The following is a 57525-nucleotide window of genomic DNA, read 5'->3' on the forward strand; positions in this document are numbered from 1 at the left end:
AGTACATTTTCTCACCGGACAAGAAGTTTTCCACCTGGCGCAAGCTTTGGGTGGCCCTGGCCCGAGCCGAGATGGAATTAGGCCTGCCCGTCACCCAGGAACAGGTTCAGGAGATGGAAGCGCACCTAACTGACATTGACTATGATCTTGCCGCCCAGAAAGAGAAGGAGCTGCGCCACGACGTGATGGCTCATATCCACACCTTCGGCACCTTGTGTCCCAAGGCCATGCCCATCATCCATCTGGGCGCCACCAGCTGCTATGTGGGCGACAACACCGACATTATCATCATGCGGGAAGGCCTGATGTTGGTACGCGACAAGCTGGTACGTGTGCTCTCCAATCTGTCTGAGTTTGCCACCAAGTACAAGGCACTGCCCACCCTGGGCTTTACCCATTTTCAGGCTGCTCAGTTAGTCACCGTAGGTAAGCGTGCCACTCTGTGGATGAATGAGCTGCTCATGGATTTGGATGAGATCGAGTACCGCATCTCCACCCTCAAGCTGCTGGGCTGCAAGGGCACCACCGGAACTCAAGCCTCCTTCCTGGAGCTGTTTGAGGGCGACCACGAGAAGTGCAAGGAACTGGATCGCCGCATTGCCAAGGAGATGGGTTTCGAGGCCTCCGTACCTGTGTCTGGCCAGACCTATTCCCGCAAAGTGGATTCTGCTGTACTCTCCACCTTGGCTGGAATCGCTCAGTCTGCCAGCAAGTTTGCAACTGATGTTCGTCTGCTTTGCCACCTCAAGGAGGTGGAGGAGCCATTTGAAAGCAAGCAGATCGGTTCTTCTGCCATGCCTTACAAGCGTAACCCCATGCGTTGTGAGCGTATCTGTGCTCTGGCCCGCTATGTGATGGCTGATGTGATGAACCCCATTGTCACTGCAGCTTCTCAGTGGTTTGAGCGCACTTTGGACGATTCCGCCAACAAGCGCATCTCTGTGCCCGAGGCATTCCTGGCCGTAGACGCTATTTTGAACATCTATGAAAATGTCTCTGCCGGACTTGTGGTGCATGAAAAGGTCATTGAAAAGCACATTCTGGAGGAACTGCCCTTCATGGCCAGCGAGAACATTATGATGGATGCTGTGAAGAAGGGCGGAGACCGTCAGGAACTCCATGAGCGCATCCGTGTTCACGCCCTGGAGGCTGGTCACAATGTGAAGGATCTGGGTCTGAACAACAATCTCATTGATCTTATCGCAGAAGATCCTCTCTTCGGCATGAGCAGGGAGGAGCTGGTGGCTCACATGGAGCCCTCTCGTTATATCGGCCGTTGCCCCCAGCAGGTGGAGGACTTCATCGCAGAGTTCATCACCCCTGTGCTTGAGTCCCATGCCCAGGCACTGACCGGAGGCCATACCGAGCTCAAGGTTTAATCACATCAATTTCGTATTTTGGGAGGAACGAACATGGATACTGCAGTACATCGTATCGGCGTATTTACCAGCGGTGGAGATGCTCCCGGCATGAATGCCGCCATCCGAGCCGTTGTCAGAACTTCTCTGCACATGGGCATCGAGTGTATCGGCATTCGAAGAGGCTATCACGGACTGATCAACGGAGACTTTACCCGTCTGGATTTTGAAAGCGTCAGCGATATCTCCCGCCGTGGCGGTACCATCTTGTACTCCGCTCGCAGCTTGGAGTTTAAGGAAGAGGCTGGGCGCAACAAGGCTCTGGCCACCTGCAAACTTCTGGGCCTGGATGCCTTGGTAGGTATTGGTGGCGACGGTACATTCCGTGGTCTGCTCACACTGGCTGATAGCGGAATCTCTGTGATCGGTATTCCCGGTACCATTGATAACGACATCGCTTGCTCTTCTTACACCGTAGGGTATGACACCGCCTGTAACACCGCTTTGGAGAGTATTGACCGTCTCCGTGACACCATGAAGTCCCACGAGCGTTGCTCCGTGGTTGAGGTCATGGGTCATCGGGCTGGGCACCTGGCTGTGGCCGTAGGAATCTCCTGCGGTGCCACCGTTGTGCTGGTTCCCGAGCAGCCTGTGGACTTCCAGCGGGATGTCATTACCCCCATTCGTCAGGCTCGTCTGGGCGGTCGTACCCACTTCATGGTCATCGTGGCCGAGGGCGTTCCCGGCGGTGGCTATGGCGTTGCCCAGCAAATCAAAGAATACACCGCTCTGGATACCCGTGTCACCGTATTGGGTCATGTTCAGCGTGGTGGTTCTCCCACTGCTCGTGACCGTATGGTGGCCACGAACATGGGATATCACGCCGTGCGTCTGCTGGCAGAAGGAAAGACCTGCCGAGTGGTTGCTATGGAAGGTGATAATATCATTGACTATGATATCACCGAAGCCCTGGGCATGAAAAAGGAGATCGACGAGTACAGCTTGTCTATGCTCCGCGATCTTACCGGTGTACATGGCTGATTTTTAAGTCTAGAATAAAAAACGAGGTCCCTGTTGGGACCTCGTTTTTTTATTCGAAAGGATATCGAATCCCCATTTGCCGACGTGCCTCGTCCATCACTTCCATCATGTGTATGGTCTCCTCATGAGGCATAGAGGGACATTCCAGCTTTCCGTCCACGATACAGGCTACCGTCTCCATCACCTCGTATTCGTAGCCTGTCAGCTGCTTGGGACATTCCTGATGTTGTACCAGCTGATACTTGGAGTCATAGACTGAAATAGACTGAGGATTATTGATGTTTTCCACCACAACAAATCCTCTTGTCCCGTAAATAACACCCATACGGTCAGACACACAGTTAGCCCCTGCATTGAGAACTGCCATTTTCCCATCCTCCCAGATGAGAGTCATGCTGTCATTGAGATCAACGCCCTTATCCGACTTGGTGCATACAGCCCGGATCTTGGCTCCACTGCCGAACACCATCTCAGCGAAGTTCAGAGGATAAATGCCCACATCCAGCAGAGCACCTCCAGCCAGAGCCGGCTCCACAATTCTCTCTTTTCCCATGATCTCATATCCCAGATTAGCAGTGAGCATTTTCGGTTTACCAATGATGCCGGAGTGTACAGTTTGGAAAATCATCTCCCGCATAGGCTGATATCTGGTCCAGATGGCTTCGGTAAGCAGCAGTCCCTTATCTCTGGCGCACCGGAGCATCTCCTGGGCCTGCTGGGCATTAACCGCAAACGCCTTTTCACACAACACGTGTTTCCCATGTTCCAGGCACATCATCACATGCTTATAATGGTGGGAGTGGGGGGTAGCCACATATACCAGCTGAACTGCGTCGTCACGCAGCATATCCTCATAGCTGCCATAGGCTGTTCTAACTCCAAAACGCTGGGCGAATTTCTCCGCTCGCTCCAGGTCTCTGGCTGCAACGGCATAAAGCTCTACGTGGCACATCCCACTCACATTCATCTGGGAAATGGTATCCGCCATTTTTTCGGCGATGCTTCCTGCGCCCAAGATGGCAAAACGTATCATCTGCTCCAACTCCATTCCAATATCGTCGAATATAAAAAATGATGAGGAATTACATTGCTGTAATTCCTCATCATCATAGCACAAAGCAGGGAAGAGGTCTAGGCTTACTTGCTGGCCAGAACCTTCTTCAGACGAGCGAAGCGGGGCAGACCGTGCTCAGTGGCGCGGGTGTTCTCACCCTGGATCAGGGGCAGGGCATAGTCAATGAAGCCCTGGTTGATGCCGTTGCCAGCCTCGTTGATCCACTCCAGGGGCACCTTCTTCTCGAAGTTGGCCACCTCAGAGAGGTTGAACAGCTTGGTCTTGCACTCATAGCCGTTCTCACGGGAGCACTCGAAGCCCACCATCTTGTCGGTCTCGCCGGCCACAGCAGCCTCCACGGCGGTCTTACCAGCCAGGAAGGACTCCTGAATGTCGGTCTGAGAAGCCAGGTGAGCGCCGCAACGCTGCAGCAGGGACAGCTCAATGCCACGAACCTTGGCACCAGTGCGCTCCTTGACGATGTTAGCCAGCATAGCAGCCAGGCCACCCAGCTGAGCGTGACCGAAACCGTCGGTGGCAGAGGTCTTAGCCTCGGAGACAAAAGAGCCGTCAGCATAGTGGATGCCCTCGGAGACAGCCACGATGCAGTTGCCGTTCTTCTCGTAGATGGAAGTCACATCGGCCAGGAACTTGTCCATGTCGAAGTCCACCTCGGGAACGTAAATCAGGTTGGGAGCGCAGCCCACCACGCCAGCCAGAGCAGCAGCAGCGGTCAGCCAGCCAGCGTGACGACCCATGATCTCGATGATGGTGACCATGCCGGTATCGTACACACGGGCATCCTTGTACACCTCAGCGCAGGAAGTAGCAATGTACTTGGCAGCGGAGGCGAAGCCAGGGCAGTGGTCGGTGCCGAACAGGTCGTTGTCGATGGTCTTGGGCACGCCCATGACGCGGCACTCATAGCCAGACTTGGCCATGAAGCGGCTGACCTTGGAGCAGGTGTCCATGGAGTCGTTACCGCCGTTGTAGAAGAAGTAACGCACGTCGTACTTCTTGAAGATCTCCAGAATGCGCTTGTAGTCAGTGTCGTCCACATCGGGATCGGCGATCTTATAGCGGCAGGAGCCCAGCTCGGAAGAGGGAGTGTTCAGCAGCAGCTCCAGCTCGTGAGCATCTTCCTGGCTCATGTCGTACAGGCGATCGTTGAGAACGCCCTTGATGCCGTGGGCAGCGCCGTACACAGCAGTGATGTTGGGGTTATCCAGAGCGGTGCGAATGACACCATATGCGCTGGCATTGATCACGGAGGTGGGGCCACCGGACTGACCAATGATACATGCGCCTTTCAGTTGAGACATGGTTTGAATCCTCCTAATGTTGTAATGAGCTCAATTAGGCCTTGCCGTCGCAGCCCAGGACGTTGATCAGCTTGTGCTTGACCAGCTCCTTGATGTTGGCACGGGCGGGCTTCAGGTACTCGCGGGGGTCAAACTTGTCGGGGTGCTCAGCGAAGAACTTACGGATGGTACCGGTCATGGCCAGACGCAGGTCAGAGTCAATGTTGATCTTGCACACAGCGCCGCGGGCGGCCTGACGCAGCTGCTCCTCGGGGATACCAACGGCATCGGGCATCTTGCCGCCGTTCTCGTTGATCATCTTCACGTACTCCTGAGGCACGGAAGAAGAGCCGTGGAGAACGATGGGGAAGCCGGGCAGGCGCTTGACGACCTCGTCCAGGATGTCGAAGCGCAGGGGAGGGGGAACCAGCTCGCCCTTCTCATTGCGGGTGCACTGAGCAGCGGTGAACTTGTAAGCGCCGTGGCTGGTGCCGATGGCGATGGCCAGAGAGTCACAGCCGGTCTTGGCCACGAACTCCTCAACCTCCTCGGGACGGGTGTAGTGAGAGTCCTCGGCAGAAACCTGAACCTCATCCTCCACGCCGGCCAGAGCACCCAGCTCAGCCTCAACCACAACACCGTGGTCGTGAGCATATTCCACAACACGCTTGGTCAGCTCAATGTTCTCAGCGAAGGGCTTGGAAGAAGCGTCGATCATGACGGAGGTAAAGCCGCCGTCGATGCAGCTCTTGCAGATCTCAAAGCTGTCACCGTGATCCAGGTGCAGGCAGATGGGCAGGCCAGTCTCGATGATGGCAGCCTCAACCAGCTTCACCAGGTAGGTGTGGTTGGCGTAAGCACGGGCGCCCTTGGAAACCTGAAGGATCAGGGGAGCGTTAACCTCCTTGGCGGCCTCGGTGATGCCCTGAACGATCTCCATGTTGTTGACGTTGAAAGCACCAATTGCATACCCACCATCGTATGCCTTTTTGAACATCTCGGTAGTATTGACCAGTGGCATTTGAATCAACTCCTTAGTAGAATTAATTGGTCTTGCACCTCATTATTCTAACAGCGTTCACACAAAATTGCAAGGTATCCGGCCATCTTTTTTACGACAAATTATATACATGGCCACCAACGCCTTTGTGCGATGTGACAATGCAGCAGGAGGGAGGTCACTTTTTCTTGCATCGATCCCCCAAAGGGTTGAGCTGGGCAGCCTGACGCATGGCGTCACTGTCCACATGTGTGTAAATTTGGGTGGTATTCAAGTGCTCATGGCCCAGAATCTCCTGCAAGGTACGCACATCTACACCATTCTTTAGCATCAATGTAGCAGCCGTGTGGCGCAGCTTATGGGCCGAATATTTGTCTCGATCCAGACCCGCCTCAGCCAATCGCTTTTTAATCATGAAGTGTACGCCGTCCTTGGTCACTCGCGTCCTGCGACGACTGATAAATAATGCGTAGGGATCCACAGCCGCCGATTGGGAACGGACTGCCAACCAATCATCCAGCGCACTGCGGCAAGCAGCATTGAGAAAAACAAATCGTTCTTTGTTGCCTTTGCCCAGCACTCGCATGCGGTCATCCCGCACATCACTGAGGTTCAGACCCACCAGTTCCGATATTCGCAGACCACAGTTCAAAAACAATGTGATAATGCAAAAATCGCGCTCAGCATTGGCTCCGTCAATGCTGTCCAGCAGTTGAATGCACTCATCTAAAGTTAAAAATCTGGGCAAGGTCTGCCGCTGTCTGGGCGCATCCAACTCCTGAATGGGGTTTTCCGTAAGAACCTTGGCTTTGTTCACCAAATACTTGTAAAATGACCGAATAGAGGCAACTTTTCTGGCCCTGGTAGACGCTTCCAGGCCACAGCCAGCTTGGGGCGCATTGTGATTCTTGGCTCGGCTGCGGCTGAGAAAACTGAGATAGGAATACACATCCGCCAAAGTCACTGCGCGCACCAGAGACACATCCACGTCATCAATCGAAATATCATCTAGCGGCGTGGACCTGGGCACCAGGCCTTTTTCAATTTTCATATACCTCAGAAATGTACGCAAGTCCAAAAAGTATTCGTCCACAGTTTTGGATGAATGACCCTGGATGGTTTCGTGGTAGGCCAGAAAATCCCGCAGCACCGGCGGTGCCTGAGTTTGGTAGTCAATTTTCATCTGATATCACCATGTTTGTATACATAAAGCCAGGCTGTCCGGATGATACTATTGTCGTAAAATTTCCGGGCGCCCCCTACCCTCAACTCAACAAAATTTTAATTTTGTTGAGTTGCTAGTGTTTTCAACCAGGAGCGTCTGGAACATCAGAATTTCTCAATGGGAGGTAAATCTATGAGTCTCATTCCGTGTACCCTCTCCTGTCGCTATCAAACAGATGGCCGGTGCACCCTGTACACCACTGGAACGCAGCCCGTGCGTAATGCAGCACAGGATGACACCGACCATCCCTGTCTCAACTATGTGCCAAAGTCCTCAGACCAGCACCGCAATCGCTTGCCGGATGTTGTGCACCTCAATGAGCTGTAAACCTTCGGGCACCACCAGCTTGCCGCTGTGTCTGGCCGGGATCAGGCATTTGGTAAAGCCCAGCCGCTGAACCTCGCTGAGCCGCTGATTCAACGCATGTACCGCCCGCAGCTCGCCGGTCAATCCCACTTCGCCGATGGCTGCCAGATCGTACGGCACCGGCTTGTCCCGAAAACTGGACGCCAGCGCTACAATCAAGGCCAGGTCTGCGGCAGGCTCTGTGATGCTCAGTCCACCAATGACATTAACGTATACGTCGCAGTTGGACACCATGAGTCCACCACGTTTTTCCAGCACCGCTGAGAGCATCATGGCCCGGTTGTAATCAAACCCGTTGCAGGAGCGCCGGGATGTACCGTAGGCTGACGGAGTGAGCAATGCCTGTGTCTCCGCCAGCACCGGGCGCACCCCCTCCATGACACAGGTGACACAGGAACCCGGGGTGTTCTGCGGGCGGCCTGAGAGCAGCGCCTCTGAGGGGTTGGGCACCTGAGACAGACCCTGATCCCCCATTTCAAACACACCGATCTCATTGGTAGCACCGAAACGGTTTTTCGCTGCCCGCAAGATCCGGTAGGAGTTGTGCTCCTCCCCTTCAAAGTGCAGTACGCAGTCTACCATGTGCTCCAGCACCTTGGGGCCTGCCAAAGAGCCTTCTTTGTTGATATGGCCCACCACAAAAACAGTGATGCCCAGGCCCTTGGCCAAATGCATCAGGGTCATGGTGCACTCTTTCACCTGAGCCACGCTGCCGGGCGAGGAGTTGGACTCACCATTATACACTGTCTGAATAGAGTCCACGATCAAAATATCTGGCTTCTGCTCCTCCACTGCCGCCACCACATCGTCCAAGTTGGTCTCAGAGTAGAGGTAGAGTCCCTGCCCTGAGATACCCAGCCGCTGAGCCCGGAGCTTGATCTGCCGCTCCGACTCCTCGCCCGACACATAGAGCACCGAGGCAAACTGGCACAGGCTGTTGCAGATTTGCAGCATTAAGGTGGACTTGCCGATACCGGGAGCGCCGCCCACCAGTACCAGAGAGCCCTTCACCGCTCCCCCGCCCAGCACCCGATCCAGTTCGCTCATCCCCGTGGGAAATCGAAGCTCATCGGTGGCCTCTACCTCATTCATAGGCCGAGGTTTTCGCAGATTTGAGGTGATGCCACCACTTTTTTTCTTGCTTTCCGTGGCAGCCGCCGGTTGCTCTACAATGGTATTCCAAGCCCCACAAGCCAAACATCTTCCCTGCCATTTTGGAGTCTCGTTGCCGCACTGGGTGCAGTAGTACACAGTTTTATTCTTTGCCATTCAGATTCCTCCTGAGGCTATGTTCATCATTTGTAGTTGGTGGAGGTACGCCCCGGTGATGGCCACAGACAATTTGGTCTGATACCCGTCAGTGAGCAGCAGAGATGCCTCCACCCCATTGCTGAGAAAGCCGCACTCCACCAGCAGGCCGGGACGAGTGATGTGGGAGAACAGGTAAACATTCTCATCCACCTGCTTGGCCTTTTTGGTGTTCGATGGATCCACAATATCTTGCAGCATTTGCTGGGTGTATTCTCCCCACTGCCTTCCCACATCTCCCACGGTGTAAAACACCTGGGCTCCGGACACGGATGGGTCGGAATACTGGTTTTGATGGATGCTGATCAGCATGGCCTCGGGCGTATCATTGACCAACTGGGCCCGGTAATCCAAATCTGATTGTTTTCGCTCTCCTCTCTCATCTGCACCTGGGGCATGGAGAGAGACATCTTCACTGCGAGTCAAGACAGGTTCAACCCCACACAGCGCCATCACATACTCCAATTTTTTGACGATCTGGAGATTGATATCACTTTCCCGGTGACCGGAAGCGGTGACAGCCCCGCCGTCTTCCCCGCCGTGTCCGGCATCCAAAATCACAACAGGATTTGCCGACACTGCCGGTGCAATGGCGGGCATCAGTCTCCCCCACCGGGCCAAAAAACAGAGAATTCCCCCTGCAATGAGCAACAAGACCATCCATGGCTTCATTGCCATCCCCCCTTCTCTCTCACCATATGAGAGAGAAGGACAACTCATGCCAAAGGGGGCACCGTTCAAATGCAGTGATAGACTTCTTTGTGCCGGGAAGAGATACTCACCTTCAAGTCAGAAAATGCCTCTTTGAGCCATCGCTCCAGCACTGGGCACACCACATTCTCTGTGGGGTAGTGTCCGGCATCCAACAGGTTGAGCCCATGTGCCTGCGCGGCCAAAAAAACGTCGTACTTCACATCTGCTGTGACGAAGGTATCGCACCCAGCGGCCAGCACATTCTCCAGCATACTCCCACAGGAGCCGCCGCCCACCGCCACACGGTGCACGGGTATTCCACTGTCCACTACCCGCACGCAGGCGGCACCCAGTCGATCCTTGACCGCAGCAGCAAACGTATCGACACTCTGCGGGGATACCTGGCCCACCCGGCCGATGCCGAAGGGCTGCCCCTGCTCGTCCACTCCGTCCTGGCTCAGCTGCTCCACATCGGTCAATCCCAGCGCGCAGGCCAGAGCGTCATTGACCCCGTCTGCCACTGCGTCCAGATTGGTGTGGGCGCAGATGGCGGCAATACCGTGTTCCGCCAAATACAACAGCAGATCCCCACCGGGGGTGTTGTCGGTAAGCCGCTTCACTCCATCCCAGATGACGGGATGATGTGATACAATCAGCTGCGCCCCCATCTCCACGGCCTCTTCCGCCACCGCTTTGGTGATGTCCAAAGCGATGAGAACGCTGTCTACTGGAGCACTGCTCCGCCCCACCAGAAATCCGGCATTGTCAAAGCCCAGTTGGTATTGAAATGGTGCTTTCTTTTGCAGTATGTCGTAGATTTGCTGAACTGTATTCATGCTTTCAGCTCCTTTTCCATCTCACAAATGCCCTCCAACACCAGTTTCAGCTGCTCTACCGCAGCTTCATCCGGGTGAGCGGATGCCTGCTGTCCTTCCAGGGCACGGCGCACCTTGCCCTTCATCATAGACAGGTATGCTCCTCGCAAGGGCTGAGGCCGGTTGCGCCCTACCCATAGCTCAGCAGGCGTCATAGGCACATCTTGTCCGCCTCGGACACTGAGGACGGTATACATCCGGCTGCCCTCCTGACAGATGGTCTCCTGCTCCACGGTGTAACCGTTGTCCACCAGCCACTTTCGCAAGTCAGGAAAGGATGTCATGGGTTGCAGCAGCAACAAGGTGCTTTCTTTCGTCCAGGGAGCCTTCTCCAAAATAGCGGCGATGGTCTCCCCGCCCATTCCAGCAATGGCCACCACATTCGCCTCTCCAGCTTGTATACCTGCCAGTCCATCACACAGGCGTAGGGAGACTCGATCTGCTACACCGTGCTTCTCCACAGTCTCTCGAGCCCGGGACAAAGGGCCCTCTCTGAGGTCCGAGGCAATGGCGGACGAGATCCGTCCCTCCAGCAACAGCCACACTGGCAGCAAAGCGTGGTCGGTGCCCACGTCTGCCAGAATTGAACCCTGAGGAACCTGCTGGGCAATGGTGCACAATCTTGGCGTCAATTCCATAATCATTCCTCATTTTCGTCAGATACAAGAAAAGAGCGGTTACCCGCTCTTTTCCCGCAATCGTTTTTACTCGCCGATATTGGCATTGAGCTGCTCCAGCAGGGCATTCACGTCCACGCCGTGAACCATGCAGGCCTGCTCCACGGTCTCACCGCGGGAAGAGGGGCAGCCCAGGCAGTGCATGCCGATGGACAGGAAGATAGGGGCAGTCTGGGGGGCGATGTCCAGAATATCGCCGATGATGGTATCCTTGGTAATCTTAGCCATGTTCAATGACCTCCTGATCTGGTTTTGTCGAACGCTCTTAGTATATCCAACCTTTTGCACTTTTGCAAGAGGTGGAAAGGAAATCTCACTGGAATTCCTTCAAGAATGCCTCCAGGCGATCCATTCCCTTCTTGATGTTCTCCATAGAAGTGGCATAGGACCAGCGCACAAAGTTGGGTGCGCCAAAGGCAGTTCCGGGCACAGTGGCCACCAGACCGTACTTCAAAAATGCCTGGGAAAAGTCATCACAGGTGTGGATAACTTCTCCGTGGACGGTGCGGCCCACCAGCTTCTTCATGTTCATCATCACGTAGAAAGCGCCCTCCGGTTTAATGCAGCTGACGCCGTCCACCTGATTCATCCGCTCCACCAAGTAGTTGCGTCGCTCCTCAAAGGCCTGACGCATGGTCTCGATCTTCTCCTGAGAACCGCTGAGGGCGACCTCGGCCGCAGCCTGAGAGATGGTGCAGCAGGAGCCAGCGCAGTGGCTGAGATAGTTGGTCATGACCTTGATAATCTCTGGCTCTGCCAGGGCGTACCCAATGCGCCAGCCCGTCATGGCATAGGCTTTAGAGACACCGTTGATGAGGATGGTGCGCTTTTTTACCTCTTCGCCCAGGCTGGCCACGGAGGTGAACTTCAGTCCATCGTAGAGCAGGCAAGAGTAAATCTCGTCGGCAATGATATAAAGATCCTTCTCCACACACACATCAGCCAGAGCCTTCAGCTCCTCCCCACTGTACACCATGCCGGTGGGGTTGGAGGGGTTGTTGAGGATCATGGCCTTGGTCTTGGGAGTAATGGCATCCCGCAGCTGCTGCGCAGTAATTTTGAACCCGGCAGACTCCTCCGCAGTCACCACCACAGGCACACCGCCCATCATACGAATCAGCTCAATGTAGCTGACCCAGTAGGGTGCAGGAAGAATCACCTCGTCCCCAGGATTGACCAAAGCCCGGAGAGCCAAATATACACAGTGCTTGGCACCAGCAGCCACCACCACCTGGGAGGGCTGATACTCCACATGGAAGTCCGCCTTGACCCGGTCAGAGATTGCCTTTTTCAGGCCGGGGATGCCGGAAGCCGGAGTATAGCGGGTGTTGTTCTCCTGGATGGCCCGAATACCGGCATCCTTGATCTCATCCGGGGTATTGAAGTCCGGCTCTCCGGCGCCAAATCCCACCACATCAATGCCGTCCGCCTTCATCTGCTTGGCCAGAGAGTCAATGGCCATGGTGCTGGACGCCTGCACCTGAGAGGCAATCTGTGACAATTCTTTCAAGACAATCCCTCCGTAAACTTCTTTTATGACACATTGTATCTCATTTCTTGCATAATTGCAAGTGTCGTTCCCTCAATTTCACTATTTTTGCATCATCTCATGCGATGCGCTGCAAAATCAACGAGTGCGCTTGGTGGTATTCTTGCGGTAGAGACAGTACAGGCCCTTGACCATCAAATCTCGATCGTACTGGATGGAGTGACGGCAATGGCGGAAGATCTCCGGGGCATATTCTCCAGTAGAAACCACAGAGGCAGCAGGCTCCCCCGCTGCCTGCTCCATCTCATCAATGAGCCGGTCGATGGAGCCAGCATAGCCGTACACCACACCCGCTCGCATAGAATCCACTGTGTTTCTGCCCAGGGGGGTGTCCACCTTTCCCATGGCAATGTGAGGCAGCTGGGCCCCGTTATCAGACAGGGCCTCCAGGGCAATGGCCATTCCAGGCATGATGGCACAGCCTTCGTAAGAAGCCTGCCGCATATACGAAAAAGACAGAGCGGTACCGGAATTGATGACAATGGACGGAGACGGATACAGGGCCACTGCCGCCACCGCCGAGGCCACAATGTTGCTACCCAGCTGGTTGTGCACATCCGCCCGGATGTTCAGTCCGGTCTTGACCCCCGGCCCCACCACCATAGGTCTCCTCCCGGTGAGGCGCTGAATCGCCCGGACAAAGATATCCGTCACCGGCGGCACCACGCTGGACACAATGGCACCCTGCACCTCCCGGATATTTCCCTGGTACAGCTGGAACACTCCCATGAGATCCAGGGCACAGCGATCCTCGCTGTATCTTCGCTCCGTTTCCAGCTCAGATCGGAACCGGATATTGCCATTTTCTTCAAACAGAGCGATGGTGACATGAATGTTGCTGATGGCCACGGCCAAGATCAAATCGTCCAACTCCTTTGTGTGTGACAGATATTATTGTCTCCATTATAGCCACGGGCAAAGGTCATTGCAAGAGGAAACCTCCGCCCTGGAAAGCCCAAGGCAGAGGTTTTCAAACATCAGATATGATTTCGAATGATCTCTCCCATCCGGCGGGTACCGATCACCGTTTCCCCGGGCTTTGCGATGTCAGCAGTGCGCCAGCCGTCAGCCAGAGCCTGATCCACTGCCCGTTCCACGGTGTCAGCCTCCTGGCACAGTTGGAAAGAATAGCGCAGCATCATGGCCACAGAGAGAATGGTGGCAATGGGATTTGCCTTGTCCTGACCGGCGATGTCAGGGGCAGAGCCGTGGATGGGCTCATAGAGGGCAGGAGCAGTGTCTCCCATAGAGGCGGAGGGAAGCAGTCCGATGGAACCGGTAATCATGGACGCCTCGTCTGAGAGGATATCTCCAAACATATTCTCCGTCACCACCACATCAAACTGGCCCGGATCCCGCACCAGTTGCATGGCGCAGTTGTCCACCAGTACATCCTCATAGGCCACATCGGGGTATTCCTCTGCCAGGCGGTGCATCACGGAACGCCACAGGCGGCTGGTCTCCAGCACATTGGCCTTGTCAACACTGGACACCTTTTTCCGTCTCAGTCTGGCCATTTCAAAGGCACGACGGCCAATGCGCTCGATCTCCATCTCGGAGTAAGCCATTAGGTCAGTGCACTCCACCCCTCGGTCTGGAGTCTCATAGCGATCCCGCTTTCCAAAATACACGCCGCCAGTGAGTTCTCGCACCATCATCAGGTCAATGCCCTTCTCTGCCGTCTCCTTTTTCAAGGGACAGGCCTCCGCCAGCGCAGGACGCAGAGCAGCAGGACGCAGATTGGCGTACAGGCCCAAGTCCTTGCGAATGGCCAGCAGTGCCGTCTCAGGCCGCTGCTCAGCAGGCTTGTCGCTGCCCCACTTGGGGCCGCCCACGGCACCCAGCAACACCGCATCACAGCTTTTGCACACCTCAGCAGTGCCGTCAGGGTAGCTCTTACCCACTGCATCGGTGGCACAGCCCCCCAGAAGTACATCCACATAGGTGAAGGTGTGTCCGAACTTCTCCCCCACCTTGTCCAGAACGCCCACGGCTTCGTTGACGATCTCGGGGCCAATGCCGTCTCCCCGGATCAGTGCGATTTTGTAATTCATTTGGCAATCCCCCTTGCTTTGAGAGAGTGGAGCAGGCCACCGTTGTCAATGATGCCGTTGACAAAGTCAGGGAACGGTGCAGCCTGGAAGGTCTCCCCGGTGGTCTGATTTTCGATGACACCGGTGGCAAAGTCCACGACAACACTGTCACCGGGCGAGATGCCATCCACCGCCTCCGGACACTCCATAATGGGGAAGCCGATGTTGATGGCATTGCGGTAGAAAATACGGGCAAAGCTCTTGGCAATCACGCACTTCACCCCGCAGGCCTTGATGGAAAGAGGGGCGTGCTCTCGGGAGGAACCGCAGCCAAAGTTACTGCCACCCACCACAATGTCCCCAGGCTCCACCGTGGTGGCAAAATCTGCGTCAATGTCCTCCATGCAGTGGGAGGCCAGGGACTTCTCGTCCGGAGCGTTGAGGTATCGGGCGGGAATGATGACATCAGTATCCACGTTGTCGCCGTATTTATAAATTTTCATCTTCTCCTACCTCCCTTAGACCGTAGCGGGGTCGGTGACCACGCCGGTAATGGCGGAAGCTGCTGCCACCGCAGGACTTGCCAAAATAATCATGGAACTGGTGGGCCCCATGCGGCCCACAAAGTTGCGGTTCGTGGTGGCAATGGCCCACTCATTGTCACTGAGCACGCCCATGTGTCCACCCAGGCAGGGGCCACAGGTGGGGGTAGACACCGCTGCACCAGCCTGGATGAAGTCGGCAATCAGCCCCTCCTCCATGGCCTGGAGATAAATCTGCTGGGTGGCGGGAATGACAATACAGCGTACCCCATCGGCCACCTTCTTCCCCCGAAGAATAGCAGCGGCCTCCCGCAAATCCTTCAAGCGGCCATTGGTACAAGATCCGATGACCACCTGCTGGATGGGCTTGCCTGCCACTTCGTCCACCGTCTTGGTGTTGGAAGGCAGATGGGGCAAAGCCACTGTGGGACGCAGGGTGGAAAGGTCAATCTCCACGGTGCGGGCATACTGGGCATCCTCATCCGCCTCAAAGGCAGTCCAGGCCCGCTCCGCCCGTCCGTTGAGATATGCAATGGTCTTCTCGTCTACGGGGAAAATGCCATTTTTCGCCCCCGCCTCAATGGCCATGTTGCAGATGGTGAATCGGTCATCCATCTCCAGGGAGGCCACGCCGTCCCCGCAGAACTCCAGGGACTGATACAGGGCCCCGTCCACCCCAATCATACCGATGAGGTGGAGCACCACGTCCTTACCGCTGACATAGGGGCCCAGCTTGCCAGTCAGTTTCACCTGAATGGCCTGGGGAACCTTGAACCAGGCAAGGCCCGTAGCCATACCGGCAGCCATATCGGTGGAGCCCACGCCGGTGGAGAAGGCCCCCAGAGCACCGTAGGTACAGGTGTGTGAGTCCGCTCCAATGATGACCTCGCCGGGAGCAGCTAAGCCCTTTTCCGGGATGAGCGCGTGCTCAATGCCCATCTGCCCCACATCGTAGAAGTGGGTAATTTGGTGGCTATGGGCAAACTCCCGACAGATGGCACACAGTTGAGCGGACTTGATATCCTTACAGGGGGTGGAGTGGTCCAGCACAATGGCAATTTTATCTTGGTCAAAGACGGTGGACAACCCGGCCTTTTCAAACTCCTTGATGGCTACTGGGGTGGTGATGTCGTTGCCCAACACCAGATCCAACTTGCCCTCAATGAGCTGCCCAGCCTGTACTTGGCTGAGCCCGGCCGCCCGGGCCAAAATCTTCTGCGTCATGGTCATACCCATGTGACGCACCTCCTCGTTTCTCATGTTTTTATGTGCATTCATTATGCCAAACCCACTGGAAAAAGAATGTAACATATGATACAATTTATAAAACATCAGAGGTGATTGCCATGCCGCAGTGGGACATTTTTGCAAGGGGGCAAACCCAAAAGATATATACCAAAGGACAGATGATCTATTTACAGGGGGAACATCCCCACCATTTTTACTACCTGGTGTCCGGCTCGGTACGCAGTTTTCTCAGCAGTCCAGAGGGAGATGAGCGCATCTTGACCATACACCGCAGCGGAGACCTGATGGGAGAGGCATCCTTTTTTGACCAATGTCCCCGGGTCAGCTCGGCTATGGCCTTAGAGGACAGTCTGGTGGTATCTATCGACCAACAGTTGCTGGATCAGATATTCATAGAGCACCCCCAGTTGGCCCAGCCTATGCTGCGCTATCTGGCCCGCACTGTGCGGCTGCTCTCTGACCATGTAGATACCGCCTCTCTCCCTGCCATTGGGAGAGTGGCCAGGTATCTGCTTACCTTACCCCGAGGCGAGAATAACACCGTCGTTTGCACCCACGAAAGAATTGGTCAGGCCATTGGCATGAGTCGCATCACTGTCAGCCGGACTATGAAACAGCTGGTGCAGCAAGGAGCGGTTGAGACTGGCTATGGCGTGGTGCAAATTTTGGACGAAAGTCGTCTGCAAGCGTTACAAAATCGATGATATAAAAAGCCGGAAAGCTCTGGTAGCTTCCCGGCCTTTCATTTGTCTCTCTAATTCGTCTCATCATAGTAAACATACTCACCCAACTCTGGGTCAAAATAGCAGCCTCGATAGTCCTGCCACAAGTATTCACTCCACATGGATAGAAGATTTAACTCTGGGACTTCCGTCGAGGTTGAGTAGGAAAGCACACCACCGTTGGTAACTTCCATCTCCATCTTGGTTTTCATCCCTTCAAACTCCAGTGAAAAACTGAGTCGATAATAAGTCTCTCCGCTAAATGTACTCCCGCCTACACATTTATGTTTGCGGCACTCTTTCAGCCAAGCATTCTTCCCAATCTGGTACAGCCAGGTGTATAGGCTGCACCTTCCCTCAAATCGGTCAATATGTAATAGAGCCTTATAGAACACTTCTTGGAGCAAATCTTCGGCCATGGTCTCATTCCGAGTCAAAGAATTGTACCAAATATCTGCTAGCTTCTCCACACAATAACCCACTCCTTTGCATTCAGTCCAAACCGGTTCGGATTTGATCTTTCATCCATTAGAGTCTTTGAAATACAAAACGTTACAAAAAAAGATGTGCCACAGAAAAGTTTTCTGCGACACATCTTTTTTGCTGTCTCATTACAGGATGATGCAGATCAAGCCGCCGGAGCCCTCGTTGATGATGCGCTGGAGGGTATCCCGCAGTTTTTCCCGGGCATCCTCCGGCATCCGCTTGAGTTTGGCCTGCAAGTCCTCTCCCACCAGTTCGTGGAAGGATCGTCCGAACATATTGGAGTCCCAGATCTTCCCTGTATCTCCCTCGAATTGGCGCAGCAGGAAGTCCACCATTTCCTCCGACTGCTTCTCCGTTCCCATGATGGGGGACACCTCGGTTTTGATGTCCGCCCGCATCATGTGAATGGAAGGCGCCGATGCCTTGAGCCGCACGCCGTAACGTCCACCCTGCTTGACAATCTCCGGCTCTTCCAGAGTCATCTCCTGGGGATCCGGCATGACGATTCCGTAGCCCGTCTCCTCCACCTGGGCCAGCGCCTGCTCCACCTTCTCATACTTTCGCTTCATGGAGGCCATCTGTACCAGCTGACCAATGAGATCCCCATCATCGTGGATTTCCAGGCCACAGCGCTGGGACACCGTCTCATAGAACAGGCTACGGGGCAGCTCCAGCACCGCTGTCACTACACCGCTGCCCATATCCATGCGGGTGATGCGGGCTGAGGCAATTTCCTCCCTCTGATCCAGCATCTCCACCGCAGCCTCCGTGTCCCGCAGCCGTTCCAGATTTCCCGCCTCCTGGCGGATCATCCCATAGAGTTGGCTTTTGATGGGGTGATCAAAGGGCAGTACATCCACCCAGGAGGGAAGATACAGCTCCAGCTGCTTCATGGGAAATTCGTGAAGCACCCCGCTCAAAATGGCCTCCACTGTCTCCTCGTCCAACGTCAAGCAGTTGACGGCCAGGCACGTGACCTGGTACTGCTGGGCAATGTCCGCCTGAATGGCCTGGGCCCGATCGCTGTACGGCTGGGCGGAGTTGAGCAGCACCACAAAGGGCTTCCCCATGGCCTTGAGTTCCCCAATCACCCGCTCCTCTGCCTCCAGGTAATCTTCCCGTGGAATGTCAGCAATGGTGCCGTCGGTGGTCACCACGATGCCGATGGTGGAGTGCTCGGTAATGACCTTCTGGGTGCCCAGTTCTGCAGCCTGGGTCATGGGAATCTCATGATCCATCCAGGGGGTGGTTACCATGCGTGGTTGATCTCCGTCCATCTGCCCCAGGGCACCGGGCACCATGTAGCCCACGCAATCAATGAGCCGCACGGAGAAGGCGCTGCCGTCGTCCATGGATAGGCTCACTGCGTCCTCAGGGACGAATTTAGGCTCGGCTGTCATCACCACGCGGCCCGATCCGCTCTGGGGCAGTTCATCCCGGGCCCGATCTCGCAGATACGTATTTTGAATCTCCGGCAGCACCATGGTCTCCATAAAACGCTTGATGAAGGTGGATTTCCCCGTGCGTACCGGCCCTACCACCCCAATGTAAATATCGCCTTGGGTGCGCTGGGCGATATCCTCATACAGTTTGTTGTGATCCACAGCAATTCCTCCTCACCGCAAGTTCTCTACATGTGTATGGGGATAAGCTGTATAATATACCATGACGGCAATGCCGGAATGGTATATTGCCATGTTTTTCGGTTGCCCCGCAAGGGGCGAGAAAAACGGCTGTTAAAATCCCGGTATCATAGCCGTTTTGCGGCTATGATACCATGACGGCAACGCCGGAATGGTATATTGCCATGTTTTTCGGTTGCCCCGCAAGGGGCGAGAAAAACGGCCGGAGAATTTATCCGGCCGTTTTTCTCATTACACACGTTTGGTGGGGATGAGCAGCACCATGCCCTGGGGCACTGTCTCAGAGGCCAACTCGTTGGCGGTACAGATATCCTGAATGGTGGCACCACAGGCCTTTGCCACATCCCACAGCTGTTCCCCCGCATCCACCCGGCGAATGACCAGGGACGGACGGCTGCACGGGCCCTCATACTGCCCCGCACAGGCCACGGAGCTGACACACATGAACTCCTCCTCACGGGTGGTCAGCCACCGGAATTCCAGCTCAAAACGCAGGTCAATGCCACCGCTGACCGCAGCCGCTGACACATCTCCCACCGCTCTGCAATGCACCTTTCTCTGGCACCCTTCAGGAACCTGATAGGGGCAGGTGACCAAAACGGTGTCTGTGGCCCCGCGCAGGGCGCCTTCTTCGTCTACATACAGCATATGCACCTGGAGCTGTGCGGCGATCTCGCTGCCATGCTCTCCGCTTCGCTGGGTCACTTCCTTCACCACTGCAAAGCTGTCCAGCACCTGCTTGGCATCCACGGAGGTCTGATAGAAGTGGCGGACACTTTGGCTGGCCCCTCCAGTCTCTGCCATGGTACACATGGGACAGGGTGTGCGCTGGGCATCCAGTCGGCAGCTGACAGAGTACACATCCGTCAGGAGTGTCACCTCCCGCTCCATGCGCACCACCGCCTGGGCACAGGCCTCCACCGTCACCTCCAGCTCGCCCTCCCGCAGACGACAGTCCACACTTTTCAGGCGCACGTCCACTTGAGAGCCCTGGTCGCCTGCCTCCTGTTCCACATCCAGCACCTGGGAAAAAGGCAGTTCAAAGCAGGTGGCAGTCACACCGTCCCCACACTGGTACACCAGGTATAGCTTCACCGAGCCCTTCACCACCAGTTTCCGGCCGATGAGTTTCCCTTCCATCACATCCAGCTGAGGCCGGCACAGGAGCAGCTGCTGTGCCTCCCCCTTGGACGGGGGCATACGCACCAGATCCGAGAAGAGAAACGGCTTCTCCACCACTCCGGTGATCCCGATATCCCGAGCTGGGAGCAGACGTTTTTCCAGGCTTCCCTCTGGCCCGCCCTGTACATCGGTATTCAATTCCCTGCGCTGCAGTTCATAGGCTGTCAGCTCCACAGAAATCTCCGCCCTGGCCACCACTTTTCTGGGGTTGATGGCCCGGGCATCGGCAAAGATGACGCAGGCATTTGATTGCACCACACTGGTGCTGCGCAGTGCCGGATGATCCTTAAGGCATTGGAATGGGATGGCAACCTCCAGAGTTTTGGGCTGCTGTTCTCCTTCCGGGATGTAGAATACTGTGGTTTGAATGGTGCCCGTCAGGCGAACGGTTCCCTCCCCAGTCTCACAATCCCGCACATAGACCCGCCCCACCGCCATGACGATACGGGCAATGTCAGGGTAAGTATCTGGCACAATGCTCTCCAGCGTCTCCTCCTGTGTCACACAGGTGTCCATCACCTCATGATACCCCTCCAGCACCACAGGCTGCAGTTCCATATCCATAGACATCCTCCCTTTGTCCACATTCTGAGGTATCTATATGACCATGGAGCCTGGGATATTCCCTCATTCCGAGATGCCGAAAATCTTGCGCATAATCCCACACAGAGCCTTGGGAAACTTCACAACTACAATACGCATAAAACAGCCTCTCCTTTCCATGCTGAATTCTAATACAGCATATGAAAGAAGAGGCTGTCTGGTTCCTCACGGTTTTATTTTTCCCACTGGGGGCGAGATTTCACCTGCTCATACAGGCGTGCGTAGCTTTGATACCGACTTTCTGCAATGGCGCCGTGTTCCACGGCCTCACGCACTGCACACCCCCGCTCCTTAATGTGGGCACACCCCACAAAGCGGCACTGTTCCAGATAGGGCCGGAACTCCCGGAAGGTGTTTGCCAACTCTTCCTTGGGAATAAGCTCCATCTGATCCACGTCAAAGGCGGAGAATCCAGGGGTGTCCGCCACCAGTCCTCCCCCCACTCGGAACAACTCCACATGGCGGGTGGTATGGCGACCTCGCCCCAGCTTTTCGCTGACCTGTCCAACCTCCAGCTGGAATTGCGGACACAAGGCGTTGAGCACGCTGGACTTTCCCACACCGGAGTTTCCGGTAAAAGCGGAGATCTTCCCATCCAAAAGCTCCAGCAACTGCTCCAGCCCCTCCCCTGTGCGGGCACTGAGAGCCATGGCCTGGAAGCCTGCGCTGCGATATAACTCCACCAGCCGATCGGCGGGCTCCAAATCCCATTTGTTGAAGCAGATGATGGGCTGGCACCCCTTGTACTCTGCCAGAGCGATCATGCGATCAATGAGGAAGGGGTCCGTGACCGGGATAGCCCCGGAGGCCAGGATCACCAACTGCTCCATATTGGCCACCATGGGGCGCTGGAATTGGTTGGTGCGGGGCAACACCTCATCCACCATGCCTGTGCCATCAGCACTCATGGTGATATCCACACGATCTCCCACCAGAGGTTTTATTTTCTGGTGGCGCAGTTTCCCTCGGCCCCGACAGGTCACTGGCTCACAGTCTGCGCCCACGTCCACGTAATAGAAGCCGCTGAGCGCCTTCACAATCGTTCCGGTCATAGGTTAAAACTCCAGATCATAGCTTTCCACCCGATCCCCATTGATGTAGATGGTAACCAACTTGGTAGTACCGGGGTTCTGGGTCACCTCACGGGAGAAATTGCCTTGTTCATCGGCGTTCCATGAGCCGTCGAAGACCGTTGTAGATCCCAACGTCACCTTCAGGGAAATCGTTCCGGTATAAGAGCTCAAATCCACCGTAATCGTTTTCTTCACCGGAGCATCTGTGGCAACCACAGGAGGATTGGTCACAGGAGGCTGGGTGGCCTCAGGGCCAAGGCTGACCTGGAAATCAATGGAGGTCCCCGGATCCACCTGGCTGTCTTTGGCCACACTCTGCCAAATCACCTGGCCCTTGGCGTAAGTGTCACTATAGTACTCTTTCACACTGCCCACAGCCAGGCCTTGCAATTTCAGCTGCGCCTCCACCTGCTCCAAGCTAAAGCCCACGTAGTTTCCTACGGTAACCTTCTCCACCTCTTTGCCCTTACTGATGACGATGGTCACCTCGTCACCCTCCTCCAGAATGGTGCCTTTGGTGGGTGTATAGGAGATGACATAGTCCTTGTCTATGGTCTGAGAATACTCGTACTCCTGTTTCACCTTTAGCTTCATGTCATCCTGCAAGGTGGTCAGAGCCCGGCTGGACTCCCAGCCTGTCACGTCGATCATGCGGATTTCCTCTGCGCCACTGCTGACGTTGACCTTAATGGTATATTTTCCGTCCTTGACCTTGGTGTCCGCCTCTGGAGTCTGCTGGCAGATCTGATCCTCGTCGTACTCTTCGCTGTACATGGATTCGCCCACCTCAATGTTGAAATCACCCAGCAAGGAGGGATCATTCTCCAACTCCTCCAAGGTATATCCCAACAGGTTGGGAATCGTGTATTCCTTGGCGGGGGCAAAAATCGCACCCCGGATGAACGTGACCACGAAAATAATGATACCGATGACAAAGACGAGAATTGCCATCACCGCAATGGCCATGGGGGGGAGCTCGATTTTACCGAACAGCTTTATCTTGCGTGTCCCCTCATCATAGTCTTCCGTATAGTCTTCTTCTCCATCATCCTCATAATCATCCCTGTTATCGCCCATCTCTCGGACTCCGCTGACCGGAATCACCCGCGTGGGCTCCTCTACATTCTCGACCCGGATGGTGTCACTGGGGACAAATTCAGGATTCTTTTGAAATTCTGTCACTGCGTCCAGCATATCCTGGGCAGAAAGATACCGCTGATTGGGGTTTGGAGCCATGGCCTTCATGATGATGGCCTCCAGGCCAACAGGGATATCTGGGTTCAGCTCCCGGGGCTGAATGGGGATGGAGTTGATGTGCTGAATGGCCACCAGCACCGGAGTCTCCCCCTCGAACGGCAGCCGGCCAGTGAGCATCTCGTAGAGCATCACACCCACAGAGTACAAATCAGAACGTCCGTCAATGTGGCTTCCCTTGGCCTGCTCTGGGGAAATATAATGCACTGACCCCAATGCCTCCTGGGTCAACGTGGCCTGCGCAGAACTGGTAAGCCGAGCAATTCCGAAATCTGCCACCTTGATACTGCCGTCCCGCAGCACCATGATGTTGTGGGGTTTGATATCACGGTGAATGATGCCACGGCTGTGGGCATGATCCAGAGCACGAAGAATCTGCGCAATAAAATGCAGCGCCTCCTGCCACTTCAGAGGCAGCCCACGCTTTTGCATATATTGCTTCAGGGACATCCCCTCAATGAGTTCCATGACAATGTAGTTGAGTCCATCGCTCTGACACACGTCATAGACCCCCACGATATTGACGTGGGACAGCATAGCCACTGCCTGGGACTCCGCCTGGAATCTCCGGCGGAAGTCTGCGTCACTGGCCAGCTCCGGTTTGAGTATTTTAATGGCAACCAGACGATTGAGACGATGACAACGTGCCTTATACACCACAGCCATGCCACCAACGCCGATACGCTCTAAAATCTCGTAGCGGTTGTCCAGCATTTTACCTATGTACTGATCCATGGTAAATGTTCCTCCTCGTTGTGGTTCACAGCTGTGCCATGACAATGGTCACATTGTCCGGCGCACCCTGTTCCAGCGTCATACGCATCAAATTACGGCACCGATCCTCCAAAGGAATGGGCGCCAAAGCCTGCTCCAGTAAAACATCGTCAGGCAACACATTGGACAGGCCATCGCTGCACAATAACAAGCGATCCCCATCCTGCACAGAAAGGTGGTAGCAGTCTGCCGCCACATCCCGATCCACGCCAAGAGCCCGGGTGATCAGATTCTTTTTGGGATGGATTCTGGCTTCCTCCGGTGTGATATCTCCCCGGGTAACCAACAGCTGCACCAAAGAGTGGTCCTTGGTCACCTGGTAGATATGATCGTTTTGCATGTGGTAGCAACGACTGTCCCCTACGTTAACCACATAGGCATCCGCCCCCACCAGTAAGGCAGCTACCAGCGTAGTCCCCATTCCTCGATATTGTTCATCGGAGCGGGAGAGCTGGTATACCTGAGTGTTGGCATGCAGGCAGGCCTCACGCAGCACATGATAGCAGCTGCGCTCACCCTCCGGCATCTTCTGGCTGCATAGGTCCTCTACCGCAGCGGCAAAGGTCTCCACAGCCACTGCACTGGCCACATTGCCCGCCCGTGCGCCGCCCATTCCGTCACATACCACAGCGATGGCCACCTGTTCACCCAGATGGCGCACGGTGTAGCTGTCCTGGTTCTCGCTGCGAACCGCACCGATATCTGTCATTCCAAATATATTCATTGAGCTTCGTCCTTTCCAGACTGGAGCTGATTTTGTTTCATTTGTTTCCGCCGCAGCTGGCCACAGGAGGCGTCAATGTCGCCACCCAGTTTCCGCCGCACCGTCGCCGTAACTCCCTGAGCTTCCAGACGGTTCTGGAACTGCCGCACCCGTCGGCTGGGCTTGAGGGGAGATTCCTCCACATGATTGAGCGGGATCAAATTCACATGACCAGGCTGACCGTGCAGCAGCTTCACCAACAGGTCCGCCTGTTCATCGCTGTCGTTTACTCCGTCGATCATGGCATATTCGTAGGAAATGCGGCGTCCAGTTTGCTGGAAATATCTGCGGCAAGTGTCCATCAGCAAATCCACTCCCACAGCTCGGTTGACCGGCATCAGCCTGGAGCGAGTTTGGTCGTCGGGCGCATGGAGAGAAACGCTTAACGTTAATTGTAACCCCAACTGGGCCAATTTGTCAATTTTCTTTACAAGGCCACAGGTGGACAGAGAGATGTGCCGCATGCCGATGTTTACCCCATCGGGGTGGTTGACCAGCTGTAAAAACTGCGTCACATTCTCGAAATTATCCAAAGGCTCTCCAATTCCCATCATAACGATGTTGGAAATCTCCGCTCCACTGTCCAGTTGGGTAAATATCACCTGATCCAAAATTTCGCTGGGCTGTAAGTCCCGCACCTTTCCCCCCAAGGTGGAGGCGCAGAATACACACCCCATGTTGCAACCCACCTGGCAGGAAACACACACCGTGTTCCCGTGTTGGTAGCGCATGAGCACCGTCTCCACACAGTTGCCGTCCCGTAGCCGCCACAGGTACTTGATGGTGCCATCGATGGCAGACTGCTGCTTCCGCTCCACCGCAGGAACCGTAATATAGCTCTGCTCCTTCAACGTCTCCCGCAGAGATTTGGGGAGATTGGTCATCTCGTCAAAGGAGGTCACACCACGGTGCAGCCACTGAAAAATCTGCTTGGCCCGAAAGCTGGGCTGTCCCATCTCTTTCAGCCATGCCCCCAACTCCTGGGGCAGCATGGACTTGATGTCAATCACAGGTCAAACCTCCTTTTTACGCAGTCGGGCCACAAAAAAACCATCTGTGTGATGAATATGCGGCCAAAAGGTCATCATGCCTTCTTGTCGGCCAAAACAGGGCAATTCAAAGGCTTCCAAAGTAAATTCGGGATGTTGTTTCAAAAACCATGTCACGACATCCTGATTTTCCCCGGCACGAAGAGTGCAGGTAGCATAAATCATCACCCCGCCAGGTCGCACATAGGCTGCGCAGTTGTCCACGATCTTTTTTTGTACCTCGGGCAACCCATCCAGAGGTTTGGGGTCTTTATAGCGAATATCCGGCTTTTTCCGGATGATACCAAGCCCTGAACAGGGTACATCCACCAGCACCGTATCAAACCCATCCACCCAATCAGCCCGACGCTCAGACGCACTTTGCAGCAGGGCCTCCATGGCGGTCAATCTCAGTCGGCTGGCCCCTGCCTCCAACAGCTTCATCTTGTGGGGGTGGATATCACAGGAGATGATGTGCCCTTCATTGCCCATATCTACGCCGGCAGCAAAGGACTTTCCCCCCGGCGCCGCACAGCAGTCTAGCACCCGTTGTCCCGGCCGGATCCCGGCCGCTGTCACAGCCAGGCGAGCCGCCGCATCCTGAATGTAAAAATACCCTTTCTGGTACGCATTCAGTCGCTCCATGTCTCCGGTGCCGCTGAGCAGCAGGCACCCTTCCAGCCAGGGGTGAGGCTTTACCTCCACCCCGTCCCGCTCCAGCTCTTTCACAGCTTCCTCCACGGTGCATACCACAGTATTCACCTGGGCGGTGGTGGAAGGCTGGCAATTATCTGCCTCTGCCCAGGCCCGCACACCGTCCAGGCCCAGCACCTGGCTAAACTCCTCCACCAGCCAACGGGGATGGCTGGTCTGAAGGGAGATGGACTCCAACTCGTCCCCTCCCTGGGGCTGTGGCAGAGGCATATCCCGCAGGATGCCCCGCAGCACTCCATTGACCATCCCGGCAGCTCTGGGATTCCGGCAGTGCTTTTTGGTCAGCTGCACTCCCTCGTTCACCGCAGCGCTGGATGGAATCTTATCCATGTAGAGGATCTGATACAGAGAAACCCGCAGTATGGACAGCACCTTAGGTTCCAATTTTTTCAACCCACCGGTACAGCGGCGGGCCAAATACCAATCCAGCGTCATCCTGGTCTGCAACACCCCGAAACACAACCGGGTAGCCAAGGCAGCATCCCGGCGATCCAGGCCGCTCTCTTTCAGGATTCGCTTCAAATGGCCCTCTGACCAGGCTCCTTGCCGGTCACAGGCCGTGAGGGTCAGCATCGCCGCTTCTCTGGCAGATCCCATAGGTAAACTCCTCTCAAATAGCTTCCTTCTCCTTCAGCGGATGGCCCAACAGGAAGGCATGGGCCGCCATAGCCTTTTTCCCATCTGGCTGAAGCTCTAAAATTTGCAGCACGGTTCCCTGTCCGCAGGCCACCCACAGGCCGTGCTTATCCGCCTTGACGCAAGTACCAGGAGCCTGAGCTGTCTTCTCATCTGACACCACTGTGCGGATGATCTTGCACCGCACCCCGTCCACCTCGGCGGTGGCAGAAGGCCAGGGTGTCAGTCCCCGCACCTGGTTGTGAATCTCCCTGGCGGTATGCGTCCAATCAATGGGGGACAGTGCCCGGGAGAGCATGGGAGCATAGCAGGACTGGGCATCGTCCTGAGGCACGGGTACTGCCGTTCCGCTCTCCAGCTGCTCCAGAACCTGAGGCAAGAGATCTGCCCCCATCTGGGCCAGTCGGTCGTGGAGCTGCTGGGCAGACTCATTGAGGTCAATGGCAGTAGCGCTGCTGGCCAGCATATCACCGGTGTCCAACCCCTCCGCCATATACATGATGGTCACGCCCGTCTCCTCTTCCCCATTGAGAATGGCCCAGTTGATGGGTGCTGCGCCCCGATACTTGGGCAGCAGTGAGGAATGAACATTGATACACCCCAGGGCAGGCAGCTGCAAAATATCCACCGGGAGGATCTTCCCATACGCAGCCACCACAATGAGCTGGGGCTCCAGCTCACGCAGTTGCTCCAGCGCCGTACCATCCCGCAGGGTAGTGGGCTGAAAAACCGGGATTCCTACTGTCAAGGCATATTCCTTCACAGGTGGCGGCAACAGCTTCATGCCACGATTTTTGGGCTTATCGGGCTGGGTAAAGACCCCGCACACCTCATGGCCGCACTCCACCAGCTTACGCAGAGAGGGGACCGCAAAGTCCGGCGTGCCCATAAAAACGATCCTCATGCGTTTTCATCCTCCATGGACTCCAGCTCCTCCACCGTATACAGCCGATCTGTATGCTCTACAAACAGGTGTCCATCCAAGTGCTCCAACTCGTGGCAGAAGCAGCGAGCCACAATACCCTCCCCGCTCATTTCAAAGAAGTTGCCGTTGCGATCCTGGGCCCGCACAGTGGCGGTGGCAGGACGGGTGACCACGCCGTACTTTCCAGGCACAGACAGGCAACCTTCCAGGCCGGTCTGCTCCCCATCAGAGGCAATGATCTGGGGGTTGACCAGCTCCACCATGTTCTCCTCTGCATCCATGACAATGACCACTCGGCGCAAAATACCGATTTGAGGTGCAGCCAAGCCAACGCCGTTGGCCTGTACCAGCGTCTCTTTCATATCATCCAGCAGCTCATGGAGCTTCTGATCGAACTTTTCCACCGGGCGGCAGGTCTTAGCCAGCACCGGATCACCCTGGGTCACAATGGTTCTCAAAGACATAACTCATATCCTCCTCTGTCTCATTAGTCCTGGGGATTGATGTCCCCATAGACGGAAACGCCTCGATTGGCTTTATCCTTCTGGGCTTGGCGAACCACATGGGCCACCAGTTCCCGCATTGATTTCGTATTTTGGGTCTGAAGAGTCAAGTGATATCGGTAGCGATTATTCACCTTCACCACTCGGTCCGGTGCTGGCCCCAATAGCCGACACGCAGTTGCTGCCCCCGTCTGTTGGGAGAGCAACTGCTCCAAGACTCTGCGCAGCCGAACACTGACCCTCATCACATCTTCTTCCACCTCACCGGTGACATGGATCACAAATAAATCACCAAAGGGTGGATAATCCCGCAGTTGCCGCAGGCGGATCTCCTGGGCATAAAATGTGTCATAATCCTGGCGGGCTGCACACTCTATCACCTCATTATCCGGCGTGAAGGTTTGGATCATAGCCCTCCCTGTCTTTCCGCCACGCCCCGCCCGTCCCACCACCTGGGTGAGCAGAGAAAAGGTGCGTTCTCCGCCTCGATAGTCCTCCACATATAAGGTCTGATCAGCAGACACTGCCCCAACCAGGGTTACATTTTCAAAATCCAGACCTTTGGCCACCATCTGGGTGCCCACCAGCACCGGAATTTTCTCTTTTTGGAATTGAGCCAGCAGCTTGGCGTGCCCTTGTACGCCGGTGACGGTGTCTGTATCCATCCGCATCACCCCAACACCGGGAAACAGGCGGTTCAATTCCTCCTCCACCTTTTGCGTTCCGACGCCCTGGAAACTGAACATTCCCCCACACTGGGGGCAGCTATGGGGCAAGGGCTGGGAATATCCGCAATGGTGGCACATCAGCCGTCCATTTGCCCTGTGATAGGTGAGATGCACAGAACATCTGGGGCATTCGGGAGATGCACCACACTCCCCACACATCACCATATTACTGCTGCCCCGGCGGTTGACAAAGAGAATGGCCTGCTCGCCCCGGGCAATGGTCTCACGCAGCGCCTGCTCCAGGGGCTGGCTGATGACTGCATTGTGTCCTGCCCGGAGTTCCTCTCGCATATCCACCACGGTCACCTGAGGCAGCTCCCGCTGATTGAACCGATGGCTGATTTGGAAAAAGTGATATGGCCCCTCCAGGGCATGGTACATGGTCTCCACCGACGGCGTGGCAGAGCCCAGCAACAACAGGGCTCCCTCCCTGCTGCATCGAAACTTGGCCACGTCTCTGGCGTGGTAGCGGGGGTTCTGCTCTGACTGGTAGGTGGGCTCCTGCTCCTCATCCAGAACAATCAATCCTAAATTTTTTACAGGGGCAAACACCGCCGAGCGAGTACCCACCACCACCATAGCCTCTCCGGCCCGCACCCGCTTCCACTCATCGTAGCGCTCTCCAGAAGAGAGGGCACTGTGAAGAATGGCCACCTGCTGCCCGAAATGCTGGGTAAACAGGCCCATAAGCTGGGGGGTAAGGGAAATTTCCGGTACTAAAACCATGGCTCCTCTGCCTTGCTCCAGGCTGTTGTGGATCAGCTGGATATATACCTGGGTCTTTCCACTCCCCGTCACACCGTAGAGCAGTGCAGCTGCGGGCTTGTGCTCCTCCATCAGAGTCCAAAGCCCCTCCATAGCCTGCTGTTGTTGTTGGTTGAGGGTCACCGGAGCCAAAGGCTTCTGAATCTCCTGCCCCTGGCTAGGTCGGCGGTAGACTTCCTGCTTGCGCAGTAAAACAATTCCCTGTTTTTCCAAAGACCGCAGCGTTTGTAGTGACGCCCCGGTGAAGTAACACAGCTCCTTGGCAGATACCTCTCCCATCTCGCACAGCACTTTCACCGCTTCATATTGCAAAGGAGCACGCCGTTTTCGCCCTGAAACTTGAGCCAGAGCTTCCTCCGGAGGGATGGCCAAAGAAGCCCTCTGCTCCAGCTTGTCCTTCACCTCCGGAATGCCGTCTGCACTTCGAAGGATTCCGCCCGACTGGGACAGCAGGCGCAAAGCGGGCCATGGATCCGTACCGCCAAAGCTGCTCTGGATCTCTCCTAACTCTGCACTGCCTCCATGGGCGCACAAGATATCTGCCAGTCTCAGTGCATCTCTTTGCTCTCCAGCCAGTTGATAGAGTTTCTCTCGATCCACGCCGGGTGCCACGCTCCAACTCTCCTTCAGAGAGTACCACAGCCCGGCAGGAAGCATGACACGGATGGCCTCGTAGACGGTGCAGAAGTAGTGTTCCCGCATCCACAGGGCCAACTGGATATTCTCTCGGGTGAGCACAGGCTCCTGATCCAACACCGTCTGTATGGGCTTGAGTTTGGTTGTATCCTCGGTACTCCCCAGCGCCAGCACAATACCGTCACTGAGGCGATTGCCCCGGCCAAATGGCACTGCAACCCGTACCCCGGGCTGTACTCGCTGGGCCATATGACTGGGGATAAGGTAATCAAATGGCCTGTCTATGGCATAGACGGCGGCAGCCACCGCTACTTTTGCTGTATGTGGCAACCCGCCACCTCCTCCTTTTGACCATGAAAGGGCAAGCAGCTACACACTGCTTGCCCTGCTTTCACCAGAAGGGGCAAGCCTCTTCTGCGCAGAAATCTCACTGCTCGGCAGCTTCCTCCTGGGGCTCTTCAATCTGCAGCTCGCCGCTGGCCACCTCGCGCACGGCCAAGGTCACAGCCTTCTCCGTCAGAGGGATGCCGGTCTTTTCCGACTCACTGGAAATCTCCCGGGCACGGTGTGCCACCACATTCACCAGCATATAACGGCTGGGCACATTCTCCAACAGGTCCTTCATGGGGGGGTAGAGCAACATAATCCTTCAATCCTTTCCGTTTTTCCCTTAGTCTTGGGTGCCGATGATACCATCGGCCAGATGAATACGCTTCGTAACTCGGCAGCGTTCTGCCTCCAAAATGGCCAGGATCTCCTGTGCCGCAGACATCACATTGTCGTTGACCACCAGATAGTCATATTTGACGCTTTCCCGGCACTCCGCACGGGATTTTTCCAACCGCTGGTCAATCACTTCCGGGCTGTCTGTGTTGCGGTTGCGCAAGCGGCGGGACAATTCCTCCAGAGAGGGCGGGATAATGAAAATCAGCACCGCCTCCGGGCACTTCTCCCGCACCTTGGCTGCACCCTGCACCTCGATATCCAGCAGTACGTCAATGCCCTGCTGTAAGTAGTCTTCAATCACCTTCAAGGATGTCCCATAGTAGTTGCCCACATACTCGGCATACTCCAGCAGCTCTCCATCCCGGATCATCCGTTCAAATTCGTCCCGGCTGACAAAGTTGTAGTTCACGCCATTTTCCTCGCCCACCCGAGGCTGCCGGGTGGTAAAGGACACAGAGAAGTGGATGTCTCGGCGACTGCTGAGCAGCTCTGCAATGACCGTACTTTTTCCCACTCCGGAGGGGCCGGAGAGTACAATCAACTCTCCTCTACGCTTCTTTTTCATACTTCACTCTCTCCCATCCGCTCATCTTCCTGTGACTGGGCAACACTGCGCTGCTGAAAAACTTCTGGCAGCAGCGACGACCACACCACATGGCCGCTATCCATGATCAGCACCGACTTGGTCTTACGACCAAAGCTGGCATCAATGAGCATACCCCGATCCCTGGCTTCCTGGCCTAAGCGCTTAATGGGCGCAGACTCGGGGCTGACCACAGCCACAATTCTACTGGCTGACACCAAGTTGCCAAAACCAATGTTGATTAGCTCCATATTTTCACCTCACCAACATCCAACAGCTCATTCCAGGTTTTGCACTTGCTCCCGGATCTTCTCGATCTCAGCCTTGATATCCACCACCACCCGGGCGATTTCGATATCATTGCACTTGGAGCCGATGGTGTTGGCCTCCCGGTTAAACTCCTGGATGAGGAAGTCCAGCTTACGTCCAACAGCACCGCCCTGCTCCAGCATCTCCCGAAGTTGGGCAATATGGCTGCGCAGACGCACTGTCTCCTCATCCACCGCCACTTTGTCCGCAAAGATGGCCGCCTCGGTGAGGATGCGAGCCTCTTCGATCTGCGTATTCTGAAGGATCTCCGCCATTTTAGCCTCCAGCCGAGCACGATATTCCGCCACAGTCTGGGGCGAGCGAGCCTCCACCTTAGATACCAGAGATTCAATGGTGCATACACGGCCCAGAATATCCTGGGCCAAGCGCTGGCCCTCCCGCACCCGCATGGCATCGAAATCCGTCAAGGCTGCGTCAAGAGCACCCAGCAGCCCGGTCTTCACCTGATCCTGGTTCTGCTCTTTCTTCTCCACTGTCAGCACATCGGTGAAACGAGCCAAATCGGTAGCCTCGTAATTTCCCTTTACCCACTGGCCGCCGCCCAGCTGATAGAGCTGGGCCAAAGCTGCAATGTAGGACTTAGCCAGCCCCTCATTGACCACCACAGTGGAGTCATCCTCAGCCTGGGCAGTTTGAGTGACGAACACATCCACCTTTCCCCGGGAAATAGAGCCTTGTACCCGGGCCTTCATGGCGTCTTCCGCAAAAATGAATGCACGGGGCATCTTGATGCCGCAGTCCAGATAGCGGTTGTTAACTGACCGCACTTCAATGGTAAAGGTGCCGCCCTCATAGCTGCACTCCCCTCGCCCATATCCGGTCATACTTTTAACCATCGTTCCATCAGCCCTTTCGCCAGTTTGTTCCCTTTCTCATGCGAGAAAGGTAGGCTACAATCAGCCCGCTAAAGCCAAAGTCGTAGAGTAGAAATACCACGTTTCCCAATAGGTACAGCACACCCAAATGAAGCTGCTGCAAAGGCAATCCGCTCAGTGCCACGGCTTTCGTCACAACCACAACCACAGAAAAGGCCAGATTAAAAAATACCAGCTTGCACAGTAGCTCCAGGGGCTTGCGCCGCATGGCCTCCACCCGGGACTTTACCACCGGGTATAGGCCGAACAATGCAGCGTAGAGAAGCACGCAAAACTTATCCGGCACCAGCAGCAACCCCAGTAAAGACACCGTGGCCCAGCAAAATAGCCCTGCCGAGGTGCCCCCTGCGATCACAACCCCCGCACAAGGCACCCCCGCCAAGGCCACCAGACCGATGGCTCCGGTGGGAGAAATAGCAGAACCATAGAGCAAGATGAGAGACACCGCTCCCAGCAATGCAGGATAGGTAATGCTGCGGGCAGATTTGCCTGATCTCATATCAGTTACAACCTCCACACAGGCAGTTGAGGCAGAGCATGGTGGTACAGCAGTCCAAACTGTCACACTGACCGCCAGCCATATTGGTGTTATACCCATAGCCGCCCTGCTGCATCATAGACAGCGCCTGCCGGTACTCCATATTCCCCGGCTCCATCTGGCATGCAATCTGGTAATTCTGTCTGGCTTCATCCAGCCAGCCACGGCGATAGGCTATGCTTCCCATAAGGAAATACCACTCGCCATTTTTGGTGGCTACGCCCCGCAGCAGCTGCTCCGCTCCATCCAGATTACCCATGTTGATATACTGGCGTACCTGGGCAAAGGATGTTGAACCACCGCCGTACTGGCCCTGATTGCCGTAGCCCTGATGACCATACCCCTGAGAAGAATAGCCGGACTGATACCCAGACTGATAGCCACCACCATAGGAACTGCCTGCCCCACTGCGGGCCTTGGTAATGGCGTCGTAGGCCTCATTAACCTCTTTCATCTTCTCCTCAGCCAAGTCGGCCAAAGGGTTATTCTGATAGTTATCCGGGTGGTACTTCCGGGCCAACTCCCGATAGGCCCGTTTCACTTCATCATCGCTGGCGTTGGGGCTGACTCCCAACACCTCATACGGATCTCTCATGCGTGTATCTCCCTTTGTGTAGCTTTTTTAGTTCCTTCCATCGCCCATCCAGCACTGCACTTTGAACGGCGGGAAGGCCAACACATAAAATATTACTTAGCACTTCATCCCACTCACCCAAATCCAACAGCTGTGCGGCATTGGATGCCAGTCGCACGGAATGGGTACAGGTCGTGCTGACATACTCCTGTTCCTTCCTAGCTTCACCTTGAAAGCGGGTACTCAACGGATTGTATCGTCCGCCGGCTTCATCCTCTTCCAGGTCGTCCCAAGCATCCATGAGATAGATCCAGCGGCCCACATGGTACAACAGCTGCTCCAGAATCCGATTCCGGGTCTGATCGGCTTGTGTAGGTGCCGCAGCCGCCAAAATACCGGCAAACTGATGGGCTACTTCATCCAAGCGTGGCGACTGTTCCTGTTCCAACTGGGACAAACGCTCCAGCCCCTGGCGCACTTGGGCATCAAAAGTGGGACAGGCCTGGGCCGCCCTCCGGTACGCCCTGCCAAACAGCAGACGAACTATCCGGTGGGGCAAGCCAGTCCAAAATCCGTGATCCTGAATATCATCATTCACCTTATGCCAGGTGAGAATGATACTCACATCTGCCGCCCGCTCCATACCAGTGCCTTGCAAGCAGCTCCTGGGCTTGCGCAAAGGATGGACAGGACACCGTTTGCAGACCATATACTCTTCTCTGGGATCGGATTGAAGGAGAATTGCCAAAAGCGTTAGGTCGTAATTCAAGGTGAACCGAGCCCAAAACCCGTGCCGTTTTCCCATTGCATGGCACAGGCCGCAGTAAGCAGACTGATACAGATCTCTCTGCTTCTGGGACATTTGGGACAGCGCCGGCCTGACGTATCCAAACATGGCTTACGACCTATACAGGGAAACTACGATTTTGTAGTCTCTGCCCACCACATCGATCTGGTCTCGAGTCCCAACGCTGTCCAGATATACATTTGCCGTCACCGTGTATTGACCGGCAGCCTGATTGATGTCTTTCAGGTCTGCCACCACTCGAACGTTCTCCCCAGTGACAGCATCCAACAACTCCTGGCTGCCTCGGATCTCTACTTTCAGCATCTGAGTCAAGGGCTTACCTGTCCAGCCATCTGGAGCCGAAATGCACGTGATATTGGTGGCCTCCACCGTTTTGCTCTTCAGCGAATCGTCCAAATCAATGGTGACAGTGACCTGATTGATGCCGCTGATGTTGCTGAGCTCATCGGTGAGGGCAACATCAAACACAATCTCATCCCCATCGTGGACGGTACCCAGATCAATGGTGCCCAACTCAATGGAACCTTCTGTGAGCAGGGCCTCCACTGCGGTCTTGGTGCCTCCCACGGTAAGCGTCTCTGCGCTCATGGTATATTTTACCTGGTCCAAAGACACGCCGCCGCCTTCCACCAGCTTCACTTCCAAAGGTATCTCAGCCGTAGCCAAAATGGGGAAGGTAGTCTGTACGGTCTCTGCCGAGCGCTCCACATCCAGATTGGAAATCACGTCGCCGCTGGCTCCAATGAATTGGTAGGGATAGTTGCCCCGCACCGTCTCACTGAGGTTATCTCCGTCCACCACCACTTCGGCATAGGCCACCTGGTTGACCAGCTCCGCCTGACCACTAATTGTGATCTTGGCGGGCGTGAATACGAAGTCCTCCTGATCCCCAGCCAGATATCCTTCCGCAGTGGTTCCCACAAACTTTCCTCGAAGCTCAATCTCACGCTGACGATATTCGGCCACAGTAAATGTGACATTTCCTGTCTCGCCCCGAACATACTGCACCTGACTGGAACTGACATTCGTGGGAAGCTTCACTGTGTATGCCAGCGTGTATTCCCCTGCCTTATTGATGGTAGACACATCCACCATCAACTGCACGGAACTGTCAGTGAGTTTGGCCAAAACTGCGGGAGTAGCTTTCACCGTGATGCTTGCTTTGGGCGGATCGCCTGCAATCATCAGTCCGCGGCTGGTCAGCTGCTCTTCCCCCACAAAAGTGATGGGTATATTATTGATGGGATTGCTTCGCTGGTTTCCATCCATGGATGTAACATAAAACCACATGGTTATGGCAATCACAATGGATAATACCACATAGAGCGCCTTACTGTCGAGAATCTTCTTCCCCATCTGGCTTATCCCCCTTCGTCTGTTTGAACATACTGGTGAGCCATGCTGTGCCGGAAGGCTTACTCTCCTCCTGCTCCGGCATCAATTCGTTGCGGAGCATTTGCTCCAAGGTAGCCGGTGCCAGGTGTCGCTTGAGCATACCGTTTATGGCCACAGAAATGGAGCCTGTCTCCTCGGACACCAGGGCTACCACCGCATCAGAGTTTTCACTGATGCCGATGCCCGCCCGATGGCGCATACCAAGATCCCGGCTGATGTTCACATTCCCAGACATAGGCAGCATGCACCCTGCCCCCACAATGCGTCCATTTCGTACAATCACAGCGCCATCGTGCAGCGGCGCTTTGTTCCAGAACAGATTCTTCAGCAGCTCCGCAGACACCCGGGCATCCAAAGGCGTGCCCGTCTTGAGCACATCATCCAGCATGGTCTTGCGTTCAAAGACCATCAGCGCCCCCACTTTGTCTTTGGACATGGAAGTGTAGGCCTCCACTGTCTCCCGAATGGCATACTCCAATTCGTCATCAATGGTCTCACGAACAAACATCTCTTTGATCTTGCCGCTGCCCATCTGCTCCAAAAAGCGACGGATCTCCGGCTGGAAAATAATAACCAAGGCAATAAACCCCAGCTCCACTGCATTGTTGAGAACAAACCGCACCACTTGAAGCTGCAACACATTGGCAACTCCCATTGCCAGAATAATCAAGAGAATTGCCTTGACCACCTGGCCGGAGCGGCTGCGGCGCACAAAGCGGAAAATGTGGTACACCACAAAAGCCACCAAGGCCATATCAATCACGTCAAATATGCCAATTAGCTTTATATATTCCGTTGCCGTGCTCAGAAACTGCTCCATATATTCCATTTCTTCGCCTCCAACCACCTGGCATCTATCGATAGTATGGCTATCTTACGTATTATAGCTCATAATCTGCAAATTGGCAAGCCAACTGCGGCTAAAACTTCACTTTCCTCCCAGCATAGTCAAAACACACCGTGTCCTCTTCCCTTCTGCCCCTGGCTATTGTATAATTTGAGGCATCCGACAAGCACCGGGAGGTATCACCTTATGTTAATCCAAAACGCACAAATCTATGACGCCATCCATCCCCACCCCTACGTGGGAGATGTGCTGGTACACGGCACCCGCATCCAGGCCATTGGTACCGGCCTGAGCGCACCAGGGGAAGAGATCATGGATGCCCAGGGGCTGCGCCTCTACCCTGGCTTTATTGACGCCCACAGCCACCTGGGTCTGGACAACTACGGCATGGGCTTTGAAGGCCACGACTACAACGAGATGGGAGACATTGTGGCAGCCCATCTCCGGGGCATTGACAGCTTCAATCCCTTGGAGTTGGGGGTGCGCCGTGCTCTGGAAGGCGGTGTTACCACCGTCGGCACCGGCCCGGGCAGCGCCAACGTGCTGGGCGGCACCTTTTTCGCCGTGAAAACCCACGGAAACTGTGTGGATGACATGGTGCTCCGTGACCCCGTGGCCATGAAGTGCGCCTTTGGCGAAAATCCCAAGCGTTGCTACCAGAGCAAGGGCAATTCCGCCCGCATGAGCACCGCCGCCAAACTCCGTGAAATGCTCTTTGCTGCCCAGGACTACATGGCCCGAAAGGAGGCTGCCGGGGACGACACACTGAAAAAGCCCAAGCACGACATGAAGCTGGAGGCCCTCATCCCCGTGCTCAAGGGTGAAATCCCCCTCAAGGCCCACGCTCATCGGGCAGATGACATCTGCACCGCCATTCGCATTGCCAAGGAGTTTGGCGTCAAGATGACCCTGGAGCATTGTACCGAAGGACACCTCATCCCGGAGGTAGTGGCCCGCTCCGGGTTCCCCGCCGCCGTAGGTCCCACCCTCACCAACGCCAGCAAGATTGAACTGGTGAACAAGACCTTCGAGACCCCCGGGGTCCTAGCCCAGGCAGGAGTTCAGGTGAGCATCATCACCGATAACCCTGTCATTCCCCAGTCCTATCTGCCCCTATGCGCCGGACTGGCGGTAAAGGCAGGCATGGACCCCTTCGAGGCCCTGAAAGCCATCACCATCAATCCGGCCAAACATCTGGGTGTAGCCCACCGGGTAGGCTCTTTGGAAACAGGCAAAGACGCCGATCTGGTGCTGGTGGACGGAGACCCCATGGTCAGCGACAGCCACATTCGGGCCGTGTGGGTCAACGGTCAAAAAGTCGTAGGTTAATACGCAAAATGTGCCTGACACATGACATGTCAGGCACATTTTTATTTATCTTATCTGTAAATGGGGTGCGCCTGGGTCAGCTGAGCCACACCCTGGCGGATCTCCTCTGCTTTATGCTCAAAGTCGGTGGCAGCCCACACAATGTACTGGGCCACCTGATCCATGTCGGCAGTGGTGAAGCCACGGCTGGTCACCGCAGGAGTGCCCACCCGGATGCCGCTGGTTTGGAAGGGAGAACGGGGATCCCCCGGCACCTTATTTTTATTGACGGTGATACGCACCTCGTCCAGTCGCCGCTCCAACTCTTTTCCGGTGAGGTCGCCCAGATTACGCAGATCCACCAGGGCCAAGTGGTTGTCTGTACCACCGGACACCAAATTCATTCCCCGGCTCATCAGTCCCTGAGCCAGTGCCTGGGCATTGTCCACCACCTGTTGCTGGTAGACTTTGAACTCAGGCTTGAGCGCCTCGCCCAACGCCACTGCCTTGGCAGCAATGATGTGCATGAGAGGGCCTCCCTGAGCGCCAGGGAAGATGGCAGAGTTGATCTTCTTGGACAAATCCTCGTCGTTGGTGAGAATCATGCCGCCCCGGGGCCCACGCAGGGTCTTGTGGGTGGTGGTGGTCACCACATGGGCATAGGGAACAGGAGAAGGATGCAGGCCAGCAGCCACCAGGCCCGCAATGTGGGCCATATCCACCCACAGGTAGGCCCCCACCTCATCGGCAATGGCACGGAAGCGGGCAAAATCAATGGTTCTGGGATAGGCAGAAGCGCCAGCCACGATCATTTTGGGTTTGCACTCCTTGGCCACCTTCTCCAGCTGGTCGTAGTCGATGTAGCCCGTCTCCTCGTCCACACCATAGGCCACGATGTTGTAGTACTTGCCGGAGAAGTTCACCGGGCTGCCATGGGTCAAATGTCCACCGTGATCCAGGTTCATGCCCAGAACGGTATCCCCAGGCTGGCATAGAGCCATATACACCGCATAGTTGGCCTGGGCGCCGGAGTGGGGCTGCACGTTGGCAAACTTGGCTCCGTAGAGCTGACAAGCCCGCTGAATGGCCAGATTTTCCGCCACATCCACGCACTGGCAACCACCGTAATAGCGCTTACCGGAGTAGCCTTCTGCATATTTGTTGGTGAGCACACTACCCGCTGCGGCCAACACCGCCTCAGAGACAATGTTTTCCGAGGCAATGAGCTCGATGTTGTCACATTGTCTCTCATACTCCGCCCGGATGGCAGCTCCTACCTCAGGATCCGCCTTAGACACAAAGTCCATATACTCCAAAACCATGGTCGTTCCACCTTCCCTTTCGGTTGAGTTACCCACATTATATCTGCTTTACTTCAATAAAGCAATAGATAAACCGTGAAACTTTCGTGACATTCTGCACAGGTCTATGGTATGATATCGCCAGAGGTGATACATATGAAAACTCCCCAGCAGGTTCAAGCCATGGTGGACGGGCTCAAAACCCTCTACCCCGACGGCATCTGCTCCTTACAATACAAGAAAGACTACGAACTGCTCTTTGCCGTGCGGCTCTCCGCCCAGTGTACCGACGAGCGGGTCAATCAAGTGACCCCTGCCCTCTTCGCCCGTTTCCCCACCCTGGAGGATTTCGCCCAGGCCGATGTAGAAGAAGTGGGTGAGTACATCCACTCCTGCGGCTTTTTCCGGGCCAAGAGCCGGGATCTGGTGCTGTGTGCCCAGATGCTTCTCTCCCAGCACGACGGCAAAGTCCCGGGCACCATGGAGGAACTGGTGGCACTCCCGGGTGTGGGGCGGAAAACCGCTAACCTGATTCTGGGTGACGTGTTCCACACCCCCGGTGTAGTGGTGGCTGACACCCACTGCATCCGCATCACCGGACGCTTGGGCCTCACCGACGGCACCAAGGATCCCGGAAAGGTGGAAAAACAACTGCGGGAGATTCTTCCCCCTGAAGAGTCCAACGACTTCTGCCACCGTCTGGTGCTCCATGGTCGGGCAATCTGCACCGCCCGTCAGGCCAAGTGCGGGATGTGCCCTCTGGCCCCGGTATGCGACTACGCTGCCAAACAGTAAACCATCAGCCCCGCCGAAAAATCGGCGGGGCTGATATCATTTTAGATGATTTTTGGCCGCTGTCAATGTATTGAGCATAAGCATGGCTCGGGTCATGGGCCCCACTCCGCCGGGCACGGGAGTCAGATAGGAGGCTTTAGGCTCCACTTCCTCCACCACGACATCCCCGCACAGCTTACCCTCTGCATTTCGGTTCATGGCCACGTCGATGACCACAGCACCCTCTTTCACCATGTCTCCGGTAACCAGACCTACCTGGCCCACAGCAGATACCAAGATGTCTGCTGTGGCGGCAATCTCCTTCATGTCCGGCGTGCGGGAGTGGCAGATGGTCACAGTGCCGTGGGCATGGAGCAGCAGCATGGCCATAGGCTTGCCCACAATGTTGGAGCGGCCCAGTACCACACACCGCTTCCCGGTGGGATCAATGTGGTATTCCTTCAGCAGTTCCATCACACCACCAGGGGTGCAGGGCTGGAAAATGGGCCGGCCGATGGTGAGCTGACCCACGTTGTAGGGGTGAAAGCAGTCCACGTCCTTGCCGGGATCAATGGCCAGAAGCACCTCTTCCTCGCAAAATCCCCGGGGCAGGGGCAGCTGCACCAGGATGCCGTCAATGTCGTGCCGACGATTCAGCTCACCAATGAGTTCCAGCAGCTCCTGCTGAGTGCTGGTCTCAGGCAGGGCGTACTCCTCGCTATAATAGCCGCACTCCTCGCAGTCCTTGCGCTTGCTGTTGACATATACTCGGGAGGCAGGATTATCCCCCACAATAATGACCGCAAGTCCAGGACGGCGGCTCAGCTGTGCCGTCTCTTCCCGGGCCTGTTCCTTCAATTTTTTGGCCAGTGCCAAGCCATCCATTTTAATTGCCATGTTCTTCTTTCCCCTTCCCGGCCACGGTTAGGGGTGGGGTCACGCCCTTCCCCCGTTTCCACTGGATCACCATGATGATAACCGCAACCACCGCTGAAATGATTCCCACCAACTGGGATGTGCGCAGGCCGGTGCCGAAGAAATACAGGCTGTCCGTGCGCATACCTTCAATCACAGCACGGCCCACGCCGTACCACGCCACATAAGACAGGAAAATCTGTCCGTCAAACTTCCGCCCCTTCCGGGCCAGCAGTACCAAGAGCACAAACCCCAGCACATTCCACAGAGATTCATAGAGGAAGGTGGGGTGAACCCCCAAACTGCCGTCCAAAATACTCTGATACATCTCCTGGGATTCCAACAGCCCCTTGTCCATCATCTCTTTGGCGATGGAGGCAGAGCACATGCGCCAAGGCAGAGTGGTCAGGCCGCCATAGGCCTCCACATTGACAAAGTTGCCCCATCGCCCAATGGCCTGGCCGATGAGCAAGCCGTAGCATCCCACATCTGCATAGTTCCAGGAAGACTGATGTCGCACCTTGCAGTACACCGCCACAGTGATGACCGCCATGATGACCCCGCCATAGATGGCCAGGCCACCGTCCCAAATGGCAATGGCCCTTCCCCAGTCAAAGGATCCATCTGCATTGATATAGATGGAACGATAGAAGATCACATAATACGCTCTGGCGCCAATGATAGACAAGGGGACAGCAAAGAAGAGCATATCCGTGAGCTTCTCTCCGTCCACGCCAAAAAAAGACGCCTTACGATAACAGTAGAGCACTGCCAGCAAAAAACCAAAGGCGATGATGACGCCGTACCAATAAATATCCTTACCAAACAGACTCAATGCAACTCGATTGAGGTCAAATTCCAACCCCAGGCCGGGGAAGGATACTGTATTGACCATGGTCAATCCCACCTTTCCTGTCCTGCGGTGCCCACCGGACAAACCACCGAGAGAGAAACCCGCTCCGGCACACACCACTGTTCCAGCATCAGTCTGGCATCCTCCCACTGGATACTCTGGAAACACTGAGGGAAATCGAAATAGTCTTCACCCCGGAAAAAGTTTTGGGCCAGCTCGATACAGGTGTCCTCCAGGGAGTTGAGTCTGCGCACCATGCTGCCGTAAGCGGCTTTTTTCAGGCGTTCCCAGAGGTTGGGGTCCACGCCCTCCCGGCAAAGCCGCCGGGCCTCTTCCAGCACGGCATCCCGCACCGCCCGGGGATCCCGGCTCTCGCCACCCGCCATCAGGTAAGCACATCCAGGCACCGACTCGTAATCTCCGCCAAAGCTGCTGTTGATGAGTCCTTCCTCATAGAGCTTGGTGTACAGGGGTGCAGAGGAGCCAAAGAGCACGTCGCACACCAACTCCCCCACCAACTGCTGCCGCAGCTCCTGCCCGGCAGACGCCGGGTCGCCTTTGATCCCCAATTCAAACATCGGCACAGACACCGGCATCTCCCGCTCCATATAGGTGCTCTGCACCCCGGCAGGCTCCTGCTGGCCCAGGTCTGCCCGGCCCAGATGTCCGCCCCGGGCAGGGATGATCTCCCGAGCCAGCTCAGCCACCTTCTCGGGGTCCACAGACCCAGCCACACACAGCACCATATTTTCCGGGCGGTAGAAGGCCTCATGGCAGCGGTAGAGTACCTCAGGGGTGATCTCTGCAATGGACTGCTCGCTGCCTGCCACCCGCACCCGCACCGGATGGTTTTGATACATCTGCTCCATCAGCTGATAGTACACTTCCACGTCCGGGTCATCCAGACACATACGGATCTCCTGGGCAATGATGCCCTGCTCTTTGTCCACACTCTCCTGAGTAAAATAGGGTGTTGTGACAAAGCTCAAAAGGGTGCGCAGGTTTTCCTCGAAGCCCCGGGTGCACTCAAAATAGTAACCAGTGATGGCCGCAGCGGTAAAAGCATTGTCCACAGCACCGTTGGCTGCCATGATTTGCAGCACATTCCCCTCCTCCGAGTCAAACATCTTGTGCTCCAGGAAATGGGCCACTCCCGCCGGGGTGTCCACCCAGTGTCCGTCCTCACTGCGAAAACGCAGGTGCATCCCACCGTAGCGGGTGGCAAAAAAGGCAAACTGCTTGCCGTATTCCGGTCGGACGTCCACGAGAATCTCCAGGCCATTGTCCAGCCGCTGGCAATACAGGGTCTCCCCCAGCAGGGTATATTCTCTTTGTTCCATGGCGCTCATCCCTCCTCTCCCGTGAGATAGTAAACGGTATCCAGGCTCAGCGCCCGTGCCACATCCACCACATCCTGATGGGTGACCTGCTCCACCCGTCGGGCCATGTCGTCCACATCGGTGGGATCTCCTCCGGTGAGGGAAACGGTGACGCAGTCGTCCTCCATCAGGCCCTGGCTGTCCTTGCGACTAATCAGCGCATTGACCACCGAGCGGGTGGCGGCTTGTAGCTCCTCTTGCGTAAAATCACCTTGGCGAATGGCATCCAGCTGGGCCAAGATAGCCTCCTTGGCCACAGAAAACTTGGAAAATTCCACTCCAGAAGAAACCACCATAAGGCCCTTGATCTTATCCAGCAGCGAGGAAGCAAAGTAGCAAAGGCTCATCTTCTCCCGCACGTTGGTAAACAGTTTGGAGTGGGCACTACCCCCGTACAAAGCATTGCATACCATCAGAGCGGGAAGCAGGGGATGGTTGACTGCGATTCCACCGGTGCGAAATCCCATGGCCAGCTTTCCCTGGGTCACATCCAGCACATCGGTGACCTCTCGCACCTGCTCCTGCACGGGTCGGGCCAAAACCTGGCACTCCACAGGGGCCTGTCTGTCCTGAAGCAGCGATGCAAACGAGGCGGCCACAGCCTGCTCCACCCGCTCCAGGGGTGCAGATCCACCGTAATAAAAGGTGACATGACTCTGTGCCAACAGATTATGATAGTGCTGCCACAGTTCTTCCGCAGTCATAGTGCGGGCCTTCTGGGCGTCCCCCAACTTGTCGATGGCGTACCGCTCCTGGCCACACATCTCCTGCACCAGCCGGAAGATGGACCAGCCCCGCTTGTCATTGATGCGGGCACCAATGCGGTCAGCCAGATTGGCCCCTTCACCAGAGACAAACTCACGGTCAAACACCCCATCTACGGTGTAAGGATCCAACAGGATCTCCCCCACCAGTGCGATGGCCGGCTCCAACACAGCCATGCCATCCAGCGCATAGCGGTCATCAATAAAGCTGCACTGGAACCCGACGCACTGGCTCTCCCCCCGCTGGCGCACCGCAGGGCCCAGTGAAGCCCCGTACAGCTCATCGGTGGCAGCAGACAGGCTCTCTATATCAGGGTGCTGACGACTGCCCCGGTACAACACATCTGGAATCAGGGCATAGGCCGTGGCTGTCTCCTCTTGCAGCGGCACCGTCAGCGTCACGCTGAATACACCGGTTTTGAATTGATCGGTCTGGGTCATCACCAACTCCACCCCGCAGGCCAGAGTCTTGTGGAATCGCTCCATAGGTTACCTCCTATTGGGACATCTTTGATATTGGTATATTATACATCATTTCCTTCCCCTTGCCACTACAAACTTTCCCTTCCCCCGTTTTTTTATCCTTTGCGTCACATTTCCCAAACCGCCGTCTCCAATGCCCGTGATTTTGTGAATTTTTACGTTATTCGTGGTAAGTGTTTTCCCTTGACAGGGACAGGATGCTATGGTATAGTATCTACTTGTAAAGCGCTGCTGCTTTACACAACGCGGTAAAGGAGGCGAGATCCATGAAGAATCAGGCATACCGCATGGCCATGCTCTACGATTTTTATGGGGATCTGCTCACTGACCGCCAAAAGGAGTTCTACGACCTCTACTACAATGAGGACTTATCCCTTTCCGAAATTGCCGAAAACTACGGCATCTCTCGCCAAGGCGTCCGGGACGTGATCGTGCGTGCCGAGGCAGCCATGGATGAGATTGAGGAAAAAACCCATCTGATCCGTCGCTTTCATCAGAGCCAGAAAGAATTGCTGGCCATTGACCAGGCAGCGGATCGACTGCTTGAGGCCGTGCGTGCAGGCTCCTGCACCGCCTCCACCTTGGAGGAAATCGCCTTGAGCATTAAGAAGCATACCGCCAAGCTGGAACAGGAGTAAGCCATGGCATTTGAAAGCTTAACTGAAAAACTTTCTGCCACCTTCCGCCGCCTGCGTGGTAAGGGCCGCATCAGTGAGGCCGACGTAAAAGCCGCTATGAAAGAGATCAAGATGGCTCTTTTGGAGGCAGACGTCAATTTCAAGGTGGTAAAAAACTTTGTGGCCTCGGTGACCGAACGAGCCGTAGGCACCGATGTACTGGAGTCTCTCACCCCTGCGCAGATGATCGTGAAGATCGTCAACGAGGAGCTCACCGCTCTGATGGGCGGTGGGGACAGCAAACTGACCATTGCCTCTGCCCCGCCCACCGTGGTGATGTTGGTGGGCTTGCAGGGTGCAGGTAAGACCACCAACGGTGCCAAGTTGGCCGGACTGATGAAAAAGCAGGGCAAGCGTCCTCTGCTGGCCGCCTGTGACATCTACCGCCCTGCCGCCATCCGGCAGCTGGAAGTGGTGGGTGAGCAACTGGACATTCCAGTCTTCCAAATGGGCCAGACCAACCCGGTGGACATCGCCAAAGCTGCCGTAGAACACGCAAAAAAGTACGGCAACGACATGGTGTTTCTGGATACCGCCGGCCGGCTGCACATTGATGAGCAGCTCATGGATGAGCTAAAGGCCGTCAAAGCCGCAGTCAACCCCACCGAGATCTTGTTGGTGGTGGACGCCATGATCGGTCAGGATGCGGTCAATGCCGCCAAGGCCTTTGACGAGGCTTTGGATATTGACGGCGTGATGCTCACCAAGCTGGATGGTGACGCCCGAGGCGGTGCCGCCCTCTCCATTCGCTCCGTCACTGGCAAGCCCATCAAGTTTGCCGGTACCGGCGAAAAGCTGGACAACATCGAAGTCTTCCACCCCGACCGCATGGCCAGCCGCATTTTGGGCATGGGCGATGTGCTCTCCCTCATTGAAAAGGCGGAGCAAAGCCTGGATGCCAAAAAGGCCGCTGAGCAGATGGAGCGGCTGCGCAAAAACAAGTTTACCCTGGCCGACTTCTACGATCAGCTGGTGCAGGTCAAGAAGATGGGCTCCATACAGGACATCGCCGCCATGCTCCCTGGCATGAACGGCAAAAAGATGGATCTCAATGTGGACGAGCGTGGCCTGGCCAAAATCGAGGCCATCATCCAGTCCATGACCCCCTATGAGCGAGAGAATCCCTCTGTGCTCAACTCCAGCCGGAAAAAGCGCATTGCCGCCGGTTCCGGTACCCAAGTGGTGGACGTCAACCGCCTGCTCAAGCAATTTGAGGGTATTCAGATGCTCACCCGTCAATTTTCCAACCCCAAGAAGGCCAAAGGCCTGCTCAGCCGTTTCAAAGGCATGGGGTTACCCTTTTAAGGTTGGTTTCTGTCCCCCACGGACATTGCCATATACGATAGAATCTATGGAGGTGAAAATACAATGGTTAAGATCAGACTGCGTCGAATGGGTGCTAAGAAGGCTCCCTTCTACCGTGTTGTGGTTGCCGACTCCCGTTATCCCCGGGATGGCCGTTTCATCGAGGAACTGGGCACCTATGATCCCCGCCAGAATCCCGCTGCTGTCAACATCGATGTGGAGCGCGCTCAGGCTTGGATCAAGACCGGCGCTCAGCCCACCGACACCGTGCGTGACCTGCTGAAGAAGGCTGGCCTGTAAGCGCACGATTGGAGGTCCTCATGAAGGAATTGCTCACTTATATTGCCCAAAACCTGGTGGAGCATCCGGACCAGGTTTCTGTGACCGAGCACGAGACTCCCGCAGAGACCGTTTTGGAGCTGCGAGTAGCCGCCGAGGATATGGGCAAGGTGATTGGCCGTCAGGGCCGCATCGCCAAGGAAATTCGGGCGCTGATGCGCTCGGTTGCCCAGCGTCAGGGCAAAAAGGTTTCAGTTGATATCATCGACTGATACAGCCGCTGAGGCGGGGGCTTGCCCCCGCCTTTTTGATTTTTACACTAAGAGGTGAACCTATTATGATCCATCCCTATCTGGAGTGCGGACAAATCGTCAACACCCACGGCATCCGTGGTGAGGTAAAGATCGTCCCCTGGGCGGACAGCGCCGAATTTCTCTGCCAATTCTCTACCCTGTACATTGACGGCAGCCCGATAAAGGTGTTAAACGCTCGGGTGCACAAGGGCAGCGTCATCGCCCAGCTGGAAGGCGTGTCCGACGTCAACACCGCCATGCTGCTGAAAAACAAGGTGGTGCATATCCGCCGTGAGGATGCCAACCTTCCTGAAGGCGCCTTCTTTTTGGCTGACATCATCGGTTTGGACGTGGTGGATGAAGAAGGCACCAAGTTGGGCACCTTGAAGGACATCCTCTCCCCCTCCCGCCAGCAAGTATATGTGGTGGAGGGAGAGCGTCAAATTCTCATCCCTGCCGTCCCTGAATTTATTCTGGAGACCAATGTGGATGGGGGCTACATCAAAGTTCGTCTCATCGAGGGGATGTGAACGGCGTGTATCACATTGATATCATGACCCTGTTCCCCGACACCGTGGGGGATGTACTCAGCGAATCCATTTTGGGTCGGGCTCAGGAGCGGGACTACATCCGCATTCTCACCCACCAAATTCGAGACTACACCAAAAATAAGCAAAAGCAGGTGGACGACTATCCCTACGGGGGCGGCCAGGGTGCCGTGATGCAGGCAGACCCTCTCTACCAGTGCTGGAGTCACATTTGCCAGCAGCATGAGACCAAGCCCCACACCATCTATCTCTCCCCCTGCGGCAAAACCTTTACCCAGGAAGATGCCCGACGGCTGGCCCGGGAACATGACCATCTGATCTTGGTCTGTGGCCACTACGAGGGAATCGACCAGCGATTCATTGACGGCTATGTGGACGAGGAGATCTCCCTGGGCGACTTTGTGCTCACCGGCGGTGAAATAGCCGCCATGGCTGTGGCAGACGCCGTATGCCGCCTCATCCCCGGAGTGCTCTCCCATGACGCCTGTTTTGAGGACGAGAGCCACTGGAACGGGATGTTGGAATATCCCCAATACTCTCGTCCCGCTCAGTGGCACGGCATGGAAGTACCAAAGGTGCTTACCTGCGGCGATCACAAAAAAGTGGAGCGGTGGCGGCGCAAGCAATCCATCATCCGTACCCGGGACCGCCGTCCGGATCTGTACGCCAAGTTGGATCTATCCTCCAAAGAGGATCAGAAGCTGCTATCCGAAATTCAGGCCGAAGAGCTGCAAAAGCCTCTTCCCCACCCCGTCTCCTGCTCTCCTGCCTCCCCAGAGGACTGGAATGCAATTTCCTGGCCCCACACCACGCCTATGCCAGAACACAGCTACATCGTGTGGCACGGCACCCAGGCCGCTGCTTGCATTTCCCTGACTCCCATAAGCGCAGATGATGACCTTGGCATTCAGGACGGCAAATGGTCTGCCCAGGAGCCCAGTCTGCTTCTTTCCCTTCACGGGCAAGATCCATCCCTGATTCACACCAATTTGGTGAACAAGCTGCTGAAACAGGCCGAAACGCTAGGCCAGCAGGCGGGGATGCCCTGGCTGCGCATGGCTGTCAGCAAGAAGGACAAGGAACTGCTGGCCCATATGAAAGCCATGAATTTTCAGTATCGGGGAAATCTGGAGCGCCAAGGCGCACGCCAGGTGGCCTACGAGCTTCGTCTAAAATAAAAAAGCGAGGTGCCTGCCATGATTTTGGGCATAGATGCCGGAACCAGCGCTGTTAAATTGGCAGTTCTGGACGGCGAGACCATCTGCGCCACCTACTACCAGCCCAACCGAATTGACACCGCCCATACCCTTCGTCTGGCCTTGGAACGCTCTGGGATTCTATCCCTTCCCATCTCACATGTGGCCCTCACGGGACTCAACAGCACCCGATGTGGGGCAGAATCTATGAAATTGCCCCAATGCACCGTCTCTGAACTGGACGCTATTGGATGCGGGGGATGCTTCCTGTCAGGGAAGGACAATGCCCTGGTGGTCAATATGGGCACCGGAACCACCTTTGTTCTGGCACAAAATGGGCGGTACACACATCTGGGTGGCACGGGGATCGGCGGCGGCACTCTCATGGGACTGGGCCGTGGACTGCTGGGAGTCAACACCCCGGATGAACTGTTCCAACTGGCAGACCACGGTGACGTCGGCCAGGTAGACCTGCGCATTGGGGATTTGTTTGCAGGGTCTGAGACCCTGGATCCTACCCTCACCTCCTCAAATCTGGCCAAGGCCTCTCCTGGCTCCACCCAGGCTGACTGGGCAGCGGGACTGTTGAATTTGGTCTTGGAGTGCACCGGCACCATGGCTATGCTGGCCTGCGGTGCTCACCAGGTGTCCGACGTGGTACTGCTGGGCGCTCTCACCCAGCTGCCCCAGGCAAAGGAACGTTTCCAGGTCTTCACTCAGTTTTACCGCCCCAACTACTTCATCGCCCCCCAGGCCGATTGCGCCACCGCCATCGGCACAGCCCTGCTGGCAAAGGAGAACGACACATGGATCTGACCAATTTATCTGACATTAAAGCGCTGCTGGCCCGACACGGCTTTCACTTTTCCAAGTCCATGGGCCAAAACTTTCTCATTGAAAGCTGGGTGCCCCGGGACATTGCCCATAGCGCTCAGCTGGACAACACCTGCGGTGTTTTGGAAATTGGCCCCGGCATCGGCCCCCTCACCGTTCAACTGGCCCAGCAAGCGGCCAAAGTGGTTTCCGTGGAGCTGGACAAGTCTCTGCTGCCCATTTTGGAGGAAACCGTAGGGGGCTTTGGAAACGTAGAGATCGTCCCCGGGGATGTGATGAAACTGAACATTCCCCAGCTGGTGGAGGAGAAGTTCCAGGGACTTACTCCTATGGCCTGCGCCAATCTGCCCTACAATATCACCACCCCTGTCATCACATTGCTGCTGGAGAGCGGCTGCTTCCGTAGGGTGACTGTGATGATCCAGCGGGAGGTGGCCAAGCGCATCTGTGCCCAGCCCGGCACTTCGGACTTTGGCGCTTTCTCCCTGTTCTGTCAGTACCACGCCCACTGCGAATATCTCTTTGAGGTGCCTGCCCAGTGCTTCCTCCCCGCCCCCAAGGTGACTTCTGCGGTGATCGGCATGACTCTGCGAGACACTGCCCCTGTGGATTGTCCGCCCAAGCAGCTTTTTGCCGTCATTCGGGCCGCCTTTGCCCAGCGAAGAAAGACCTTGCTCAACGCCCTCTCCTCTGCCTATGGCAGCCAGCTGAGCAAAGATCAGCTGCGGGAAATTCTAACCCTGTGCGACTTTCCCGAGACCGTCCGTGGAGAGCAGCTGGGGCTGGAGGAGTTCTCTGGTCTTGCTCAGACTCTCTATTCCCATATGTGAAACCAGCCCTTCCCGGCAGAAGCTCCGGGAAGGGCTGTCACTTTGCACCAAAGGGCATACACTGGGTTGAAGGAGGTATTATTATGCCAATCATTTATCTATCTCCCTCCACCCAGGAGAGTAATCTATACGTCAACGGCGGCAGCGAAGAGGAATGGATGAACCGTCTTGCAGATGCCATGGTGCCATACCTAGACGCCACAGGCATCCGATATTCCCGCAACACCCCCGATATGACCGCTGCATCTTCGATTCGGGCATCCAACGCAGGCAACTATGATCTGCATCTGGCCCTCCACTCCAATGCCTCACCGCCGGGACAGGAGGGTCAAAATCGGGGCGTGTTGGTGTTCCACTATCCCGGCAGCGTTCAGGGCACCAAAGCCGCCAACATCATGGCCGATCAACTCAAAGAAATCTATCCCCTCCCCCAACTGGTTCGGGCCGAGCCCACCACCTCCATTGGAGAAGTCCGACTCACCCGCGCCCCATCTGTTTTCTTGGAGCTTGGCTACCATGACAACCTGGACGACGCTGTGTGGGTACAGACCAACCTGGATCTTATCGCCCAAACCATTGTCAGGGCCTTGGCCGAGTACTTCCAGATTCCCTTTCTCACCCCCAATGAGCCAAGACAAGGGGTCGTGGATGTAAACTGGGGCTACCTCAACATCCGTTCCCGCCCCTCTCTCTCAGCTCCCGTCATCGCAAAAGCCTATGACGGGGCCACCCTCACCATCCTCAACCAGTGGCAGGACTGGTATCTGGTCTCCTTTGATGGGACAGAAGGCTATGCAAGCGCAGATTTCATCACCTTGGTGTGAGATACAACCCCCAAACTCCGAAATTCCATGGGAACATATCTGGGTTTCCATCTCCGACCCTGACCAGGCCATGCCAGCCTGGAGCCTCCTGCAAACTCTGGCCCGCAAGCCGGTTTCACCTGTTCCCCCGCCTCCACAAGACAGCATCTGAGTTATTCATAATTATTTCAAAATTTCTTCAAAGAATGTCCAACTACCCAATGAGAAATATGGTATTCTAACATTGTCAGAAATGACAACTCCTCCCTCTCTCTTTTGAAAACCATGCCCCCTCCGTCTTTCTTTGATGGAGGGGGCAACTTTTACTCACATCTGCTATTTCTTTGGATCTCGCTAATTTTCAAAATTAGGACTTGACATTCTGCGACACTCATGTTAGAATAAGCAAGCTTTTGAGCCTCGCCTCTGCCACGAAGGCATGACAGGAATGCTGGTGTAGCTCAGTTGGTAGAGCAGCTGATTCGTAATCAGCAGGTCGCGTGTTCAAGTCACGTCACCAGCTCCAAAAGTTTATATGCGGCTGTAGCTCAGCTGGATAGAGTGTTTGGCTACGAACCAAAAGGTCGGGGGTTCGAATCCCTCCAGCCGTACCAAAATAAAAGCACCTGCAAAAGCAGGTGTTTTTATTTTGGGGCGCAGGTTCATTTCAATGCTCGGTGGAAGTCAATTCCGCCTGCGCCAAGGTTTTCGCCCCTGGCGAAAACACTTGTACGGCGCATAAGCGCCGCCCCACCGTGTGGGGCCCCATGTCTTACTGGCACCTATACTGTTTCCATCATGCAAAAATCGACAAGCAGCGTCAGATGCCTGTCGATTTTTTGTCGTTTTTTATTGTTTTTTTGCAATTTATAATTGCACCACTGTTGTCTTTCATGTATAATAGTACGAATATATTTACACGACTTGTTAAGGTCTTAGGAGTGATGAATTTGAAACTACTGGTGAAAGGTGGACACGTGGTGGATCCCTCCTCTGGTTTGGATCAGATCTGCGATGTTCTTGTGGACAGCGGCCGCATCGCCGCCGTAGGAGAGTCCCTGCCCACACCAGAAGATAACTGCTCGGTGCTGGACGCCAGTGGCCTGGTGGTTGCCCCCGGCCTGGTAGACCTCCATGTGCATTTGAGAGAGCCGGGATTTGAAGACAAAGAGACCATCGCCACCGGATGCGCTGCTGCTGCCCGGGGCGGCGTGACCACCCTGGTGGCCATGCCCAATACCCGTCCTGCCACCGACTGCCCGGAAATGGTAGCTCAGGTGAAAGAAAAAGCCGCCCGCACCGGTATCACCGTCTACCCCGCTGCAGCTGTCACCCAGGGTCAAAAGGGCGAAGCCCTCACCGACTTCCACGCCCTCTGGGAGGCTGGTGTTCCCGCCCTCACCGATGATGGAGTGCCCGTGCAGAACTTGGCCCTTCTGCGCCAGGCCATGCAGCAAGCCCGTACCTTGGGCATGCCCATTCTGGATCACTGCGAGGATCGGGACATGGTGCGCAACTATGCGGTCAACGAGGGTGCTGTTTCCCGACAGTTGGGCCTGCCCGGCCGTCCTGCCATTGCGGAAGAATTGCAGGTCATGCGGGATGTGATGCTGTCCAAGGACACCGGAGCCCGGGTCCATATCTGCCACATCTCCACCGCCGGCACCGTGGACATCATCCGCAAAGCTAAGGCTGATGGTGTGGCGGTCACTTGCGAGACCTGCCCCCAATACTTTACCCTCACTGAGGAGGAGATCCTTCGCCAGGGCACCATGGCCCGGGTCAATCCCCCCCTGAGAACCGAGGCGGACAGAGCCGCCATTTTGGAGGGTCTGAAAGACGGCACCATTGATGCCATCGTCACTGACCACGCCCCCCACTGCGCCTGGGAGAAGGCCCAGCCCCTGGAGAAGGCACCCAGCGGCATGGTGGGCCTGGAGACCTCTCTGGGACTGGCCCTGACCTACCTTTACCACGCCGGTCACATGAGCTTGATGGAAGTCATCAACCGCATGAGCACAGCCCCTGCTTCCCTGCTGCGCCTGCCCAAAGGCTCCCTTCAGGTTGGGCGTCACGCCGACCTGGTTCTCTTCGATCCCAACCGGGTGTGGACTGTAAACAAAGAGGATTTCGCCTCCAAGGGCCGCAACACCCCCTTCCATGGCTTCCAGCTCAAAGGTAAAGTCAAATATACCATTTCCATGGGTCAGATCATATATCAGGAGGATTAAGCTATGTCATTCGATATTTTGCAGGAGAAGATCAAGGAAAAAGCAAACCCCACCGTGGCTGGTCTGGATGCCCGGGTGGAGTATGTGCCCCCTCACATTCTGAAAAAGTACACCGACCGTCTGGGCGAGACCCTGGAGGCCGCCGCTGAGGCCATCGGTGAGTTTGACCGTGGTCTCATTGACGCCCTGTGCGACGTCGTCCCCGCCGTCAAGCCCCAGGCCGCATACTTTGAGATGCTGGGCTGGCGTGGTATGAAGGTCATGGAGGACGTGATGGCCTATGCCAAGAGCAAGGGGCTGTATGTCATTGCTGATATCAAGCGCGGCGACATTGGCACCACCGCCACCGCCTATGCTGAAGGCTGGCTGGGTACCACCCAGGTAGGCAGCAGCGCTCTGCCCTCCTTCAACGCAGACTGTGTGACCCTCAACGGCTACATGGGCTCCGATGCCATCAATCCCTTCCTCAAGGAGTGCGTGGCTCACAACAAGTCTGCCTTCGTCCTGGCTAAGACCTCTAACCCCTCCTCTGCTGATCTCCAGGACATGATGGCTGGCGATCGTGTGATTTATACTGTCATGGGTGACCTCATCGAGCAGTGGGGCAAGGGCACCGAGGGTAGCTGCGGCTATCAGGCTCTGGGCGCTGTGGTTGGCGCCACCCACCCCGCCGTACTCAAGGAGCTGCGTGAGCGCCTGCCCAAGACCTTCTTCCTGGTTCCCGGCTATGGCGCCCAGGGCGGTACCGCCGAGGACGTGCGCAACGCTTTCGATGATCTGGGTCGAGGCGCCATCATCAATGCCTCTCGTTCCATCATGTGCGCCTGGAAAAAAACCGGCAAAGACGGCGTAGACTACCAGGAAGCTGCTCGTGCTGCCGCTGAGAAGATGCGAGACGAGCTGAAAGAGTATATCACCGTGCGCTAAATCAAGAGAGAGGGAGAACACTATGACTGTTGAACAAAGCTGCACCATCGTGGAAGCTGTCCAGCTTCCCTCCGGCGGCGTGTCCATGACCTTCCAAAGCCACGGCATGGCCGCTCAGATCACCCGTCCCGGCCAGTTTGTCCACGTGCGCTGTGGAGAGGGCCTGCTGTTGCGCCGCCCCATTTCCATCTGCAGCTGGTCTGTGGACGGCGATCTGATCCGCATGGTCTTTGAAGCCCGAGGTGAGGGCACCCGCTGGCTGGCTCAGCGCCAGGTGGGCGAAAATCTGGATGTACTGGGCCCCTTGGGCCGTGGTTTCCAGATGGAGCCCCAGGGCCGGTACCTGCTGGTAGGCGGCGGCATCGGCGTGCCCCCCATGCTGGGCTGCGCCAAGCACGCCGGGGAGCGCAACACCGCCATTTTGGGCTTCCGCTCCGCTGCCAATGCCATGCTGGTAGAGGAGTTCGCCACTTGCTGTGAGCAGGTGCGGGTAGCCACTGACGATGGCAGCATGGGCCACCACGGCTTTGTGGACGCCCTGGTGCGTGAGGAGTTGGAGCGCAGCTCCGATTATACCGCCGTGCTGGCCTGTGGCCCCAAGCCCATGCTCCGCTCTGTGGCTAAGGTGGCCGAGACTTTTGGCATCCCCTGCCAGGTCTCCATGGAGGAGCGCATGGGCTGTGGTGTAGGCGCTTGTCTGGTGTGTGCCTGTAAGGGCGCTGATGGCCATCAGAAGCATGTTTGTAAGGACGGCCCTGTATTCGATGCCAAGGAGGTGTCCTGGGATGACTAACCCCTGCATGAAAGTCAATTTGGCCGGTGTGGAGCTGAAAAACCCTGTGGTGGTTGCCTCCGGTACCTTCGGGTTTGGCCGTGAGTACGGTCAGTTCTATGATCTGTCTGAGTTGGGCGGCATTTGTGTCAAGGGCCTCACTGCCCAGCGTCGGGAGGGCAACCCCGCCCCCCGCATTGCCGAAACCCCCATGGGCATTCTCAACTCCGTGGGCCTGCAAAACCCCGGTGTGGACACTTTTATAGCCGAAGAACTGCCCTTCCTGCGTCAGTATGATGTGAAGGTCATTGCCAACATCTCGGGCAACACCCCGGAAGAGTATGGTGAAATGTGCGAAAAGCTGTCTGCTGCTGGCGTGGACATGATTGAGGTGAACATCTCCTGCCCCAACGTCAAGGCAGGCGGTCTGGCCTACGGCACCAAGCCTGAACTGGCCGCTGAGGTCACTCACATGGCCAAGTCCCATTCCACCGTTCCGGTGATGGTAAAGCTCTCCCCCAACGTCACCGACATCACCGAGATCGCTCGGGCCGTGGCTGATGCCGGAGCAGATGCGCTCTCCCTCATCAACACCCTGCGAGGCATGCGCATTGACACCAACACCCGCCGTCCCATTTTGAAGATGAACACCGGCGGTCTGTCCGGCCCTGCCGTGCTTCCTGTGGCCGTGCGCATGGTGTGGGAAGTTGCCCAGGCTGTGAATCTGCCCATTCTGGGCATGGGCGGCGTGTCTAAGGCCGACGACGCTGCCCAGCTGATGCTGGCTGGTGCCAATGCCGTGGCCGTAGGCACCGCCTGTTTTGCTGACCCCTACACCCCTGTCAAGGTGCGTGACGGATTGCTGGAGCTGGCTCGTACCCAGGGCTTGGACTCCATCGCCCAACTCACCGGCGGCGTACGCCCCTGGTAATTGCCCCACGAAAGAAGAGAACAACGTCATGACCACAATTTATCTCATACGGCACGCCCAGGCAGAGGGTAATCTATATCGTCGCTGTCACGGATGGTACGATGGAAAGCTCACAGCTCTTGGCAACCGTCAGGTGCAGGCTCTGGCCACCCGCTTTGAAGGTGTCACCATTGATGCCGCCTACTCCAGCGACCTGACCCGCACCATGGAGACATCCAAGGCCGTCTGTCTCTCCCGGGGGCTGCCCCTGTGCCTGGATACAGATCTGCGTGAGATCGGTGCAGGCTGCTGGGAGGATCGCAGCTGGGGTGATTTGCTTCACGCCGATCCGGAAAATCTACGAAAGTTTTTTCTCTGCGACCCTCAGTGGCATGTGGATGGAAGCGAGACCTTCCCCGGTGTACGGGAACGGATGATGTGCGCCATTACCAGCATCGCCGCCTCCCACCCCAACCAGACCGTGGCCATCTTCTCCCACGGCAGTGCCATACGCGCCGCCCTGTCCGGCTGGCTGGGTGTTCCACTGGAAAAGATGGGAACTATGGCTCTGGGTGACAACACATGTGTAGCAAAGCTGGAGGTTCAGGGCGAACAGGTTCGGGTAGACTATTACAACGACAACAGCCATCTGGGTGACCTGGCCAACCGCATTCACCCCAAGAATAACTCCGGTGTCGATATGTTGGAGAATCTGAAACACACCTCCCTGCGTTTCCGTCCCCTGCAGCTGCCCCAGGAGAC

The 57525-nt window shown here is 56.0% G+C and carries 58 protein-coding genes and 2 tRNA genes (2 of these 60 cut by a window edge); 21 read left to right on the top strand and 39 right to left on the bottom strand.

Annotated features, from left to right (window positions below):
- On the top strand, nt 1-1379 hold the 3' portion of the coding sequence (gene purB, locus H9X86_RS03295; RefSeq protein ID WP_204900160.1) for an adenylosuccinate lyase. Its footprint begins 58 nt before the window's first position; 1379 of the gene's 1437 nt are visible here — the last part of the coding sequence; its start codon lies off the left edge, out of view; its stop codon occupies nt 1377-1379.
- Nucleotides 1380-1412: 33 nt separating this feature from the next.
- Nucleotides 1413-2399, top strand: a complete 987-nt coding sequence (locus tag H9X86_RS03300) for an ATP-dependent 6-phosphofructokinase (RefSeq protein WP_204900161.1) — start codon at nt 1413-1415, stop codon at nt 2397-2399.
- A 49-nt stretch (nt 2400-2448) separates the two neighbouring features.
- Here H9X86_RS03300 and H9X86_RS03305 read toward each other — a convergent pair whose 3' ends face one another.
- The 14 genes from H9X86_RS03305 to leuC form a co-directional block, all read right to left on the bottom strand.
- Nucleotides 2449-3432 (bottom strand): Gfo/Idh/MocA family protein, encoded by a 984-nt coding sequence (locus H9X86_RS03305; RefSeq protein ID WP_207752592.1) that lies wholly within the window; start codon nt 3430-3432, stop codon nt 2449-2451.
- Nucleotides 3433-3536: 104 nt separating this feature from the next.
- Nucleotides 3537-4775, bottom strand: a complete 1239-nt coding sequence (locus H9X86_RS03310; protein WP_204900162.1) for a 6-phosphofructokinase — start codon at nt 4773-4775, stop codon at nt 3537-3539.
- Nucleotides 4776-4809: 34 nt separating this feature from the next.
- Nucleotides 4810-5775, bottom strand: coding sequence for a class II fructose-1,6-bisphosphate aldolase (gene fba, locus H9X86_RS03315; RefSeq protein WP_204900163.1), 966 nt, complete (start codon nt 5773-5775; stop codon nt 4810-4812).
- A 157-nt stretch (nt 5776-5932) separates the two neighbouring features.
- Nucleotides 5933-6937, bottom strand: coding sequence for a tyrosine recombinase XerC (locus H9X86_RS03320; RefSeq protein ID WP_204900164.1), 1005 nt, complete (start codon nt 6935-6937; stop codon nt 5933-5935).
- Between the two features lie 315 nt (nt 6938-7252).
- Entirely contained in the window at nt 7253-8614 is a 1362-nt protein-coding gene (gene radA / locus H9X86_RS03325; RefSeq protein ID WP_204900165.1) for a DNA repair protein RadA, read from the bottom strand.
- Nucleotides 8615-9325, bottom strand: a complete 711-nt coding sequence (locus H9X86_RS03330) for an N-acetylmuramoyl-L-alanine amidase (protein WP_204900166.1) — start codon at nt 9323-9325, stop codon at nt 8615-8617.
- Between the two features lie 65 nt (nt 9326-9390).
- On the bottom strand, nt 9391-10182 hold the full coding sequence (locus H9X86_RS03335) for a Nif3-like dinuclear metal center hexameric protein (RefSeq protein WP_204900167.1): 792 nt from the start codon (nt 10180-10182) through the stop codon (nt 9391-9393).
- Nucleotides 10179-10859: a tRNA (adenine(22)-N(1))-methyltransferase gene (locus tag H9X86_RS03340; protein WP_243416810.1), complete on the bottom strand. Its 681-nt coding sequence runs from the start codon at nt 10857-10859 to the stop codon at nt 10179-10181. Before H9X86_RS03340 ends, H9X86_RS03335 begins: the two co-directional genes overlap by 4 nt.
- 66 nt (nt 10860-10925) lie before the next feature.
- Nucleotides 10926-11126 carry a DUF1858 domain-containing protein gene (locus tag H9X86_RS03345; protein ID WP_087234294.1) on the bottom strand — a complete coding sequence of 67 codons (201 nt, stop codon included), beginning with the start codon at nt 11124-11126 and terminating at the stop codon, nt 10926-10928.
- Between the two features lie 85 nt (nt 11127-11211).
- Nucleotides 11212-12408, bottom strand: a complete 1197-nt coding sequence (locus H9X86_RS03350) for a pyridoxal phosphate-dependent aminotransferase (RefSeq protein WP_510186720.1) — start codon at nt 12406-12408, stop codon at nt 11212-11214.
- 117 nt (nt 12409-12525) lie between these two features.
- Entirely contained in the window at nt 12526-13308 is a 783-nt protein-coding gene (locus H9X86_RS03355) for a type III pantothenate kinase (protein ID WP_204900169.1), read from the bottom strand.
- 116 nt (nt 13309-13424) lie between these two features.
- Nucleotides 13425-14501 carry a 3-isopropylmalate dehydrogenase gene (gene leuB / locus H9X86_RS03360; RefSeq protein WP_204900170.1) on the bottom strand — a complete coding sequence of 359 codons (1077 nt, stop codon included), beginning with the start codon at nt 14499-14501 and terminating at the stop codon, nt 13425-13427.
- Nucleotides 14498-14983, bottom strand: coding sequence for a 3-isopropylmalate dehydratase small subunit (locus tag H9X86_RS03365; protein ID WP_204900171.1), 486 nt, complete (start codon nt 14981-14983; stop codon nt 14498-14500). Before H9X86_RS03365 ends, leuB begins: the two co-directional genes overlap by 4 nt.
- Nucleotides 14984-14998: 15 nt before the next feature.
- Nucleotides 14999-16258: a 3-isopropylmalate dehydratase large subunit gene (leuC, locus tag H9X86_RS03370; RefSeq protein WP_204900172.1), complete on the bottom strand. Its 1260-nt coding sequence runs from the start codon at nt 16256-16258 to the stop codon at nt 14999-15001.
- 110 nt (nt 16259-16368) lie between these two features.
- Between leuC and H9X86_RS03375 the strand changes: the two genes are divergently transcribed.
- Nucleotides 16369-16974 carry a Crp/Fnr family transcriptional regulator gene (locus tag H9X86_RS03375; RefSeq protein ID WP_204900173.1) on the top strand — a complete coding sequence of 202 codons (606 nt, stop codon included), beginning with the start codon at nt 16369-16371 and terminating at the stop codon, nt 16972-16974.
- 50 nt (nt 16975-17024) lie between these two features.
- On the opposite strand, the gene H9X86_RS03380 is transcribed toward H9X86_RS03375, so the two are convergent.
- The 20 genes from H9X86_RS03380 to cdaA all read right to left on the bottom strand — a co-directional run bounded on the left by H9X86_RS03380 (nt 17025) and on the right by cdaA (nt 37363).
- Entirely contained in the window at nt 17025-17462 is a 438-nt protein-coding gene (locus H9X86_RS03380) for a sigma factor (protein WP_204900174.1), read from the bottom strand.
- Between the two features lie 141 nt (nt 17463-17603).
- Nucleotides 17604-19082, bottom strand: a complete 1479-nt coding sequence (spoIVA, locus tag H9X86_RS03385; protein ID WP_204900175.1) for a stage IV sporulation protein A — start codon at nt 19080-19082, stop codon at nt 17604-17606.
- Between the two features lie 270 nt (nt 19083-19352).
- On the bottom strand, nt 19353-20867 hold the full coding sequence (locus tag H9X86_RS03390; RefSeq protein ID WP_204900176.1) for a DUF3794 and LysM peptidoglycan-binding domain-containing protein: 1515 nt from the start codon (nt 20865-20867) through the stop codon (nt 19353-19355).
- A 212-nt stretch (nt 20868-21079) separates the two neighbouring features.
- On the bottom strand, nt 21080-21958 hold the full coding sequence (rsgA, locus tag H9X86_RS03395) for a ribosome small subunit-dependent GTPase A (protein WP_204900177.1): 879 nt from the start codon (nt 21956-21958) through the stop codon (nt 21080-21082).
- Nucleotides 21959-21961: 3 nt separating this feature from the next.
- Nucleotides 21962-23968, bottom strand: a complete 2007-nt coding sequence (gene pknB, locus H9X86_RS03400; RefSeq protein ID WP_204900178.1) for a Stk1 family PASTA domain-containing Ser/Thr kinase — start codon at nt 23966-23968, stop codon at nt 21962-21964.
- A gap of 25 nt (nt 23969-23993) precedes the next feature.
- The gene (locus tag H9X86_RS03405) at nt 23994-24731 is read right to left on the bottom strand and encodes a Stp1/IreP family PP2C-type Ser/Thr phosphatase (protein WP_204900179.1); all 738 of its coding nucleotides are present in this window, start codon (nt 24729-24731) and stop codon (nt 23994-23996) included.
- Nucleotides 24728-25780: a dual-specificity RNA methyltransferase RlmN gene (gene rlmN / locus H9X86_RS03410; RefSeq protein ID WP_346011426.1), complete on the bottom strand. Its 1053-nt coding sequence runs from the start codon at nt 25778-25780 to the stop codon at nt 24728-24730. The genes H9X86_RS03405 and rlmN overlap by 4 nt, the downstream gene beginning before the upstream one ends.
- Nucleotides 25781-25783: 3 nt before the next feature.
- Nucleotides 25784-27109: a 16S rRNA (cytosine(967)-C(5))-methyltransferase RsmB gene (gene rsmB, locus H9X86_RS03415; protein ID WP_204900180.1), complete on the bottom strand. Its 1326-nt coding sequence runs from the start codon at nt 27107-27109 to the stop codon at nt 25784-25786.
- Nucleotides 27110-27122: 13 nt separating this feature from the next.
- On the bottom strand, nt 27123-28052 hold the full coding sequence (gene fmt, locus H9X86_RS03420; RefSeq protein WP_204900181.1) for a methionyl-tRNA formyltransferase: 930 nt from the start codon (nt 28050-28052) through the stop codon (nt 27123-27125).
- Entirely contained in the window at nt 28049-28537 is a 489-nt protein-coding gene (def, locus tag H9X86_RS03425; protein WP_204900182.1) for a peptide deformylase, read from the bottom strand. Before def ends, fmt begins: the two co-directional genes overlap by 4 nt.
- Before the next feature lie 23 nt (nt 28538-28560).
- Complete coding sequence (gene priA, locus H9X86_RS03430; RefSeq protein WP_204900183.1) at nt 28561-31035, bottom strand: primosomal protein N'; 2475 nt, start codon at nt 31033-31035, stop codon at nt 28561-28563.
- Between the two features lie 97 nt (nt 31036-31132).
- The gene (rpoZ, locus tag H9X86_RS03435; RefSeq protein ID WP_204900184.1) at nt 31133-31348 is read right to left on the bottom strand and encodes a DNA-directed RNA polymerase subunit omega; all 216 of its coding nucleotides are present in this window, start codon (nt 31346-31348) and stop codon (nt 31133-31135) included.
- 27 nt (nt 31349-31375) lie between these two features.
- On the bottom strand, nt 31376-31996 hold the full coding sequence (gmk, locus tag H9X86_RS03440) for a guanylate kinase (protein ID WP_204900185.1): 621 nt from the start codon (nt 31994-31996) through the stop codon (nt 31376-31378).
- Nucleotides 31993-32265: a DUF370 domain-containing protein gene (locus H9X86_RS03445; protein WP_204900186.1), complete on the bottom strand. Its 273-nt coding sequence runs from the start codon at nt 32263-32265 to the stop codon at nt 31993-31995. Before H9X86_RS03445 ends, gmk begins: the two co-directional genes overlap by 4 nt.
- 27 nt (nt 32266-32292) lie before the next feature.
- The gene (locus H9X86_RS03450) at nt 32293-33180 is read right to left on the bottom strand and encodes a YicC/YloC family endoribonuclease (protein ID WP_204900187.1); all 888 of its coding nucleotides are present in this window, start codon (nt 33178-33180) and stop codon (nt 32293-32295) included.
- 7 nt (nt 33181-33187) lie between these two features.
- Entirely contained in the window at nt 33188-33718 is a 531-nt protein-coding gene (locus tag H9X86_RS03455) for a hypothetical protein (RefSeq protein WP_204900188.1), read from the bottom strand.
- Nucleotide 33719: 1 nt separating this feature from the next.
- Nucleotides 33720-34352 (bottom strand): J domain-containing protein, encoded by a 633-nt coding sequence (locus H9X86_RS03460; protein ID WP_204900189.1) that lies wholly within the window; start codon nt 34350-34352, stop codon nt 33720-33722.
- Nucleotides 34336-35226 (bottom strand): DUF5685 family protein, encoded by an 891-nt coding sequence (locus H9X86_RS03465; RefSeq protein ID WP_204900190.1) that lies wholly within the window; start codon nt 35224-35226, stop codon nt 34336-34338. Before H9X86_RS03465 ends, H9X86_RS03460 begins: the two co-directional genes overlap by 17 nt.
- A 3-nt stretch (nt 35227-35229) precedes the next feature.
- Complete coding sequence (locus H9X86_RS03470; RefSeq protein ID WP_204900191.1) at nt 35230-36495, bottom strand: CdaR family protein; 1266 nt, start codon at nt 36493-36495, stop codon at nt 35230-35232.
- Nucleotides 36470-37363 carry a diadenylate cyclase CdaA gene (gene cdaA, locus H9X86_RS03475; protein WP_204900192.1) on the bottom strand — a complete coding sequence of 298 codons (894 nt, stop codon included), beginning with the start codon at nt 37361-37363 and terminating at the stop codon, nt 36470-36472. Before cdaA ends, H9X86_RS03470 begins: the two co-directional genes overlap by 26 nt.
- Before the next feature lie 204 nt (nt 37364-37567).
- On the opposite strand from cdaA, the gene H9X86_RS03480 reads away from it, so the two are divergent.
- Entirely contained in the window at nt 37568-38710 is a 1143-nt protein-coding gene (locus H9X86_RS03480; protein WP_204900193.1) for an amidohydrolase, read from the top strand.
- 50 nt (nt 38711-38760) lie between these two features.
- Here the strand turns inward: H9X86_RS03480 and glyA are convergent, their stop codons facing one another.
- Entirely contained in the window at nt 38761-40011 is a 1251-nt protein-coding gene (gene glyA / locus H9X86_RS03485; RefSeq protein WP_204900194.1) for a serine hydroxymethyltransferase, read from the bottom strand.
- 135 nt (nt 40012-40146) lie between these two features.
- Here glyA and nth point away from each other — a divergent pair, with 135 nt between their 5' ends.
- Nucleotides 40147-40785 (top strand): endonuclease III, encoded by a 639-nt coding sequence (nth, locus tag H9X86_RS03490; RefSeq protein ID WP_204900195.1) that lies wholly within the window; start codon nt 40147-40149, stop codon nt 40783-40785.
- 36 nt (nt 40786-40821) lie between these two features.
- Here the strand turns inward: nth and folD are convergent, their stop codons facing one another.
- The 4 genes from folD to yfmF are packed head-to-tail and all read right to left on the bottom strand — an operon-like array spanning nt 40822 to nt 45161.
- Nucleotides 40822-41661 (bottom strand): bifunctional methylenetetrahydrofolate dehydrogenase/methenyltetrahydrofolate cyclohydrolase FolD, encoded by an 840-nt coding sequence (gene folD / locus H9X86_RS03495; protein WP_204900196.1) that lies wholly within the window; start codon nt 41659-41661, stop codon nt 40822-40824.
- Nucleotides 41651-42574, bottom strand: a complete 924-nt coding sequence (gene lgt / locus H9X86_RS03500) for a prolipoprotein diacylglyceryl transferase (protein WP_204900197.1) — start codon at nt 42572-42574, stop codon at nt 41651-41653. Before lgt ends, folD begins: the two co-directional genes overlap by 11 nt.
- Nucleotides 42575-42576: 2 nt before the next feature.
- The gene (gene yfmH / locus H9X86_RS03505) at nt 42577-43872 is read right to left on the bottom strand and encodes an EF-P 5-aminopentanol modification-associated protein YfmH (RefSeq protein ID WP_204900198.1); all 1296 of its coding nucleotides are present in this window, start codon (nt 43870-43872) and stop codon (nt 42577-42579) included.
- Between the two features lie 5 nt (nt 43873-43877).
- Nucleotides 43878-45161: an EF-P 5-aminopentanol modification-associated protein YfmF gene (gene yfmF, locus H9X86_RS03510; protein ID WP_204900199.1), complete on the bottom strand. Its 1284-nt coding sequence runs from the start codon at nt 45159-45161 to the stop codon at nt 43878-43880.
- 263 nt (nt 45162-45424) lie between these two features.
- On the opposite strand from yfmF, the gene ylxM reads away from it, so the two are divergent.
- The 16 genes from ylxM to H9X86_RS03590 all read left to right on the top strand — a co-directional run.
- Nucleotides 45425-45796 carry a YlxM family DNA-binding protein gene (ylxM, locus tag H9X86_RS03515; RefSeq protein ID WP_204900200.1) on the top strand — a complete coding sequence of 124 codons (372 nt, stop codon included), beginning with the start codon at nt 45425-45427 and terminating at the stop codon, nt 45794-45796.
- A gap of 3 nt (nt 45797-45799) precedes the next feature.
- Nucleotides 45800-47140, top strand: coding sequence for a signal recognition particle protein (gene ffh, locus H9X86_RS03520; RefSeq protein WP_204900201.1), 1341 nt, complete (start codon nt 45800-45802; stop codon nt 47138-47140).
- Nucleotides 47141-47203: 63 nt separating this feature from the next.
- The gene (rpsP, locus tag H9X86_RS03525) at nt 47204-47440 is read left to right on the top strand and encodes a 30S ribosomal protein S16 (RefSeq protein ID WP_087229767.1); all 237 of its coding nucleotides are present in this window, start codon (nt 47204-47206) and stop codon (nt 47438-47440) included.
- Between the two features lie 20 nt (nt 47441-47460).
- Nucleotides 47461-47691 carry a KH domain-containing protein gene (locus H9X86_RS03530; RefSeq protein WP_162607922.1) on the top strand — a complete coding sequence of 77 codons (231 nt, stop codon included), beginning with the start codon at nt 47461-47463 and terminating at the stop codon, nt 47689-47691.
- 65 nt (nt 47692-47756) lie between these two features.
- A complete protein-coding gene (rimM, locus tag H9X86_RS03535; RefSeq protein ID WP_204900202.1) occupies nt 47757-48242 on the top strand; it encodes a ribosome maturation factor RimM in 486 nt (161 codons plus the stop codon).
- 5 nt (nt 48243-48247) lie between these two features.
- Entirely contained in the window at nt 48248-49438 is a 1191-nt protein-coding gene (gene trmD / locus H9X86_RS12860; RefSeq protein ID WP_346011428.1) for a tRNA (guanosine(37)-N1)-methyltransferase TrmD, read from the top strand.
- 18 nt (nt 49439-49456) lie between these two features.
- The gene (locus tag H9X86_RS03545) at nt 49457-50272 is read left to right on the top strand and encodes an acetate and sugar kinases/Hsc70/actin family protein (protein WP_204900203.1); all 816 of its coding nucleotides are present in this window, start codon (nt 49457-49459) and stop codon (nt 50270-50272) included.
- A complete protein-coding gene (rsmA, locus tag H9X86_RS03550; protein WP_204900204.1) occupies nt 50263-51120 on the top strand; it encodes a 16S rRNA (adenine(1518)-N(6)/adenine(1519)-N(6))-dimethyltransferase RsmA in 858 nt (285 codons plus the stop codon). The genes H9X86_RS03545 and rsmA overlap by 10 nt, the downstream gene beginning before the upstream one ends.
- Nucleotides 51121-51203: 83 nt before the next feature.
- Nucleotides 51204-51944, top strand: a complete 741-nt coding sequence (locus tag H9X86_RS03555) for an N-acetylmuramoyl-L-alanine amidase (RefSeq protein WP_204900205.1) — start codon at nt 51204-51206, stop codon at nt 51942-51944.
- Between the two features lie 429 nt (nt 51945-52373).
- Nucleotides 52374-52449, top strand: a tRNA-Thr gene (locus H9X86_RS03560).
- An 11-nt stretch (nt 52450-52460) separates the two neighbouring features.
- Nucleotides 52461-52537, top strand: a tRNA-Arg gene (locus tag H9X86_RS03565).
- Nucleotides 52538-52867: 330 nt separating this feature from the next.
- Nucleotides 52868-54154 (top strand): dihydroorotase, encoded by a 1287-nt coding sequence (locus tag H9X86_RS03570; protein ID WP_346011429.1) that lies wholly within the window; start codon nt 52868-52870, stop codon nt 54152-54154.
- Between the two features lie 3 nt (nt 54155-54157).
- Complete coding sequence (gene pyrF, locus H9X86_RS03575) at nt 54158-55081, top strand: orotidine-5'-phosphate decarboxylase (RefSeq protein WP_204900207.1); 924 nt, start codon at nt 54158-54160, stop codon at nt 55079-55081.
- A gap of 22 nt (nt 55082-55103) precedes the next feature.
- Entirely contained in the window at nt 55104-55874 is a 771-nt protein-coding gene (locus tag H9X86_RS03580) for a dihydroorotate dehydrogenase electron transfer subunit (protein WP_204900208.1), read from the top strand.
- A complete protein-coding gene (locus tag H9X86_RS03585; protein ID WP_204900209.1) occupies nt 55867-56784 on the top strand; it encodes a dihydroorotate dehydrogenase in 918 nt (305 codons plus the stop codon). The genes H9X86_RS03580 and H9X86_RS03585 overlap by 8 nt, the downstream gene beginning before the upstream one ends.
- Nucleotides 56785-56812: 28 nt before the next feature.
- Nucleotides 56813-57525 carry the 5' portion of a bifunctional histidine phosphatase family protein/GNAT family N-acetyltransferase gene (locus H9X86_RS03590; RefSeq protein WP_204900210.1) on the top strand. Its footprint extends 445 nt past the window's final position, so the window shows 713 of its 1158 coding nt (coding positions 1-713); the start codon lies at nt 56813-56815; the stop codon falls past the right edge of the window.

Origin of the sequence: Pseudoflavonifractor capillosus (assembly GCF_016902575.1) — a bacterium.
Taxonomy (GTDB): domain Bacteria; phylum Bacillota; class Clostridia; order Oscillospirales; family Oscillospiraceae; genus Enterenecus; species Enterenecus capillosus_A.

Coding starts and splice junctions, on each gene's coding strand:
- H9X86_RS03300 (WP_204900161.1), top strand. CDS start 1,413: ATGGATACTGCAGTACATCGTATCGGCGTATTTACCAGCGGTGGAGAT.
- H9X86_RS03305 (WP_207752592.1), bottom strand. CDS start 3,432: ATGATACGTTTTGCCATCTTGGGCGCAGGAAGCATCGCCGAAAAAATG.
- H9X86_RS03310 (WP_204900162.1), bottom strand. CDS start 4,775: ATGTCTCAACTGAAAGGCGCATGTATCATTGGTCAGTCCGGTGGCCCC.
- fba (WP_204900163.1), bottom strand. CDS start 5,775: ATGCCACTGGTCAATACTACCGAGATGTTCAAAAAGGCATACGATGGT.
- H9X86_RS03320 (WP_204900164.1), bottom strand. CDS start 6,937: ATGAAAATTGACTACCAAACTCAGGCACCGCCGGTGCTGCGGGATTTT.
- radA (WP_204900165.1), bottom strand. CDS start 8,614: ATGGCAAAGAATAAAACTGTGTACTACTGCACCCAGTGCGGCAACGAG.
- H9X86_RS03330 (WP_204900166.1), bottom strand. CDS start 9,325: ATGAAGCCATGGATGGTCTTGTTGCTCATTGCAGGGGGAATTCTCTGT.
- H9X86_RS03335 (WP_204900167.1), bottom strand. CDS start 10,182: ATGAATACAGTTCAGCAAATCTACGACATACTGCAAAAGAAAGCACCA.
- H9X86_RS03340 (WP_243416810.1), bottom strand. CDS start 10,859: ATGGAATTGACGCCAAGATTGTGCACCATTGCCCAGCAGGTTCCTCAG.
- H9X86_RS03345 (WP_087234294.1), bottom strand. CDS start 11,126: ATGGCTAAGATTACCAAGGATACCATCATCGGCGATATTCTGGACATC.
- leuB (WP_204900170.1), bottom strand. CDS start 14,501: ATGAATTACAAAATCGCACTGATCCGGGGAGACGGCATTGGCCCCGAG.
- H9X86_RS03365 (WP_204900171.1), bottom strand. CDS start 14,983: ATGAAAATTTATAAATACGGCGACAACGTGGATACTGATGTCATCATT.
- leuC (WP_204900172.1), bottom strand. CDS start 16,258: ATGGGTATGACCATGACGCAGAAGATTTTGGCCCGGGCGGCCGGGCTC.
- H9X86_RS03375 (WP_204900173.1), top strand. CDS start 16,369: ATGCCGCAGTGGGACATTTTTGCAAGGGGGCAAACCCAAAAGATATAT.
- H9X86_RS03390 (WP_204900176.1), bottom strand. CDS start 20,867: ATGGATATGGAACTGCAGCCTGTGGTGCTGGAGGGGTATCATGAGGTG.
- rsgA (WP_204900177.1), bottom strand. CDS start 21,958: ATGACCGGAACGATTGTGAAGGCGCTCAGCGGCTTCTATTACGTGGAC.
- pknB (WP_204900178.1), bottom strand. CDS start 23,968: ATGGATCAGTACATAGGTAAAATGCTGGACAACCGCTACGAGATTTTA.
- H9X86_RS03405 (WP_204900179.1), bottom strand. CDS start 24,731: ATGAATATATTTGGAATGACAGATATCGGTGCGGTTCGCAGCGAGAAC.
- rsmB (WP_204900180.1), bottom strand. CDS start 27,109: ATGGGATCTGCCAGAGAAGCGGCGATGCTGACCCTCACGGCCTGTGAC.
- fmt (WP_204900181.1), bottom strand. CDS start 28,052: ATGAGGATCGTTTTTATGGGCACGCCGGACTTTGCGGTCCCCTCTCTG.
- def (WP_204900182.1), bottom strand. CDS start 28,537: ATGTCTTTGAGAACCATTGTGACCCAGGGTGATCCGGTGCTGGCTAAG.
- rpoZ (WP_204900184.1), bottom strand. CDS start 31,348: ATGTTGCTCTACCCCCCCATGAAGGACCTGTTGGAGAATGTGCCCAGC.
- gmk (WP_204900185.1), bottom strand. CDS start 31,996: ATGAAAAAGAAGCGTAGAGGAGAGTTGATTGTACTCTCCGGCCCCTCC.
- H9X86_RS03445 (WP_204900186.1), bottom strand. CDS start 32,265: ATGGAGCTAATCAACATTGGTTTTGGCAACTTGGTGTCAGCCAGTAGA.
- H9X86_RS03450 (WP_204900187.1), bottom strand. CDS start 33,180: ATGGTTAAAAGTATGACCGGATATGGGCGAGGGGAGTGCAGCTATGAG.
- H9X86_RS03455 (WP_204900188.1), bottom strand. CDS start 33,718: ATGAGATCAGGCAAATCTGCCCGCAGCATTACCTATCCTGCATTGCTG.
- H9X86_RS03460 (WP_204900189.1), bottom strand. CDS start 34,352: ATGAGAGATCCGTATGAGGTGTTGGGAGTCAGCCCCAACGCCAGCGAT.
- H9X86_RS03465 (WP_204900190.1), bottom strand. CDS start 35,226: ATGTTTGGATACGTCAGGCCGGCGCTGTCCCAAATGTCCCAGAAGCAG.
- H9X86_RS03470 (WP_204900191.1), bottom strand. CDS start 36,495: ATGGGGAAGAAGATTCTCGACAGTAAGGCGCTCTATGTGGTATTATCC.
- cdaA (WP_204900192.1), bottom strand. CDS start 37,363: ATGGAATATATGGAGCAGTTTCTGAGCACGGCAACGGAATATATAAAG.
- H9X86_RS03480 (WP_204900193.1), top strand. CDS start 37,568: ATGTTAATCCAAAACGCACAAATCTATGACGCCATCCATCCCCACCCC.
- glyA (WP_204900194.1), bottom strand. CDS start 40,011: ATGGTTTTGGAGTATATGGACTTTGTGTCTAAGGCGGATCCTGAGGTA.
- nth (WP_204900195.1), top strand. CDS start 40,147: ATGAAAACTCCCCAGCAGGTTCAAGCCATGGTGGACGGGCTCAAAACC.
- folD (WP_204900196.1), bottom strand. CDS start 41,661: ATGGCAATTAAAATGGATGGCTTGGCACTGGCCAAAAAATTGAAGGAA.
- lgt (WP_204900197.1), bottom strand. CDS start 42,574: ATGGTCAATACAGTATCCTTCCCCGGCCTGGGGTTGGAATTTGACCTC.
- yfmH (WP_204900198.1), bottom strand. CDS start 43,872: ATGGAACAAAGAGAATATACCCTGCTGGGGGAGACCCTGTATTGCCAG.
- yfmF (WP_204900199.1), bottom strand. CDS start 45,161: ATGGAGCGATTCCACAAGACTCTGGCCTGCGGGGTGGAGTTGGTGATG.
- ylxM (WP_204900200.1), top strand. CDS start 45,425: ATGAAGAATCAGGCATACCGCATGGCCATGCTCTACGATTTTTATGGG.
- ffh (WP_204900201.1), top strand. CDS start 45,800: ATGGCATTTGAAAGCTTAACTGAAAAACTTTCTGCCACCTTCCGCCGC.
- rpsP (WP_087229767.1), top strand. CDS start 47,204: ATGGTTAAGATCAGACTGCGTCGAATGGGTGCTAAGAAGGCTCCCTTC.
- H9X86_RS03530 (WP_162607922.1), top strand. CDS start 47,461: ATGAAGGAATTGCTCACTTATATTGCCCAAAACCTGGTGGAGCATCCG.
- rimM (WP_204900202.1), top strand. CDS start 47,757: ATGATCCATCCCTATCTGGAGTGCGGACAAATCGTCAACACCCACGGC.
- H9X86_RS03545 (WP_204900203.1), top strand. CDS start 49,457: ATGATTTTGGGCATAGATGCCGGAACCAGCGCTGTTAAATTGGCAGTT.
- rsmA (WP_204900204.1), top strand. CDS start 50,263: ATGGATCTGACCAATTTATCTGACATTAAAGCGCTGCTGGCCCGACAC.
- H9X86_RS03555 (WP_204900205.1), top strand. CDS start 51,204: ATGCCAATCATTTATCTATCTCCCTCCACCCAGGAGAGTAATCTATAC.
- H9X86_RS03570 (WP_346011429.1), top strand. CDS start 52,868: ATGAATTTGAAACTACTGGTGAAAGGTGGACACGTGGTGGATCCCTCC.
- pyrF (WP_204900207.1), top strand. CDS start 54,158: ATGTCATTCGATATTTTGCAGGAGAAGATCAAGGAAAAAGCAAACCCC.
- H9X86_RS03580 (WP_204900208.1), top strand. CDS start 55,104: ATGACTGTTGAACAAAGCTGCACCATCGTGGAAGCTGTCCAGCTTCCC.
- H9X86_RS03585 (WP_204900209.1), top strand. CDS start 55,867: ATGACTAACCCCTGCATGAAAGTCAATTTGGCCGGTGTGGAGCTGAAA.